This window comes from Prochlorococcus sp. MIT 1306 (genome assembly GCF_047304515.1).
Lineage (GTDB): Bacteria > Cyanobacteriota > Cyanobacteriia > PCC-6307 > Cyanobiaceae > Prochlorococcus > Prochlorococcus marinus_D.
In genome coordinates this window covers 1,597,754-1,651,074 of record NZ_CP138959.1, presented here as the reverse complement: position 1 = coordinate 1,651,074, position 53,321 = coordinate 1,597,754, and the positions used below count along the sequence as shown (strand labels likewise).

The window sequence follows — 53,321 nt, the reverse complement described above, 5'->3', positions numbered from 1 at the left end:
GAGATGGTGCTTCTGCGGAAGTGGCCTGGCCAAGCAAGCTGACCCCCAAGCTGAAAGCTGTGCTCAGAATCAATAGGCTCCTGCCTCTCCCGCTGAGATTTGAAATCACTCAGATTGGAGAGGATAGAAGAGAGCCATCGCTAGCTAGCTCAAGGGGCTGGGAGAGTTCCAATTCCATGGCAATCAGTTCGTCGCGATGGGCCCTCAGCCGCAGGGTGCTGCCTTCGTCGTCGCTGGCGCTGATCAAGCGAAGTTCAACGGCTTCAATGCGGTTGGCGCGATTGCTGTAGAGCAATCCTGCGAGTGGGCCCAGACCAATAAGCAGAAGCGGCCACCAGTCCAGTAGGGGATAAAGCTGGCGGACAACCAGTCCAAGGCAGCCTGAACCAACTGCTGCGTATAGGGACAACAGGACTGCCAGCGATTGGCTGGAGGCAACGCTTCCACTGAAGCGAAGGAGTTGTCTATCAGCATCGCCACTATCTTGCTTCCAGCCTCGTTCCTCCAGCCAGTGGATCATTCCATTGAGGACCTCTAGTGGGGGACGCGGTGAGTGAACATCTACAACCGTGGTTCGGTCTTTACTTGCTGCCCGCAGAAAGAACACCAGGCCGATGGCCAGTAGCACTGTGAGTAGCAGGGTCGAGGAGAAGACCGCCGGCATCGCGTTCGTGCATGGGTGCTGATGTACCCATCTGTTCTAGGTCTTTACGATGCCATGGCAGGGCTCTATCGGTCGCTTTGCATCAGCCTTTGCTGAAGCGAGGAGCTGAAGCATGCGATTGGGTTGGATCAGGTTTTGGGCAGCGTTGCTTGGTGCTGCTTTATGGGGCTTAGTTCTTTAGAAAATTCAGGGCTTTTTGCAGCATGCCTTTCGAAAGCCGATGGCGTGGCTGCCTCAGCGCTAGTTGATGCAAGCTTCTTGCTTGATAGTTGACTGTCTTGAGCAAGTAGATCAGCAACCTGTAGACGGTTGCTCCCCGATCGAGAAACTGTGGCGGTGGTAGAAAAAATCTTGCTTGATATCGGCCAGACAGTTCAGCGAGGGCATGCGTCGGATGCTCAAGGTGAGCGAGTGACCATGCCTGATTCAACCCAGTCTCGCCACCGTTTTCAAATCAGCAAAATGAGCAAGCCGGCGCTGTGGCCCTTCAGAGTGGTGAGGATCTGTCCTGGCCCTGCGCCATTTGCTTAATGGCCGACTTTTCTCAAGCTCCTGCAAGCTTTGTCGTTTTCGATGGGGATCTCGACTCAGACTGGGCGAATCGATATCTCAGAGCATCTGCCATTGCGGTAGACACTGAGGCCATGGGACTTATTCATGGCCGTGACCGCCTCTGTCTCGTGCAGATTTGTGACCCTGCCGACAATGTGGCATGCGTGCGGATCGGTTTGGGTCAGACCTCTGCCCCTCGCTTGCAGAAGCTAATGGAGGCCCCTTCTGTTGAAAAGGTGTTCCACTTTGCTCGCTTTGATGTGGCCGCACTTGCTAGCGGATTGGGCATCTCCGTTTTGCCCATTTTCTGTACGAAGGTGGCCAGTCGCCTTGCACGAACCTATAGCCCTCGCCATGGGTTGAAGGAGGTGGTGATGGAGTTGGTTGGAGTTGAACTGGATAAGCAGGCCCAGAGCAGTGATTGGGGAAGGGTTGAGGAACTCAGCGATGTTCAGTTGGCCTATGCAGCCAACGATGCTCGATATCTGCTTCCGGCTAGGCACCGTCTAGAAATGATGTTGCGACGTGAGGGGCGCTGGGAGATTGCTCAGCGTTGTTTCAGCTGCATTTCTGTCATCGCGGAACTGGATCGTTTGCGATTTACCCAGATCTTTGAACATTGACCAGTGTCGTGGGCTTTAGTCCTCAACCATGAAGTTCTCTTCACTGGCCACAGCTTCCAGAAGTCGGTCTAGTTGAGAACCTGAGGTGTTTTCTCCTTCTGTTGGTCGAGAGCGAGCTTCCTCAAGTAGACGTTCGGCAATGGCCTTGCGGCCTTCAAGATCCCTAACCTCCTCTCGACTTGCTGTCAGGTCAACCTTTCTTCGGGCCGAGGCAAGGCTAATGCTGAGGCGGCTGGCCAGTTCGGCGCAGATTTTCACTAAGGCATGGTCCTGCATGGCCGCCATGGCAGTGGTGCTGCAAGCGTTCAGTATCCGCTATGGCGTGTCAAAAGAGCGTTGCCTAGGTGCTCTCGTATGCCCTAATAAAAGCTGTGAGATCAGTGCTGCGAGTGCAGCACTGCCGCCAGCTGTGCCCATTCGTCTGTTGCCAATCCTGCCTAATCGCTGTCGAAGGGAGTCGTCTTTTAACAGTCTCTGCAGCCTGTCTGCCAGTTCTTCTTTGCTTTGACAGGGAAGTACGGCTCCTCCCAAGAGGCGACTTTGCCGCATGGCGAATTGTCGTTTGAATTGTGGTCCTGGTCCAGGCATGGATAAGGCCGGAATGCCTAGGCCTACAAGTTGTTCTGTGGCGGTTCCAGCAGTGACAAGGCCCACTTCGGTCCAGGCCGCCCAGCGGTTGAATTGACCAGGCCCGAGCAGCAAGAGCTGTGTACCTTTGACCCAGCAGGCCTTGGCTCCCAGGGTGTCGATGGGGGGGGTGGATGGTAGGTATCCATCGGTTCTGAGAATCGCTTCGAGCTGGTTGAGGCTGGGTTGGGAGCCAAAGGCTACAAGTACTGCTAGCGGTAAATCGCTATCGAGCTGGCCTAGGCCTTCAAGGAGTCGCTTGAAATTCATGCCTGCTTCGGGCATTCGACTTCCACAGAGCAATAACAGTCGCCGGCATCGGTTGAGGGCGGCAGGAATTGATTCGACCTTGAATCCATCCATCATTGGGTTCCCAGGCGCCTTTGCGGCGACCCCGTGCAGTCGTAGTCCTCTGGCGGTGAGATGATCACGAACGGCAACCATTCGGCATCGCGAAGATCGCATTAGGGCCCATTCCCAGGGATCCCATTCACTGCCTTTGAGACGGTGGTAGTGGTCGCTCAAGGCCCGGCCTGGTCCACTTCTCCAGGTGTAATCACTTTTCGGTGTGCCGATGAAGCCATAGGTTCCACCACTGCTCCATGCCATGAGCAGGGGCAACAGGTCTCCTACTGCCAGAATGGCTTTACCGGCTTTGGCAGAGCGGCGCACACATCGCCACTGTCGCCAGCTGAGCAGAGTGAGTCCGGCGGCAAGATCAGCAATCAGGCCCCGCAAGCTTTGATTGCTGAAGCCACCACTTGGCAAGGGCGCTGAAGGGCCCAGGCGCTTGAGCCATCCAGCGGCTAAGGCATGTTCAAAAGCTTGTCCTACCCCTACGAGGGGAAGCACTTCAATGGGCAGATTCGGACATTTGCGATGTAGGGCCTCCAATACCCGTAGTGCAATCAGATCCTCGCCATGCCCGTTGCAAATCACGAGCAGAGAGCTAGCAGAGTGGCTGATACGATCCGCTGCAGGGAATTGAGTCTCCCTGGCGGCGGCATGGCCAAGTGGTAAGGCAGAGGATTGCAAATCCTTTATCCCCAGTTCGAATCTGGGTGCCGCCTTCGACAATGTCCTCCAAACAAGTTGCAGTAACTGGCGTGTTCTCGTCTTAGTTCTCTGCAAAAGCGGAAGGGGAGCGGAAGGGGAGTTGGGCTACTTCTCAACCAACGTTGTCACGATTCCATTAACTTAACGAATGAGATTAGCCTTGAAGAAACCGGAGCCAAGTCCAAACCATTTTTTCTTGTCTCGTAGGAAAGTAATCGCGAGTTCAAAGTCCATCAAGCCTTCATTCTCAATGACTTCTTTGGAGAGTCTTGCTTCGCTCTGTTTGGCATAGTTCTCATAAATTTCGTCCTTGCGGGACCCAAGAAAATTAACTATTTCTTGAAGAACATGATCTCTCCATACCTCTTTGCTCTCTTCGCTTAAAACTTGCTCATTAGCGTCTTTCATATGAGGGCAATAAACCAGCTGTGCTTAAGCTAACATCGCTCATGATCTTATTTGCTCAATGGGCAGGAAATAAGAGAAAATATGAAAATGGTTGAAGTACAATTCTCATTTCAACAGCGTAGGAGGAGGGTGTTCTTTGCTCTGCCGCCTTTTTTGAAGTTTGTTGATCTCTCATTATAGAGGCCATTGAATAGTTTTGATCTCTTAATTAGAAATGAGCTCTATTTTTATTCTTGCTCAACATATAAAGGGTTGGGGATTGTTATGTGTTTGGGGCTCTTTGTTGGTTCCTCCTTTGGATCCAACCAGTTTGCCGCCATCCTGAGCCCATTGGCTGTCGTGGTTCTTGCTTGAGGCGAAGACCAGAGAAGGGCAACGATGAGGCCAAGTAAGACTGTTTTCATTAATGGACGATTAACCTCTCAATGATCAGGGCGACAAATGCTCCTCTTAGGAAGGAAATCCAGAGCAACCCATAGTCAGACACCCCAAGCTTCTTCTTTTCACGTTCAATAGATCTCTTGTGTGCTTCGATCAGGTTCATGCGGCTAATGCTTCCTTTCTCATGATAATCCTGAGGATTGTTGAGAGTGCAAGTTCTGTTTGTTTTCTCATGGGCTGATAAGAGCACCCTTCATCCCTCAAACTCAGTATCAAACTCTCCTTTGCAGCATTTCTCTTGGATCGCCCTCCAAATTTTCCTCCTGTTTTCAAGCGGTGCTGAATGTGTTCAACTGTTTTTTCTCGGGTCAGCGAATGCTCTACTTCAGCAAGACCAGAAAGAAGTCCAAGAAGGACTGGCGTCAATTTACCTATTGCTCTTGTGTTGATCAGACCATCCGGTGTTCAGATATAGATGCCTTTCTTCTGAAGGTCGTGGAGCCTTGCAATCGCCTCCACTTGGTTTCTTTCTAGTTGGTTCAACTGCACAACTACCAATTCATTACCTTCATCGATTGCTGCCAAAGCAATTTGCAGTTGTGGTCTGCCAACTTCTTTCCCCCTAGTGCTGATGGCCTCGTGAAAGTTAAGGCAGCACTCTGCTTCATTTAATGCCTCAGCTTGATGATCGGCGCTCTGACATGAAGTGCTCGCTGGGGGTCTTTGCCTAAGCGCTTGAATGTCAATCAAAGGGATCGGCTTTACCTGCTGATGCTTTGATTCCGAATGCTCAGGATTGATTTAGGAGTCCTATGACGCAGATACTCAGAAAATGAGGCCTGTACTTGAGGGCATCCGATGCGGTGCTCTATTTCAGGCTTGAACCTAAGGCTCTTTATCTTTATGGGGGGGGAACCTGTTGTGGTGCAAGAGACAGCATTCAACGCGGGTTGAGCTCTCTTGTCACAAATGAGGTGGTCATGATCATTGAGGTAAAAGCAATTGCCAGTGGATTGTCGTTTCTTCTTTTGTGGGCCTGCTTGCTCTTTGGAGGGTCAGAACATTGGCTCATGGGTCGATTGTTGTCATATGAGGGTATTGGACATACAGGTGGAGGGTGATGAGCTCTTGATGAGCCCGAACAGACCTTGCTAGTCCTGCCGTCCTCAAGCGAAGGTTCTGCAGAGCAGGTCACAAGTAATCCAAAGAGGTGGGGCGATAGGATATTGATTCCTTCAGCTTCATCCAGTGGCAGAGAAAAAATCAGTGGCAGAAAAAAAAGGACAGGAGTTAGCGACTGTCTCCGTTTATTTGAATACAGGCATAGTTGCAGGTATTTTTGCGGTTGGATTCCTCGTTTCAGCGGTTCTGTTTGCTGCTATCACCTTGATTGCAAGGGCGGTTGTATAAGTGACACGAGCGACAATTAAAGAGAGAGTCATAGAGGTTGTCGATTTTGTGACAACCGAATCACCCTATCGATCAGCAACACAGGTATGGATCAATGACTATGTGTCTTTTCAGCTGGGCTCATCGCCAGATCAATCTTTAAAGAAAGGAGATGAGTTGCTAACCATGTCTATTTATTGGAATACAGGAATAGGGGCAATTGTCTTTGCTCTTGGTTTTGTAGTTACAACACTCTTGCTTGCAGGTGTGTCTTTGATTGCGTGGTGATCTGAAGCGGGTAGAGCTCGATCTAGGATCTTTGTTTATTCCTGCCAAGCATCAGGCCTTTCCTGGGTTTTCGTTGGGATTGGTGAGCTGCCCACTTCCACCTGATCAGTCTGGAGAAAGCAAGCCAATTTCAGCAAGGCAAATTCAACGCTGTTGTGGAGTGAATGAGGTGCTGCTTGGACTATTGATTTGGTCTTGCTCTACCATCCTGGCGCTCTTTTGGTAGACCTAAAGCTGCTTTGAGCTCGAACAGCCTAGTGTTTGTTTAATCATCACTGATTCAATGGCAAAGAACAATGGCAAGAGTAAGAAATCCAAGAAGTCCAAGAAATGCGCTAGCTCCTCCGGTAGTAGGCGGATCCTTTGGTATGCATTTGGGGCTGGAGGTTTAGCCGCAAGGTGGATAACAGCATTTGCTCTTTTGACAATTGCGATCAAGTTGTATCCGCTTAAGCAGGAAGCAAAGTTTTTTAATGCCTGTATTGAAGAGACAAGGGACAGCGGTATGAGCGTCTCTGCAGCAGTTCGTTTCTGCAATGGAGGCACCTGAGGGAGGGGTTGCTTTGTTTGCTGAAGCTTGGATTTCGCCCGGCTTGAAATTGCTTATCAGTCTGAGGTCGTAGATGCCCAAAAAATTAGTCTCGGGTTTAAGGACGTCGGTTGAGGGTGTCCTTTTTAATCTTGATGCCAAAAAATTGCTTCCCTCTTGGGAGGGGGGCTCCTTTTGTCTAGGCTGAGTCAATAGGATAATGACCTCGATGCCACGCCGTACTGCTGCCATTGCCGTAGGTGTTGCCACAGCTGCTGTCACTGCTGTTGGCTTGTCGTTCTTTCGGGTAGGAAAACCCCTGGTGATTGTTTCTGCGGCTGTTGTGGGAGTTGCCGGGGTGGCGGTCTCAGCAAGAAACGAGGGGGAAGAGAATGATGCAAATGCTTATATTAAAAGCGGCAATGCTAAATATGGGATTGGTGATTATCAGGGATCAATTGAAGATTTTAGTAAGGCATTAATCATTGACCCTCAGTATGCTCTTGCATATTATAATCGTGGTAATGCGAAGGATGAACTAGAGGATTATAAAGGTGCGATTGATGATTACAGCAAGGCTCTGGAAATTGACGCCAGGCATGCTATTGCATACAACAATCGCGGTGTCGCAAATAGGAAATCAGGTGACAATCGAGCGGCAATTGCTGATTACAATAAAGCGCTAGAGATTGATTCTCAACTTGCGGTTGCTTACCTAAATCGTGGAATTTCAAAAGAGAATGATGGCAACCTAACAGGTGCTTGTGCTGATTGGAGAGAGGCATCCGCATTGGGCGATGAAATCGCCGCTAAATGGGTGAAAGAGTCATGCCGCTAGATTGGGCTCTTGCTGTCTGCACAATGCAATTTGGGAGTGATATTGGTTCACTTTTGGCTGATCAATCTTGAAGTTTTCTAAGTCTTCACTTTGCCAAATTGCATGGATTCTCTCTTCTCATTCTCTCTTGTAAAATGAAGTTGTCAATTCAGTATTAGTGCAGATTGAATTAACCCGTTCTAGAGGTCTAATGCCCTTCTGCTCACTGAGTTCTGCTGCTTCTGCTGAGCTATCTTAAGCGCTTTCTTTACTGCTTAGAAAGGATCATTGCTGTTCTCTGACTGCTAAAGGGGGCAAACCTTTCCCTTCACGAAAGCTACAACGAGCCGGATTTGGCCCTGGATCTTCTTGTGATGAGCAGGATCGACAAGCTTGCAGGTAGGTTCGCTAGCCAGTTATATGGATCCTCGCCTTGAAGTTGCCCGCTCTTACTGGTCTTTCACAGTTGGGCTTCTCCGGTAAGGATCTCTCCACTCATGGCCCGTGCCCTGCAGCGGAGTTGTTTCAAAGAGAGCTCACAATCACCCTTTACCGGCCAGGCTTGAGGCAGTCCTTCTGCAATCCCTCGCCCATCAAACTTGCTTTCTGCCACGCTGCTCACCATGGCTGTCCATCTTTTTTCGTTCAGGGTGCAGCTGCCTGATCTACAGCTTAATGGGATGGTCTGATCCGGCGCGTTGGCGACAAAGGTGAGATGCCGACTGGACCCGTGTTCTACGCCTCGGCCGATGAAGCGTACCCCGGTCACTGTCGCGGTCTTGCGATCCATCTGAACAACATGGCAAGTCTGCATAGAGCCGCTCCCCAATCTGTATTGACATTTGCTAGCAATCGTTTCAAAGCGACCAATACCTTGGAGTGGGTCGGCGATCGAACTTGTTCCAGCAACCATGGACAGGCTGATCAGTAAGAGGGGAACAATCGGAGTGCGCATCTAGTTAATAGTCGCTATCAGCGACACACATTCCCAGACAACGTATGCCATTAATTGCGGTTCGCCGACAGTGGTTACAAAGGACATCCCCATTCTCTGGGGTGTCATCTGCTTTTGCCTCCTTTCCCCTTAGAGGCTTTCTGGAGTGAAATGGATCGGATGATTTGCCGGTTCTCGTCATGGTTGCGAGGATGGCGATTTGATTCGATTTTGTGATCATGCCCCTTCAGATGGGAGCGCTGGTGAAACAGTAGTGCGCCAAGCATCTCAGCCTAGACGTTGCAATTTCTAGAGTCTTTTGATTAGCTCGGTTGGCAGTACTTAGCCAGTTGACGGCAATCCATTTGGAGTAATGAACCCCTATTAGGCGCTGGTTGAGCTGGGAAGATTTGGATCAGGTGTCACCACGACCGGAAGAGTGGTTGCAGTAGAGCGGATGGGGACCACCTTGACGGGTGCCTCTGGAAGAATGCCGGAGTCAAGTTCCTTCAGTTCGCAGGCTGCCAAAGCTTCTTGAAGCAGTGAATCAAAAGTTGCTCCAGGCAAGCGGTGGCGTGAGATCTCGAGGAACGTGCGAGGCAGAGATTCAGCGGCCGCACTGCGTAGGGCTGGATTGCTGAGACGATGTTCTTGCTCACCTTGGATGGCTCGGATGAAGCGACGCGTCACATCTCGTTTGGTGGATGCCTTGATGAAGGTGTCGCTATCACCGAAACCGTTGTGTGCTTCGCGTTCGAGATCGCTGATGCGACGCTCCAGGCTTTCAAGAACTTCCTCAGCTTCTTTGCAGATGTGTACCAGTTGCCCGTCAGAGAGATTGGGGAGGTCTGCCACATAAACCTTGCCGTGGTCCCTCAGGGCTAAAAAGGTTGGCCTAGGACCCTGACCTTGACGGTGGGGGGCGTTGCGATCGTCGTAATCACTATTGATTTGCCGTCTTGGAGGTACAGGCCCTGCTGAGCTACGGCGACGCGTTATGCGCTGGGGGCTATCAAAGGGCATTGGATTTAAGTTAGATCTAACGACGCTGTTGCCGAAATATTCTCTCGGCGTGCATAGGTAAATATTACTTGAGCACGTGCCTGAAAATCGGTTCGAGAATAGGCTCGTACAAGTCCGATGTAATTAGTCAGAGATATCTTACGACTGAAGAACCCTTGCGATGCAATGCTTTAGCTGGGTAGCCCTCGTAATCTCTCCTCGGTTGAGGGAGAGGCAGTTTCGATTTGACCAATAGGCCAAGCTTGAAGTGCTTGTTCGTTGCAAACCTGCAGAGCATCACTTACTGCTTCTTCTGCGACCACTAGGCAGAAACCCACTCCAAGATTGAATGTGTGCCAGAGGTCATGTTCTGGAATCTGGCCAGCATCCTGGAGCCATTGAAAAAGTTCTGGTCTGGTCCAGCTGCTTGGATCTATGGCGGTAACTAAGTCTTTTGGACAACATCGGGGAAGATTCTCTGGTAGGCCTCCACCGGTGATATGTGCCATGCCGTGGAGTGGAACTTTTGCTTTTAGGAGTTTTTTTACCAGCTGGTCGTAAAGAGTGGTAGGGGTTAGCAGGGTCTCGATTAGAGGTTTGTTGTCGCATCCGAAGAGAGTGTTCTTATTGGCCTCAGTAAGGGCGAGCACTTTGCGCACCAAACTGAACCCGTTGCTATGAACGCCACTGCTGGCCACACCGATAATCTGATCTCCAGGCTTGATCTTGCGACCGTCAATCATCTCGTCTTCTTCTACCACTGCTACGCAAAAGCCGGCTAGGTCGTAGCAACCTGGGTCGTAAAACCCAGGCATCTCGGCGGTTTCTCCGCCTAAGAGGGCACAGCCGCTGCGGCGACAGCCCTCTGCAATTCCTTCCACAACTTGTGCCATGGCCTCTGGGCTGAGGGTTCCGGTGGCGATGTAGTCGAGGAAAAAGAGGGGTTCAGCGCCACTGGTAATGACGTCGTTGACACACATTCCAACCAGGTCCAGCCCTACTCCGTAGTGGGCTTGATGTTGCTGAGCTAGTGCGAGCTTGGTGCCGACCCCATCAGTTCCTGCTACAAGCAGAGGTTTTTTTAGCCCTGCGGGGAGGCGTATCAAGCCTCCAAACCCTCCCAGGCCACCGATCACCTCTGGGCGGTGGGTAGCTTCCACGCTAGATCTGATCCGCTCGATGAATGCCCTACCTGCTTGGACGTCAACGCCCGCGGTCTTGTAGTCCATGGTTTCGACTGGCCCTCCCTAGATCCTCCTCTGCCGCCCTCCATTCAGCCAATGTCGTGATTGTCCTGTCTTGCATTAGCGGGGCCTCTGGATGGCATCAGTGCGACTGATCAGCGTGGCATGGCTCTGCCCCTTGCAAGTCCAGTGAGGATCTGTTATTTGGCTGGTTAAAGTTGCATCAATCTGACGAGGAGGTGCTGTTCGAGCTCTCCTAAAGAGAGGATGTAATTCGTACGGTTTGGGGAAGTTTGGTTGGTTGAAGGACGTATTCCTGCTGGGGATGATTTTTTCTCCTCATTCAAGTGTCGTCTGCTAGTAATGAAATTTTCCGTTTCGCTTCTTGTTCTTGCTGGTGTTTGCTCCAGCAGTGCTGCACTGTTACCAGCCTTTGCTCGTGATCTTGACCTCGACAAAAAGGTCACCAGGGAACAGGTCAAGAAAGCTCTGCTTGAACGAATCTCGCTTCTTGCGACTCCTTTGTCTGCCAATCAAGGCAGCTCAGATCAAGGCAGTGCTGATGTCGCTACTGGTTTAACTGTTGATTCAGTTGTTGAGACACCACAAGCGTTACCAATCGTTCCAGTTGCAAAGCTCAACAGACCTGTCAAGCCAACTCCCACTGTTGTTCAAGTGAGCACTGGTGAAGCAAGCTGGTACGGCCCGGGCTTCTTCGGAAACCGAACTGCAAGTGGTGAAGTTTTCAGGCCAGGCACAATGACAGCTGCTCATCGCAGCTTGCCTTTTGGTACCAAGGTAAGGGTGACCAACCTTTGGAATGATCGCTCAGCTGTTGTGACAATCAACGATCGCGGCCCTTTTATCGCTCATCGCGTCATCGATCTTGCTCATGGTGCTGCCCATGAGCTTGGTTTGATATCGAGTGGTATTGCCCAAGTGCGTCTTGAGGTGCTGCGCTGAGTTTTTCTGTTCTCAGTTCAACGGCTGAGTTACATCGATGGCGTAAGCATCAGCAGTCTTCGGTTTATTTCGTCCCCACCATGGGCGCTTTGCACCGCGCTCATGGCCAGCTGATCAAGTCAGTTCAAGGATTTGGCAGCCTTCAACCAGCCGCTGTGTTGGTGAGTGTTTTCGTGAATCCTTTGCAGTTTGGCCCTGCTGAGGATTTCGATAGTTATCCTCGTGATCTTGAGGCCGACTGTGAGTTGGCATCAAGATCAGGTGCTTCTGCACTCTGGGCTCCTTCAGTTGATCAGGTTTTTCCTGGGGGGGCTTCTTCCCAGTTCAGGATTCAGGTTCCTTCTCATCTTCAGGCACATTTGTGTGGGGCGAGTAGGCCCGGTCACTTTGATGGTGTGGTCACGGTGGTGGCTCGCCTTTTGGCTCTAGTTCGGCCAGAGGTGCTTGTGCTTGGCGAAAAGGATTGGCAGCAATTGGTGATCCTGCGCCATTTGGTTGCCCAGTTGGGGTTGCCCGTGCGGGTGCATGGGGTCGCCACGGTGCGCGATGAAGATGGCTTGGCTTGTAGTTCCCGTAATCGTTACCTCATGACTCAACAGCGCCAGCAGGCGTTGGCCTTGCCTCAGCTACTTGCTCGAGCTGCTCGGGAGTCTCAGGATGGACGAGCAGTTGATCTTGCAGGGCTCCGGTGCGCATGGGAGCAACTTGGCTTGGAGGTTGAGTATGTAGAAACGGTCGATGCGTTTAACCTGCAGCCTTTGCATGCTGGCCGCAAGCTTTGCCTTCTGGCGGCGGCTGTGCGTTGCGGGGAGACTCGTCTCATCGATCACACTTTTCTGATGTCTCGTCAGCCAATTGTTGCTATAGATGGACCTGCCGGTGCTGGTAAAAGCACCGTGACACGAGCCTTTGCTGAACGGCTTGGCCTGCTCTACCTCGATACGGGGGCGATGTATCGGGCTGTCACTTGGTTGACCCAGCAACATGATGTTGATCCGCACGACCCTGTGGCAGTCAAAACCATCCTTGAGAAGCTTGAGCTTGAGCTTGAGCCATCTCAATCAGGACCACAGAAGGTTCGGATCAATGGTCACGACGTAACAGAGGCGATCAGATCGCCGGAAGTGACGTCCTCGGTTTCAGTGGTTGCTGCTCACGGCTGTGTTCGTAAGGCTTTGACGGCTCAGCAACAGAGGATGGGTGTACGAGGCGGTTTGGTCGCTGAAGGACGGGATATTGGTACGGCCGTTTTCCCAGATGCAGAGTTGAAGGTGTTCCTCACCGCCAGCCCGGCTGAACGTGCCAGGCGTCGCGCTCTGGACCTGGACAATCGTGGTTTCCCGGTTCCTGATCTGGCTGAGTTGGAAACACAAATCGAGGAACGTGATCGAATGGATAGCACCCGCGAAGTTGCTCCTTTGCGCCAAGCTGAAGATGCCACTGAGTTGATCAGTGACGGCATGTCGATTGAGGAGGTGATTGAGACTTTGATCGATCTGTTTCGAGTGCAGGTTCCCGAGGAGGTTTGGCCTACACCTGGGAGCTGAGTGCAATCAGTAGGCCTTCACAGGCGTCTTCAAGCAGATCGAGAACTTTCTCGAAGCCTGCATCTCCTCCGTAATAAGGGTCTGGGACCTCTTCAAGTGATGTTTTGGTGGCATAGCTGAGCATGGGCTCGATCCTGGCAGTTGCCATAGGGCCGACTTCGGTGGCCAGGCTCTGAACAGTCGCCAAATTATCTGCGTCCATGGTCAGGATTAGATCAAAAGTCTGCAGATCCTCGAGGGTGATCTGTCTCGCTCGGCTGGGTAGAAGGATCCCTCGCTGCTGGGCAGCACTACGCATGCGCGAATCCGCTGGCCTGCCAACGTGCCATCCACCGGTGCCGGCGGAATCCACCACGAAGTGCTTCTCCATGTCTTGGCTTTTGAGTTGATGCAGGAAAACCCCTTCTGCAGCGGGGGAGCGACAGATGTTGCCGAGGCAAACGAACAGCAGCCGATGATTCATTCAGACTCCAAGCGTTGCGGGATGAGCGTGAATCGCTTTGAATACCACTGAGGCACTTTTGATTGCACTTGCGAGGGTCTTTAAGTCTATTGATGGCTTGCCTTATCTCATGTTTGTTGAGTTGAAGTCAACAATGCACAAAAGAATCTCGTTTTCCAATGAGTTCATCTGAGACTTTGTAGGGTCTTGATCAGAGCGCTCTTAGAGGTCAAAAAGAACGTTATGGATATAAGACTCGGTCCATTGGTGACCATGGAAGCGGGCCAACATGGCTCTTGCTGGATCCTTTTTCGCTCTGTAGCTCAAGTATCGTTTCTGACCTTCCAGCAGCTTGAAGGCACGTTGAGGGGAGACCTCCTCTGCCATTTCGACAAGATCTAAGTAAAGGTTTAGGTAGTCTCTAAATGCCGGCATGATGACTTCATCGATCAGCTGGTTTCCTTCACTGCCCAGGTGTAGGCGAGTCCAGATAAATCCTGGTGAAAAGTAAGGTTTAGCTTCTTCTGGTATCGGCCCTCCCTCAGGGAGGCGAACTCTCCATTGTTCAAAGATTGGCATCAGTCGTTCCCAGACTTGTTTGGTATGACGTTCGTCACTTGTGATTGCTGGCTGTAAGTCCAGTGCTAAAAGGTGCCCAGATGGAAGTGTTACTAAGTCTGCACCGAAGAACGGAAGATCGAAGGTGTGATAAGGGTTTATCACGAAATTCAAGACCGAGGCTGAACTGCCGGCCTCCACGCATGCGGCTCGCACCTGTCTGAACTTTTTGGTTCTGCAAGCCCAGGTGCATGTTGTCACCTTGATGGGTTGAGATTTGGAGCCTGTTTTCCCTTCTCTTTGCAGGAACTCTGGAGCCACTGGGTATGGCTCAGGCTTCAGTGGTATTAAAGCGTTGATGGCATGGCTGAGGAACGGCGCCCATCGCCATTCGGGCATCCTGACTGGATCAAGGCTGCTTAGGCGTAAGGGTTTCATCGAGGTAGGTCATAGTCTGCTTCTGACGGCGGAGATGAATCCGCTTTAGTGCTGGCAGGAAACAGGAATTCGTGTAGGAAGCGATCAGACCATGCCTTGCCGAAATGACTCGTAAACAAGCCGTGGGCTGGATCACGCTCAGCGCTGTAAATGTCATAAGCGATCTGTAGTTGTTTGACTTCGGCCGCCGGGATTAGGGAGGCCTTATCGCTGTTTTGTTGGTGAAGCTCCCAGTAACAGTGCAGGAAAGCGTTGAACGCTTCAGGTAAGGAGTTGGTGGCTTTTTCGGCGCCGCCTCTGCAGAAAAGTAACCAGGGGGAGAAGTATTGATTGGGATCGAACAATCGCATCGTCTCCTCTCCACTCAGTTCAGGGAAACGATTTTGGAGGGCTTTGAGTCCCTGGAAGTGGCGCTCTAAGTAGGAGTGATCTTGAATGAGGGGTTGAAAGTCAAGGATCGCTACTAGTTTTTGTCTCTTCCCAAACCACAACAAGTCCAATCCCATCAATGGCTGATCAATGTTGTAGTTCGGATAGGCCACTGAGTTGAGGACCTGAAGGCTTTCCCCTGCATCGAGTCGCGAGACCCTCCAGCGACGGAACCCTGGTACCTGCCAGAGCCAACTTCGAATCAAGCTGTTTTTTTTCTCGTTTCGACATTCCCTAAGACCATCAGGAACTGCTGCAATTTCTCCGCCTTGTATTCGGATGCTGGAGTGCAGTTTCTCAAGTAATGGGTCAAACATCTAAATGTGACCCCTCACTTCTTTGGGCTGAGTTGAAGATTTTCTCAAGATCAGTGGCTTGATGGTTCATGGCATGTTTGATGAATAGGCCAATCACATACCCAGATTGTTCGATCTCCAGAGTGGTCTTATAGGGACTGGTGATCGCAAGCATTTCATCCTCAGCCAGGTTGAAAGTGTTGACCAGTTGAAGGCGTTGATTCTCCGTCAACCTCTTGCTTTCCTCTTAGGCCACCGCATCCTCAGTGCTGCCGCCTCGTTGGCGGCTCGTGAGGAATCCAAACAGGACCTTTCCAATTGCAGCCACTAGGTTGCCTTCCAACTCCTTGAACATGGCCATATTGCAGTGAAAGGCCATATTTGCCTCCTTGACCATGCGCTCGGCGGTCTGCTGATTGATCGGCAGGCTATCAAGGGTGGCGCTGTACAGAGTCTTGAACGCTTTGGTGTCTTCAATGTCATCAAAGATATAAAAACGCACGCCGTCATTGCCCCCTAGCTTCATGGCCTTCTGGGCGATGGTCTTGAGAATCTGACCGCCTGAAAGGTCCCCGAGATAGCGGGTGTAGTGATGAGCCACCAGTAACTCAGGCGACTCCTGAGCCAACGTGTGAATACGGGCCACATACTCCTCAGCCGCCAGCGTTGCCTTGGCCAGATTGCGCCAGTTGCTGCCGAAATAAAAAATCAAATCTTGTTCTAAGGCCTCGCAGCGATTGAGCTCGGGGAAGCCAACAGGTGCCACCACCGGATGCTTTTGCTCACGCAGCTTGCCGATTTCTGCTTCCAATGCGGAGTAGACGAAATAGAGATCAGCCACCAGCATGCGATAACTGGACTGATCAACCACACCTTTAAGGAAACAGCTCACGAAACCAGTGTTTTCGGCCATCGTGTGGGCGGCCTTGGTGCCTTCTCTCAATTGGCTCGCAAGGGCTACCGCCAAGGTGCTTGAAGTCGGATGTCTTGATTGACCCTAGGAGGCTAAATGGCAGTTTCAGTAAGACCTTAAAAGAAGGATTCGCACTTGAACAGGATTCAACGGCAATGAGGCTGAATTAATTCTGATCACGCTGTGCGACGAGCTCAGTGAGAATCAAGTCGATTCGCTGCAATTCGGTATGTTCGGCTAATGAGGCGTCGATCTTTTTTTGAGGCATCCTTAGCTTTTGCCCAATTGAGATAATTTCATTTCGTAATCGCTTGCGATAGTCGTTGAGATCCCCAATGGTCTCCTGTAGCTCTTCTCGTGTGGCTTCAGGCATTGGTTTTAAGAACTCATCTTTAAGCCTACACTTGAAGATTTAAGCATCATTTCAAGTAAGAGAACCCCTTTAGAGGAGGTCAACATCGAGCTTTTTGAGCAATGATCAACGCAACTCAATGAAGCCTTGCATGGCTTGCTTCTGCTCTGGTTGGCTTGGATTCTGTAGGAGTGCCGAAGTCCAAAAGTTTAATCAAGCAGTGTGTCTTGGCTGCGTGGATGCTTCAGTGACGAACCGTTGCGTGATTGCTTGCTGATTGGCTGGGTTTCGGTATAGAGGCTTACGATTGCTTTCGTCTTCAGCCCAATCAAGGGGGGCAAAACCCATTAGCGCAAATGTCTTGCCGCTTTAATGCAGGCTTCTTAAGGCGTCACCCGCATTAAGAGGTTTATATGCAAGTGGTAATGTCCATCTAGCTTTTGGAGTCTTCCCTTAATGGTTCAGAAGCTCCCTAACCCCCAGTCCTGTCCGGCTTGCCAATGCTTGACGCATTCTCTCGCGCTGTAGTTGGTGCTGATGCCAAAGGGGCATGCCTCGGCAGTGCCGATTTGGCTTCTCTTCGTCAGCACGTTGCGGATGCCAACATTCGAATCGATGCAACTAATGCAATCGCGCAACACATTTCTTGTATTGCAGCGGATGCAGTGAGCGGCATGGTTTGCGAGAACACAGGCATGACCCAGCCTGGCGGTAACTGCTATCCCACTCGCCGCATGGCTGCTTGCTTGCGCGATGGAGAGATCATCCTCCGCTATGTCAGTTACGCCCTCTTGGCTGGGGATGCATCTGTTCTGGATGATCGTTGCCTCAATGGTCTCAAAGAGACCTACGACGCGCTGGGCGTGCCTATCAAGAACGCAGTTCGTGCTGTTGAGATCATGAAGGCCGCTACTGTCGCTATCATTACTGATACAAATTCTGGTCCCTCTGCTTTCCAGGGCATCTCTGGTAAGGGTTCTGACTGCCAGGGCATTGCTGCAGAAGCTGCTTCCTATTTTGATCGTGTGATCAGTTCCCTGAGCTGAATCATTCGTAATCTTCTCCAATTTAATTATCACACTTCCATAAAGGGAATCACACGATGAAATCTGCTGTCACAACAGTGATCACTGCAGCAGATGCAGCAGGTCGTTTCCCTGATATAAGTGACCTTAAAGCTGTCAAGGCATCCTTCGATCGTGCGGCTGCGCGCATGGAAGCTGCTGAGAAGCTGGCTTCTGGCATAGACAATGTGACTGCTGATGCACTTAAAGCTGTTTACAGCGATGGTAAGTATGATCTTGCAACTCGGGACAAGTGTGCAAGAGATATCAACCACTACTTGCGCCTGATTAACTATTGCTTGATAGCAGGTAGCACTGGCCCTCTTGATGAGTGGGGTATTGCCGGTGTTCGAGAAGTGTTTCGCACACTTGGTATCCCTACTTCTGCCTACATCGAGGCCTTTAGCTACATCCGTGAGCGCGTATGTGTTCCTCGTGATATGGATCAGCAAGCTGCTAACGAGTTTAAGGACCTTCTTAACTACCTGATTAATGCTCTCTCCTGAACCTCAATGCCTTTAGGCGGCTACTTCTCAAGGTCTGTGTAGCTTGTTTTTTGGCTTGGTTGTCCTTGTCTGTAAAAGTATTGGGAATCTATTTAATTTGAAGATCTCCACCAAGCTCTTCTGAATTACTCTTATTGCTAGTGACTTGAGATGTGCTGAGCCTACATACATGAGCAAAGATGAAAACTGCAAGCCTGATCTTGAGGATTTATTTGATGACTTTGCTCATCCAAATCCACAAATCAAAGAAGAAGCTTATTTGAAAATGTCTCGCTACTGGCCTGAGGAGTCAATGCCTAGGCTGCTGGCCAATCTGGATCAGACGGATATTGAACTTAGAAGAGCATCTGTAAAAGCCCTTGGTGTATTTGGGAGACGCTCCTTGCTCCCTTTGGTGCAGATATTTCATGCCAGTGAGAATAGAATAGTTCGCACAAGTTGTCTCAAGGCTTTTGTGCAAGTGGCAGTTAAGTTCCCTGGTGAAGCCTTCCCAAAGGAGGCCATGGAGGTTGTCGAATTGGCTCTACAGGATGATATTCCTGAGTTAATACTTACAGTGGTTCCGCTTTTATCTCTTCTCGGCAATCAGGGGTTTCCACTTCTGCTACAGAGTTGCAAAAGTAAGAATATCTTGCTGGCCGCTATTGCAGTAACTGCTCTTGGGGAAGTTGATGTTCCTGCGGCTGAAGCTTGCTTGAAAGAGCTTCAGGCGGACGATTTAATTGATGATTTGTTGCGAGGGAGCGTGATTGATGCTCTCAATACATTAGAGCAACGTAATGCAGGCAATCCCAGTACTAAATAATGACTAGCTTTCATCATTATGGTTTTTTAGATCTTCGCTCGAAAGCTGATCAATTGCTAATTGCAGAATCCTATTGACGCTTTCATCTTGTTCTGCAGACTTTTTTTCAAGCAGTTCATTGAGTGTTTCCGTTGCCTTCAGTTTCATTAGAGACATGGCAGCATTCTTTCGGACTTGAGGGTGTAAATCATCGAGCCTTGCCAATAACATTGGCTGTGCCCAGGATGGTTCGTGTAGCTTGCCAAGCAATATGGTGGCTTCAGCCCGCACATCGCTTGCAGGGTCAACTAAAGCTCCTAGGAGAAGCTCTCGAGCATCCGTATCACCCAAGGCTTGTATTTGCTCTCCCAGGCCTGCGATGGCTGCCGCTCTAATTTCTGCATGGTCGGATTGGGCTGCATTGCGAAGAGCATCAGGTGCTTGCGCTCCCACAAAGGCCAGCCCCCAGCTAGCGAATCCACATTGCATTGCTGTGCTGTTGGGATTCATGATTACCTCTAGCAGGAGCTCTACTGCATCTGCACCAAAAATCGCCATGGCTCCTGCTGCTGATCCTTGAACGACAGGGTCTGGATCGTTGAGAAGGGCCTCGAGGAGATTTGGCAAGGTGTTTGGATCGCCAACCAGTTTGAGGGTCTTTGCGGCGGCGCGCCTCACCGTGGCACTGGAATGCTTGTGTAGGGCCACACAAAGTGCTGGCACCGCTGCCTTGCCTACGACGCCGAGACTTTCTGCAAAAGTACGTCGAAGCAATCCTCGATGATCGCCAAGACCAGACACCATGCGTTGAATCTGCTCTGCATCGGCTTTCGGTGTGTCTCCACGTCTGAGCAGAGCCTTTAATTCATCGGCCAGTTCAGCGGCTTCGTCTTCATTCAGCAACGACTCGTCAGTATTGATGCTGAAGGGTTGGTCCTGTGTCAATGTTGTCGACTTGAGAAGAGAATGCATGCATTATCGATGTGAGCAAGGTAGGCACTAGAGCCGAGTGATCCACAGTTTTGATGGTTCAGGCCCTTATGCAAACCTGCCCGATAGAACGGTAAGGGAATAACAACATGACCATGATGACGTTTGTGAATTGTGCAGGATTTTGGCGTTAAGTAGAAATTGTTCCTTCACTCTCTTGGAATTTTTCTAGGGAGGATCTTGGCCGAAAATTTTCGCCGTGTTTCTTTAGTGTTGAAGTTAGTTAACCCCCCTTGCCATCCTGATTGCTTTGTGAAGGTTGGCTGCCATGCCTTCGTTAAAGGCATGGTCAGAGCCATTGTGATATTTTTTTTGACCTTGAAAGGAGCCTAGGATTGTGTTTGGTTTGCTTCCTGAGCAGTTAAGTTTGGGTGTGCTTGAGATTGTGGATTCCAACAGCTTGATAATTACTATTAGCTAGAATAGCCTCAGGATGTTGATAGAAGCTAAAAGGGTCTTTAATGTCATTGATCTGAAGCCATTAGAGGCTCCCTTTTTTGGGTTTATTGAATTGTCGATGTAATAGTGGTAAGTAAAGTGACGATAAACTGTTCAGTGACGCTTGATTATTCAGAGTCAAAATTGATTATTGAGGCACTCCAGTCCCCTTGTTGGATGGTTGAAAGTTTGCCTTGTTTTTAAGGCTATTACCAATGCTTGCGCAAGCCTCGAGTCCTTCCCAGATTGTATATCAGTCAATCTCCTAAGAGTTTTAGCCCTGCGTTCTATTTCCATAGAATGGAACCCCTTGCTTATTCCCACAGCTTTTCTATCTCAAAACATGTTTTATTGCTGATCAATATGACTCATATGGATGAATCAAAAGCTACAGGTTGTAGTACGGAAGCAGAAATAGCTTCTTTGGTTGAGGCTGATCTACGTGAGCTATTGATAAATGAGTTCAATTGGGTAGGCAATAGCACGGCATTTTCATTAAGCAAATGATGGTAGATTTCTTTGTCGACAAGGAATGGACAAGTCGATAATACTTTGCGGCCTCAATTGGCACATAGATTTCCTGCTACCCTGGCTTTGAGCCTACTGTTTTGCTCTTTGGCTAATGATTCTTTTAGTGGCTATCCATGGAGCTCTGGGCATTATTTGTTATTTTTCTGCTTTGTCGCATTAGGGAAAAGAGATAGAAGTAAGCTTTTCTGGCTGAATCAATCAACCATTATTTAAGCTATCGTTCTAGTAGCAACAGAAGCTCCTAACCCTGAACAGCTAGCAATATCAACTCATGAATTTACCGATGCATTGTATTATGATTTTTCCACCTCTTTAATGAATGCATCTTCGCTCGAAGCGTCTATCACATTGTGCTTACTGAAATCTGGCTAGTGTTTTTTATGTTGAATTGGGGTAGATATTTGGCTTCTTTGTCAGTTGTAAAGAGTCATTCCGTAATCAATACTGAGGCTGATTTGCTATGTAAGAAAACGATTGATTGAGAGGTTTTTGAGGGTCTTGTCAAGATGATAAGGATCAATTTGGTGCTTAGGTATTTCAATGAATACCGCTTCTATTGACCCTCTGATTCATTATCAGTGAGTAGCGATACTTTTCTATTCCAGCTTCGTTCAGGAGGCATGCCTCTAATGTGATGCCAGCACCTTTTGCAAAAAAGCAGAGTTCACGATTGTCTAATATTTCTTAAAAGAGGACTGAGATAGGAATGCAGTGTTCCAGAGTAATGACTTGGTCAACCTTTCGGCCTTGCTCATCGTTCATATTCTGATCTAGTGAAAGAGCTGAAGAGCCCATTCGATAATCTTCCATCTCTCAGCCAGGAAGAGGCTCTCAAGATTCTTTGTACGCCTATCAATAAGTTGGAGTTGGCCAGTGATTACTACAAGGCAGCCTTTCACCTAAGCAAATTCCCTGGACCCATGACTGAACGGGCCTTGTTGCGCCTGATTGAGTCAGAGTCCTCTGAATTTCCTGTTGTGATTGCCCGTAAAAAGGCCGTTGAGGGCTTGGCTCGTCTTCGATGTACCGCTGCAATTCCTGCCATTGGTCGCTGCCTCACAAGCAGTGATCCATATTTGGTTGAGATTTCGGCTTGGGCACTACAAGAGTTGGATTGTCAGGATCCTGACCTACATCAACTCATGATGTCTTTGCTAGATGATCCCAAGCAGCATCGGCGCGTGTTGATTCAGAGCCTGTCTTGTCTTGGGGTGGTTTCAGCGGCTCCAAGAATTAAGTCTTTGCAGGATGATGCCAACCCTGGGGTTAGTGGTGCTGCTCTTGCTGCAGTGTTTAAGCTTTGTGGGCAAAGAGCTCGATTGGTGGAGCTGGAGTTGCATCTTGCCCTTCCTGTTCAGATGGATCGGCATCTTGCAATTCAGGATATTATCGATGCAGGGGAGTTTGACTTACTTAAGGCCACGTTAAGGGCACCTGTATCTCCGACCTTTCGAATGCGGGCCTTGAATGCACTTTGGCCTGAAGAGGTGGGGCAGCAGAATGGTCTTGATCTGTTGCTTATTTTGGATGGGCTGATGCGTGATGACCCAGATGATCTTGATCTCGTGCATCATTATGATGAATCTCCTACAGATGCCTTCTTGATAGAGGAACTATTCGCGACTGATTTCAGTCGCTGTTATCTTGCTGTTCAGACCTTGCGTAGTCATAATCCAAAAGAGCTTTGGCCTTTGTTGTTGAAATGCTGGGAACGAGCCGAGAAGGATTATGGCGCGCTCTATTTCTTTATGCTTCTTTTTAGATGTATGACCGATTGGCCGGAAACAGCACAACAGAAAATTCAGGATTTATGTTTTTTTGCACTTGATAGGCGTTGGCCTGATTTTATTAAATTCAAACCGGCGTCCATTCTCACACTGATGCAATATAGCCCCGAGATTGGTTGTTCCTATTTGTCTCAATGGCTGAACCCAGGTAAGTCTCCTTACTGGGCCTGTCGATATGCAGCATTATTGGCTATTGAGCCTTTACTTCATGTAGAAGAATGGGGCGCATTGGTAGAGAATGTGGCTAGAAATAAGGAGGACCCACATCGCTTTGTTCGAGCTAAGGTTAACAGTCTTGAGATGAATCGTATCGGGGCTTCTCCTCCTGTAACTTAGGGGTATTCTTCTTTGCTGACTCGCCTTGCTCGTGAATTTTAAACAGTAGTATTGATTATAGATTTAGCACTTTATTTATTATTATTTTGCTGGTCAACTATCAAGATATTACGCCGATCAATTCCCTCATGCTCTTATTTCTAAGTGTTCGAGAGGCCTGGCTTTTGCAAAGTAAAAAAACGGTAATGGCTTAGTAGGCCTGGAAAGCAGGATGTGAGTGCATGGGATAGTTGATATAGGCATTGAACTGTCAAGGTGTCTCTCCGTCTTGTTATTTCAGTCTCACGACACATCACTATTTTCTTGGATGTGTTAATTCATTGTGAGGCAGAGCGCAACCAGCTTTCGTTAAGATGATCGCCTAGATTTACAATACGTTGGAAGTGAAGTGGACCGTGCTTTGAGCCCCAGAGCTGTTCATGTGTTTTTGGGTCAAATCCGCGATCTCGACTAATCCAAATTTTTTCATCAAACTCCACCTCGCTGACCAGATAAGTCATGGTGTTGTTGCGAGGAACTAGGCATTCGTTACCAGGTTCAACTTGTCCTCGATATTGGTTTGGTTTGACTTCCTTGAAGTGCATAGCACAGCCGCGTCGCGGAAGGAGCGTATCAGCGCATAGGTGATTGAGCAGGTCAGGGTAAAACCCTGCGCCAGCCAAGCGCTTAGGTTCTTGCAAACTATAATTCTTCAATATGAATGCTTCTTTGCTTGCTAGTAATTTATGTACGCCCTGGCGATAAGGACGCCAGGGATCATAGTCATAACTTTGCTCTGAATAAAATCCAGGCCCTTGAAATACATCCCATAATAGTGGCCTAAAGTAGATATTGATTCTGGCAAAGTTGATTGGATCTTTCTGAGCTTGCTGCTTGTTGCTGTAGTGAGAAGCTAATGTTTTAGCGAAACGCAGTAATGAACTCTGACGCATCTTTTTTTGTTGATCCTTTAGTTTTTTAGCCTGCGCACTTCTGAGGCAAAAGATGTTTGCAGTACGCCTGAGCCTTTTGATGTTCGTAGAACAGATGACCGGCACCGAATGTGTTTGGAAACAAACCAGATTCTCTCTTCAGCAATAGATTGTCCATATTTGGTCATCAGCAGGCAAGTCCCGTCTGATAGGAATTCGTAATTTGAGACAGCTTTTTCAGCTTCTGCATAGCCCATACTTCTTAAGATCACCCCTTTTTCATGGGTTTTTGGGATAGGTATTAAAAGGCATGAGCCCGATGTAACGTCTGACTGTGCATTTGGCTCCCAGTCACTTTCAGCTTGCCATTCCATTTTGAACGGCGATACGGGCATTCTGTTGAGACTTGTCGTGGACTTGAGGAGTTGGATAACTTCCGGCTCTTCGGTATTCACCTTTTGGATGCGAATCTCGCTTAGCACTTCCTCAAATTGTTGGAAGGCTAGTGAATGGCTACTTCGCATTGACCGCCATGTACCTTCACTTTGATCAACGAACTGCTCAATGTTCATCAAGAGATTCGTTTGAGTCTTCGTTTTTAACACTTGGCTGATTGCCACTGGCTTTTTGAATCATGCGTACCATGGAGTCAACCATCATCGACATCGCCATGGGAATTTCTTTCCCTGAGGGGGTTAGGGCAGATTGATCACCGGGTTGTTCACTTGAAGGGGGGCGAAACAGAGGCATGGGGAACGACGGTGATGGAAAGTTCAGGCTTTAGCCCTTTAGAAGCTCAATGGTTTGCAGGGAAATCAATTCCCTTTGGCCATGATAAACAAGCAAGAGGTGTCTTCCTGTGAGCTGGAAGCCAAAATCTTTAATTGTTTTCAGTTTGCATGGCTTCATGATTTTTTTGGCTTGGATATAAGGTCATCAACCTATAGATTCACCCTTGTCAGTCGCTAGCAGGCGAGAGGAGAAGAGCAATCAGGAGCCCTTTAGGTATAAATACTTGCGAGCCATCTGGTTTGATTTCGCTGCCGGGCCATTGACCCAGGCGATTGCCCTAATTGCAACAAGCTCTATCTAATCTCTGGAAAATTACGCTCCCAGCCAATCGCTGCTTGCTTCGCCTGCTCAAGCTTTTCTTGGTCTCGTGGTAGCAATTGTAGAAGATGTCATGACACCAACTTTGCCTCGTTGAAGCTTCTGAGATGGACAGCGAGCTTGGCACCGATACCATCGGCAAGATTCTTTCTGGGAGGAAATATCTGATGACGGTCAGTGAAAACCAGGCCTCTTTTGAAAAGTTGCTTAGTAAGCAACTGCAGGGTTTGAGTCAGTTGAGTGAGGCCTTGATTTTGAGGCTACTTCAGCTTGAAGAAAGGGTCGCGATACTTGAGAGTAGTCAATTTGTGAAAGATGATGGCTGCCATGAGGCCACTGAGAAGCTCCTTGTTGATAGTGAGGAGCGCGTGAGGCACCTGCAGGGGCTTTTAGATGTTGATCCAGATCGATGAACTTCGTTCAACCTCACTTACGCTATTTCATCAGAAGGTCATATCCTTAAAGAGGTTAAGCCTGAGAATAGTGAATCAGACCAAGCCTTTAATTTGAAGACAGAAGATTTCCAGGCAGAGGGGAATGTTGATCAGGGTCTTGAGAATGGGGATGGGACTTTTGGCGATGATGTTGGCGATACTCAATGCGTGGAGGATGCGCAAACAAATCTGCTTTCAGTCTGATCTATGTTTTAGATCAGATCAAGAAGTCGGATGCGAAATTTAGCCACTTCTTTGGCAATGGATGGAGATCCCAATAGGAATGGATGGTCCTTGATGGTGTCTAGGACTAGATTTAGTTTAGTCTCCTGACTAAGCTTATTCTCCCCTTTTTTAGACTGATAGTTTTTCCAGGCCTCATCAAATGTCATCGCAAAATTGTCTGCATTATTGAACAGGCGGTCGCTCTTTTCGTTGGACGGAGAGAAAGACACGGCAATGGGCATCTTAAATTGATGCCAGGACCCAGATTTGAACTGGGGACACGGCGATTTTCAGTCGCCTGCTCTACCAACTGAGCTATCCCGGCCCGTCGCGTTCGCGACCTCGGAATCTTAAATCACTGGGTGAGGCAAAGTCTTGCCAGGGTGGCGATGAAATCATTGCCTTAGGCCGCTGGGTCAACAACCTTGCTGTGGTGCAAACCCAATCGCGTCTTGGCGGCGATGAGCATGATGCTTGAGGGGGCAGTCCAAAGGTCATCAGTAGTTCAGCACTGGCGTTGTCGTCCCTGCGTTGATGGTGAGCTTGTTTTTTGCCATCAACGCCTTGTGCCTGATCGATCGCTCTAGTCTTTGGGGTGATGAGCTGCGCACTGTGATCCAGGCGTTTTAGCTCGCAGCTCTTTCCATCTTCGATTAGCTGAAAACCGACTCACACCCTCCCTTCTATGACTTGATGCTCGGGGGCTGGGGGCAGTTTGTTGGATAAAGCGCTATCAGCCTGCGTGTTTCCTCCTGGTTGGCCCATCTTGCGAGAGGAATTCTCATGCTTGCTCAGGCTGCCGGTTTGGCTCGGTGTCGTGTTCGAGCAGTTGATCTTGTCGCTCTGTTGGCTTTCTGCATTCCCTGCCCTATGCGCTTTTAATTGAGGGTAAAGGTTGTGCCTGGCCTGAGCCGTGCTGGCGTTTGCTGCAGTCATCGGAATTGTTCCAAGTTCTCGGTGGATGATCTATTGCTCGGGATATCTCTTTAACCCTTCTGCCAATCGTTGGACTTCTCTGCCAGAATTATCTTTGCTCAGCAATACCTTGATTAGGGCATTGGCTGTGCATCCATTTGGAAACTGGGCGGATTGATTTTGCCCCTAAATGGTTGGGCCATCAGAAGAGGTTTGTGGAAGCTTTAGAGGCTTGGGATCGCTGAGGTTTGAATTGGCTGTTTGATCGCAGCAGTATCTGGGGAGGAATCCTTTCGTGGCTCATCTCTGTGGGCCTGCCTCATCTAAAAATCATTGCATTTTCATGCTACTTCGTTGTTTTAGTTTCTATTTTGGTGCCAGACTTACCAGTAGTGGCGGTCGAATTGGCACTTCGATCTTGAGTCGAATGGTTGGCGTTGGTGATTTCGATAATGGTGATATTGCATTGCTATTAGGTGGGCCTAACTGATGTCAACCCTCCTCTATGTGAGCGTGAACGCTCTGATTTTCGATCTGTATCTTTGCGGTTTGCCGATTAGTCTTGGTGCTATGTAGATCATTCTAGATTTTATAATGTAAGCGATCGGATGCTGGTCGTGGCAGATTCGCTCATGCCTAGCCAGAATCCCTGGGGCGATAAAGATGATTTGCTCTCTCGATTGGCAGAATGTAATCCACCAGAGTAGTGTTATTTGGCAGCATCAGGGCGAAAGTCAAAAATGCATCAACGCTTGAATGATCTCAAGATAATTAGCGATGAAAATGGTTGTCATTGTTTTTCGCTCGATAATCTTCCAAGGGGTGCAATGATTTTGAGCTGTCAGCAATTCATCCAGCCTTAAATATTGTTTTAAAACAGGGTTGATTATCAAGATCACGTTTGTGATAGTTGAGAGGATTGATGTTTAGGAGTTTTGGCCAGGCAGACAACACCGCCTACAGTCAGGCCAAGATTTTGCAAGCAATTCTTGGCTGCCGGAGCTGTGGCACCGGTGGTGAGGATGTCATCCACAATCCAAACCCGATGAAAGGACCAGTCAGTTGAGTTGTTGCTAAGGCCTGGCACCGCCTCGAATGAATGAATTTGATTTCGTTGGCGTAGCTGTCGGTCGAGATGGTGTTGTCCCACGGTTGCATAGCGGCGGCGTAAGAGGCCATGACAGGGACGGCATAAGCCACTGGCCAGAAGCTGGGGTAAAGGATTTGCTCGGTTTAGGTTTTTCCAGCTCGGAATCGGGACCAGCACAGCGTTGATGGGGACGAGCGGGGTCAGCAGTTTTGCTAAGGCGTGGATCGCTGACAGCTTCCGATCGCGACGCAGATTCAACAACAGTCGGCGGAGATGACCTTTGTACCAACCCAGAGTTCGCCATTTCAGGGGACTTAGGCCTCTTAAGCCATCGGCTGGTAGATCGAGTTTCATGCAACAGTTCAGGCAAGGCTTGGAAGACTCGGCCTCTGAGGTGATCGTTGCCCGGCAGATGGGGCACTGGGGTTGCATGAGCAGGGCATGACCTGCTCGAATCAGGGATGAAAGCAATGCAGTTCAGCTTCTGAAACAAGGATTCCCCTCGCTCTTATGGCAGGGTTCCCTTATGAGGCCATATCAGCCAGATGATTTCGGCATGGATTTCAGCATGGCCACCAGAGTGTGATGGGCATCTTCACTATCGGTGAGGGTGTGGTCGAACTTGATCTCTAAGGCATCCCCATCGACTTCAAGTTCCATCGTTTCCGAGGTGATTAAAATCATCTTGGCTGTTTGGGGGTCTTTAATTCCTCCGTAGTAACGCGCATAATTCATGACTGCCTCGGCATGGTCGCCATTCATGTGGCGACAGATGCGTGCACTGACATCAGGGGTGAGGGGGTCGGAGCTCATCAGCAGTGGTGTTGGAAATTTTGAGACTAGAGATTGGAGAGCCTGAAGTGAGCTCTTACCAATAGGAGTTAGTCAAAGCGCTGTTAAAGAAGGAAGTATCTCTAGTTCGATCACATTGAAGCTCATTGAACTTTTCTTCATGACAACCAGTCCAGTCAAAATGTGGTCATGACATTTGGTTAGCACCATTCAGAGCTGTTGATCCGATTCTTGCTTGGTACTAACCAAGTTGTGTTGAGGAGAGATCGCTTGCAAGGCCAGACGGGCTACTCCGGCAGCTGGTGGGTTGGTGCAAGTCTTGACGGGTATGCCAAGGATCCGTTCTCTTAATCGACGCCATTGGGGATTGCGTGCTCCCCCTCCCAGGCTGATCACTTGCTTGGGAGGGGGCGCGCCAAGTTCTTTGAGACGTTGCCAGCCTTGCAATTCGATGTGTGCGAGGCCTTCCAGCAGGCCATGGAGGTAGAGGGAATCGCTCACAGGTCGTGGAGTTAGCTGTGGTTCGAGTGTGGGATCGTCAATTGGGAAGCGTTCGCCGGGGCCGGGAAGAGGGCGCAGCATTAGACCACTGTTGAACTCTGGATTGATCTGGCGGCTTAACTCTTTGAGCTCGGTATCACTGAACAGTTGTCGAAGGACGCTGCCACCGGCATTGGAGGCTCCGCCGCAGAGCCATCGTCCGCCAACGCGATGGTTGGTGATGCCAGCACCACGGATTGGACCTTCCGTAAAACGTTTCAGCACAAGGGTGCTGCCCAGCACGGTGATGCCGTCGTCGGGACCTGCATTGGCAGTTAAAACAGCAGCATTGGCGTCGGTGGTCCCTGCTACTACGAGGAGTTGTTTCGGTAGGCCAAGGCTTTGGGACTGCTCAGGTGCCACCGTACCCAGAACTTTGCCGCTGCTTACGATCTCAGGAAGTGCTGCCCGCCAGGCTGTTTCGGCAATGCTGGCAGGCCAGGTCTGATTGACTAAATCCCAGCCTAAGCGCAGGTTGTTGCCTTCTTCTCCCCAGCACCAATTGCCTAGCAACCAGCCGCTGATCCAGTCCGCTTGATGGCGTAGCAGAACGCTTTGGCCATGGGTGCTGATTAGTCGTAGAGCCCTTGCCAAGCTGCTGCTCACACTTGAGGCTGGTTCTCCATGGGATACAAGGGAGATGAGTGTTTGCCTTTGCTCCGGGCAGCTCAGATTGTATGGAAGGGCTCTGCTAAGGGCTGTGCCAGTGTGGTCGCAGGCCAGCAGAGTTCCTGATGTGCCATCCACGGCTAATGCCCTCAGGGCCAGCCGAAGGTTGGTGGGCAAAGCCCGAATCAGTTCCATGCAGCAGGTTTTCCAGTCTTCAGGGATCTCAAGCCCTTTTGGATAGTCCGCTGTACTTGTGTGGATCAGCTTGCCGTGCTCGTTGAGCACGGCAAGCCGTACGCCGCTGGTGCCAAGGTCGATGCCGAGCGCCAGGGACGAGTTAGGCATGGGGTTTCTAGAGGCTGCTGCCCTGTTTTTGTTGTTGGGCCTCTGCTTGCAGCAGAGTGGAGGCCTTGTCCGTAACGTCTTCCCAGGGAAGCTTTAGATCAGGGCGGCCGAAGTGGCCATAGGCAGCAGTGTCTTGGTAGAACCGTCCTCCGCGTTGCTGAGGCAGCTGTCGCAGCTTGAATTGTTCGATGATGGCACCAGGTCGCAGGTCAAAATGGTCTTGCACCAAGGCTGTGAGTTCGTCATTCGTCACTTTTCCGGTGCCAAAAGATTCCACTAGGATCGAGACGGGTTTAGCCACGCCAATGGCATAGCTGAGTTGCACCTCTGCACGTTGAGCGAGGCCTGCTGCTACAAGACACTTGGCCACAAATCGTGCGGCGTAGGCGGCAGAGCGGTCCACTTTGGTTGGGTCTTTGCCGGAAAAGGCTCCACCACCATGGCGGGCATAGCCGCCGTAGGTATCTACGATGATCTTTCGGCCAGTAAGGCCAGCATCCCCCTGTGGGCCTCCGACCACAAACTTACCGGTTGGATTGACTAAAAAGCGGGTCGCCTCACGATTGGGTTTGAGGGGGAGGTCAGCAGTCGCTGGTTCTACGACATGGGTCCAGAGGTCTTGAGTGATCCGCTCACGGATTCCATTCTCATCCGAGATGCCCTCTACCTCCGAGGTGTGTTGAGTGGAGATCAAAATCGTGTCGATCGCGACAGGACGGTCGTTTTCATAGACCACACTGACTTGGGTCTTTCCATCAGGTAGCAAGTAGCTCAGAGACCCGTCATGACGGACTGCAGCGAGTTGACGGGCAAGGCGATGGGCGAGGCTGATGGGTAGGGGCATCAGCTCAGGGGTGTCGTCGCAGGCGTAGCCAAACATGATCCCTTGGTCTCCGGCTCCCACCTTGTCAAGAGGATCACCTGAATGGTCGTCGGCTTCATTAACCCCTTGGGCGATGTCTGGTGATTGTTGATCCAGGGCAACGAGCACGGCGCAACTGGTGGCATCAAACCCACCTGCACGAGCACCGCTATAGCCAATCTCGCGGATTACGTTCCTAACAAGATGGATGAAATCAACCTGGGAGTTTGAGGTCACTTCGCCTGTGATGAGGCAGAGCCCTGTATTGACAACTGTTTCACAGGCAACTCGGCTGCTCGGGTCTTGGGCGAGTAGGGCGTCTAGAACGGCATCACTCACTTGATCACAGATCTTGTCGGGATGCCCTTCTGTGACGGACTCAGAGGTGAAGACGTAACGGCTCATGGAGAACTGAAGTTATGCGTAATTTTAGGGTCTGCCTTGACGACTAGATCATTCCAGTGGTGGATGAGGTGGTGGTAGTTCGTCAGTGTTGGGGGTTGATTCCAGCCGGCCATGTAACCAAGGCTGAGACCTATACCAGCCTGGCGAGCCATCTGTAAATCGGAATCGGCATCACCAATCAAGGCGCACTGGGAGGGGGCTAATCCCATTAAATGGCAGAGTCTTTTGACGGCATTTGGATTGGGCTTAGCTGGTTGATGCTCAGCGCTCCAGAGTTCGGTCACCGTGTCATGAAGATTGTTTTGGTTCAGGAAGGTTTCAATCCCTGAGGCGCTGTCATTGCTAATCACGGCGCAGATCACCCCTTGTTGTCGCAGTGCTTGCAAGAGCGAAAGGGCACCTGGTAGCAGAGTTCTCGTTGTTGCTAGGCAGGGCACTTCATTCTCAAGAGCATCCACAGCTGCGAACACTTCATTGGCCAGAGCAAGAGCCTGTGGCCAGCCTTCTCCGAGCAGACAGAACACCGTTGCTGTGGAGATTAGGTTGTGATGCCTTGACGCTACGGCGATGGTTCCGCCTGGATCGAGTCCTTCAGCGTTGAGTCCATAGGCAGCAGAGAGAAGTTCCTGAATTTTGAAAACCACACTTTCGCTGGCATTCCCTCGGTGAAACCTACGAATGGCTTGTTCGATTCTTCCTTTTGCCAGAGTGAGCAGGTGGGGTTCGCTATGGCAAAGGGTGCCATCCTTGTCGAACAGCACCCCTTGGATGTTGCCGATGGGCGTCCCCCTCAGCAACAGTTGAGGCATGGGCTAGCGATCAGGATTAGTCGAGGGGGACAACTTCTGGATCTTCGCCTTCTTCGGCTTGCTCGAGCAGCATTTGCTTGTAACGGGCGGCCATTTCTTCGGCTTTGTCAAAGACTTTCTGTGGATCGGTGAGCATGTCTCCGGGTTCGGGCTCAAGGGCCTTGGTAGATAGTGAAATTCGACCTCTCTCCGCATCGAGATCGATGATCATGACCTTCATCTGATCATTCACGTTAAGAACCGAGTGGGGGGTCTCTATATGCTCGTGACTAATTTCGGAGATGTGAAGTAGGCCACTCACGCCACCGATGTCGATGAAGGCTCCGTAGGGCTTGATGCCGCGAACGGCGCCGATGACGACTTCGCCAACCTCGAGGCGATTCATCTTCCTTTCCACCAGAGCACGGCGATGGCTCAGTACCAAGCGATTGCGTTCTTCGTCGACTTCGAGAAATTTCAAAGGTAGGAAGTCCGCTACAAGCTCTTCCTTTGGCTTGCGGGTGCTGATGTGTGATCCGGGGATGAATCCTCTCAGGCCTTCCACCCTGACCAGGGCACCCCCGCGATTGGTCGCAAATACTTCGGAGTAGATGGTGGCATCTTCCTTTTGCAGCTGTCTTACCCGTTCCCATGCACGTTGGTATTCGATGCGGCGGATTGAAAGGGAGAGTTGTCCGTCTTCGTTCTCCTCACTCATGATGAAGAACTCACGGATCTCTCCGGGGAGTAAGACGTCGCTGAGTCCTTCGACCCGATTGATCGACACTTCCTGAAGGGGCATGAAGGCTGCGGTCTTGGCCCCGATGTCGATCATTGCCCCCTTTGATTCAAGGGCAAATACCGTGCCGTTGACAATGTCACCGGGCTTGAAGTTGTAGTCGTACTTGCTCAGTAGCGATGCAAATTCATCGAGGGTGAATCCAGCTCCACTCAGGTCGTTTTTGGCTGCTCGGCTGCTCGGGTCATCGGCTGTTGGGACATCCTCTGGAATGCTCAGGTCTTCTTCAGCCAAGGCTTGATTGGCAGCTTCGGCTGTTTCAGAAGCGGTATTGATTACCTGCTCGCTGCTAGTGCTTTCAGCAGCAGAGTCCTGAACTTGTTCAGTAGGAGTCGCAGACATTGTTGGATGGCGGTCTGCCCTATGGCAGTGCGCAAGGAAATCCGAGTGGCCCGCCGACCTTTCGGAATTAATGGATCACTCTACAGATTGACTCCTTATTCTCAGCGAACGGCTGCGAGCTGTTCCTTGTTGGCATGAATGCCTTCAAGTGCTGCTACGAAATCATTAATTCCACGGAAATGACGATATACAGACGCAAAGCGCACGTAAGCGACCTCGCTCATTTCCGATAGTTGGTCCAAAACCATTTCGCCGATTTCAGCACTATTCACTTCACGCCCACTTCGTTGCTGAAGTTGCAGTTCAAGCTCGTTCACCATTGACTCAAGTCTGTCTTGCTCGAGACCGGTTTTTTGACAGGCCATAGTAAGGCCATTAAGGATTTTGCTGCGATTGAAAGTCTCCCTATTGCCATTACGCTTCAAAACTGTGATTGGAACAGTTTCGACGCGTTCGTAGGTCGTGAAGCGAAAGTCGCAATGTAAGCATTCACGGCGCCTTCTTACACTTCGCCCGGCATCAGCAGCGCGGGATTCAAGTACCCGACTATCAGTGTTTTGGCAGGAGGGGCATTGCATGCCCGTAAGACTCCAAATTTAGTGAACTAAGTCTAGACAGTAATTCGAGCCTTGAGAAGGACCTGTTGAACTGCATTCTCAGGCTTTAGTGCCGTAAATCCTTTGCGAGACAATGAGACTGCATGATTATTTGGATCATCGAGATTGGAGTAAGAAGTGCTTAAAGACAAAAAAAGCCCCGCCGAAGCGGGGCTTTGAAGAGATTGGCGTTTTATTTGCCACTGTCTTTGCCGATTTTCGGCGGATCACGGAATGCAACCGCGAAGAACAGAGTGGCAACCACCAGGGTCATTAAGAGGGTGTAAGCAAAAGCATCCATTGAGAGTCTCCGTAGGGTCGATCAGCTGAAGGTGTAGTTCTTGTTGAAGGCTTAAGTTTGCCCTGGAACGCGACGAGTAGAAGCGTCGCCCAACTTTTGGAACACACCGAATTCAACTTGGTCGCCAAGGTCAGGATCGATACCGGCAAACACATCGCGGTACAAGGTCCTAGCTGCATGCCACCAGTGGCCGAACAGGAACAGGAGCGCAAAGTTGACGTGAGCAAAGGTGAACCAGCCTCGAGGTGAGCTTCGGAAAACACCATCAGAAGCATAGGTCTCGCGGTCGAAAGTAAAGGCTTCACCAAGTTGAGCCTTGCGAGCCAGACGCTTCACATCAGCGGTATCAGTGAAGGTTTTCCCATCCATGGAACCGCCATAGATGGTTGCCGTCACGCCTTGCTGCTCAAAGGAATTCTTTGCTTCAGCACGGCGGAAGGGGATGTCAGCACGAACAACGCCGTTCTGATCTTCAAGTAATACAGGGAAGTTCTCGAAGAAGTTCGGGATCCGGCGGACCTGGAGATCATTGCCTGCCCTGTCTTGGAAAGAGATGTGACCGAGCCAGCCAGTCGCAAGGCCGTCGCCATTCACCATGGCGCCAACTCTAAATAGACCACCCTTTGCAGGGCTGTTACCTACATAGTCGTAGAAGGCAAGCTTCTCAGGGATAGCGGCATAAGCCGCCTCTTCAGTAGCGCCGTCATCCATGGCTGATTGGACACGACGGTTGATTTCAGTTCTGTAGAAATTTTGGTCCCACTGATAACGGGTAGGTCCAAACAGTTCAACAGGTGTGGCAGCAGATCCATACCACATCGTTCCTGAAACGATGAAGGCGATAGCGCAAACAGCCGCGCAGCCACTGGCTAACACTGTTTCGATATTGCCCATTCGAAGGGCTTTGTAAAGCCGTTCAGGTGGGCGGTTGAGCATTTGGAAATGGCCACCAAGGAATCCAAAGATTCCTGCAGCAATGTGGTTCGCCACAATGCCGCCTGGACTAAATGGATTGAAGCCAGCCGCTCCCCATTCAGGAGCGACGTTTTCCATATGACCTGTTAGTCCATAGGCATCAGAGACCCACATCCCTGGACCATAAAGTCCAGATAGATGGAATGCTCCAAAGCCGAAGCAAACCGCACCTGCAAGTGTCAGGTGGATGCCGAAGATTTTTGGAAGGTCTAAAGCAGGCTCTTGAGTGCGTGGATCTAGCCAAAGATCAAGATCCCAGTAGGTCCAATGCCAGATTGCGGCCAGCATTAATAGACCACTGAAGATGATGTGAGCGGCAGCAACACCTTCGAAGCTCCAGAGGCCTGGATCAACACCGGTTTCACCGGTGATGCTCCAGCCCCCCCAGCTGCCAGTAATTCCGCAGCGGGTCATGAACGGCATGACATACATGCCTTGCCGCCACATGGGGTTGAGGACGGGATCCGAAGGATCGAAGATGGCTAATTCGTAGAGGGCCATGGAGCCGGCCCAGCCGGCTAACAGGGCTGTGTGCATGAGGTGCACGGCCAGAAGTCGGCCGGGGTCGTTGATAACGACCGTGTGCACCCGATACCAGGGCAATCCCATGGGTCAGGTTCGGGGGAACGAAACGAAGCTGCTAATGCAGCCAGACCCGCAGATCGTAAGACGTGCCCCATTAAGTGTGGAGAAGGTTGTCGCTAGCTGCAACGTGTAGTGATACATGAATAGCTCTTAAAAGAGTGGGTTTGGAGGGCTATCGATTTCGTCAGGCTGAGGTTTTGCTGATATTCAGGCTTGGTTACAAACTGCAATGCCGCGCTTGAGACAAAATGGGTTGTCTTTTGCGTTCCAGATCCATGCCCATCATTCGCTTTGTCCGGGAAGGCAAAGATGTTGAGTGCAAACAGGGCGAAAATCTCAGGGAGGTTGCCTTGCGCGAGGGAATGGAGCTCTACGGGCTGAAAGGAAAGTTGGGGAACTGTGGAGGTTGTGGTCAGTGCATTACTTGTTTTGTTGGAATTGAGGGGGAGAGCAAAGTTGGTGCGCTTTCACCACGAACTGAGGTTGAGGAAATCAAGCTCAAGCGCCGCCCTGAGAATTGGCGCCTTGCTTGTCAGGCCATTGTTATGTCGTCAGTGATCGTCGTGACTCGACCACAGGAAGCCCTGCTTAATGCCAAGAGTCGTCTTGAGGAGGCGCGTGCGCAAAAGCTGTCTTAATAGGCCATCAAATCCCTCGAAGTCAGAGGGGTTTGATGGTGTGATCTCAGCTGGTTTTGAAAGGGCGTGGGCTGCTACGCCCGGTGACGAGGCTTGAGCAGATTGCAGTTTGGGTAGCTTGCGGGTGATACTTTCGCGGAGTAATCCTCTGCGGCCATGCCTGTAAACAACTTCGGCTTCCTAGCCACCCTTCTGTTCGTAGCGGTTCCGATGTTGTTTCTGATTGGTCTTTACATCCAGACCAACAGCAACAAAAGCTGATCAACTTCTTGCTGGTTTGAAGGCCATCCGCTTTCCAGTTTCAACTGCGTTCTTGGCCCTGGTCAATCAGGACTAAAGCGGTTTCATCAACTCAGGTGAAGTTGCTCACCGGAACTCCCAACCAGCTTGTCGAGGACCCAAAAGCCCTTGCTCAGTTCTTGTTGGCGACTCTCCCAAGCAATTGAAACTAGATCTGCGTTCTCTTCAACCGCCATCTGGACCACCCTCGCTTTGATTCATCCCTGCTTGATGGGTGTTCCCATTGCGTTGGGGCTGATTCTCATTAACTTGCCAATGTCTTGGCGGGGAAGGGTTTACAACTCTTTTGATGGGGTTCCACTATCTAGCTGGACAACTTTCAGGCATCCAGACTTAGCCGATAGATGTCAGCTGTTTTGAACTTGGGAAGGTCAGTTCGGGTAGAGCATTTTCAGCATTGCTTCGAGCTAGTTCTTGGTCAGTAGGTTCTTTTGCAAGCTTTACCAGGCTTTGCAGCAGCCTATGGCGAGTGAGTTAGGAGTTCAGCATGCTGATGAAGAGTGAGAAGACTCAGCCTTGGAAGCTGCGTAAGAGGGTGTTGCCGCAGCACACAGATCACGCTGGGGTGATGTGGCATGGGGCCTATGTGGCATGGCTGGAGGAGGCTCGAGTGGAGGCTTTGGCGCAGGTAGGTTTGCCCTATGAGCGCATCTCCGCAGCCGGATTCGAGATGCCTGTGGTGCGTCTTGAGATTCACTATCGTCGTGCGCTTCGCCATGGTGAGGTAGTAGAGCTGGAGAGTTGGTCTCTGCCCTGCGATGGGGTGCGATGGCCCTGGTTCACAGTTTTTGCATCGGAGGCAGGGGATCGGGTCGCTGATGCTCAGGTGGATCTTGTCCTGCTCAATGTCATGGGCTCGAGGCGGCGGGTGCTACGTCAACCCCCAGAGCCTCTTGCGAGTGCTTTACGGCAACTACAACAGGGGGCCGCGCCGCGCCTATAAGATCATTGGTTCATACGTACTATTTCGCTTGTGGAGCGTCGGCATTGGTGGTGGCTTTGGAGCCGCTGTCCAGGGATTGGAGCTGCTCGAATGGGAGACCTCGAGGCGCTAGGCAAGGCTCACGAAGTCAGTCTGGCTGAGCTATGGACTTGGCCTGAGGAAAGGTTGAGCAAGGTGCTCTCCTGGCCGAAAGCCTTGTTCAAAGACTTGAGCCTCCACCGCAGCAGGTGGGGAACTTGTCCAAGTGTCGACGTGCCGGAGGATGTCTTGTTGCCTGTGGATTTGCTTTGGCCGGAAGGGGTTCGTGCCTTGAAGCGCCCTCCTGTGGCGCTTTTTTGGCAGGGCCGGCAGGAGCTTTTGGGATGCCTTGGGGCCCGTAGGGCGGTAGCAATTGTTGGCACACGACGGCCTTCGAACCATGGTTTGCGTGTGGCTGAAGCATTGGGTCGTGCTTTGGCACTAGCGGGTTGGCCTGTGATTAGTGGCCTTGCAGAAGGGATTGATGCGGCTGCCCATCGCGGCTGTTTGGAAGGCGGTGGTGCGCCTGTGGGCGTGCTGGGCACACCGTTGCAGAAGGTCTATCCCCGGCAGAATGAGGGCCTTCAAGCTCTGGTCGCGGCTCAAGGGCTGCTAGTCACAGAGCAGCCCCGGGAGACTTTGGTCAAGCGCGGTTGTTTTGCAGCCCGTAATCGCTTATTGGTGGCCTTGGCAAAGGCTGTGGTCGTAGTCGAATGCCCCGAGAGAAGTGGAGCCTTGATTACAGCGCGGCGGGCAATAGAGCAGCAATGTCAGCTGTTTGTCGTGCCCGGTGATGCAAGGCGATGGTCGGCCCTCGGTAGCAATGCTTTGTTGTTGGATCAGGCTTCCCCTTTGCTAAGCCCTGAAGCTCTTGTAAAACAACTTGGTACTGGTCCGCTGGCGGTTCATTCTCCTTCGGTTGCTTTTGATTTATCTGGTTCTCGCCCTAGCTCACGAGCCGGCCAGCATGGCGATACAGCACTGTTACAGGCCATTGGCGATGGTGCGTCCCTGGAGGATTTGATGACCTGTCTGAATCTGTCTTCGGCGCGCTTGACAGAACAATTGCTTCAGTTGGAGTTGCAGGGTGTTGTGGTGGCAGAGCCTGGTTTGCATTGGCGTTTGGCCTAGCCTGTTTCGATGGCATTGCTGGAGATTTGCGCAGCAGAGCTATTGGCCTGGCGTCGTTTGCAGTTGGCTGAAGGAGGCCGTGCTGTTGATTTTGACTGGTTGCTTGATTTGGGTGGAGGTTTGCGCTGGAGCGATCTTCAGCAGCTTTATCTCGATCCACGACGTTCAGTGCTGCTTGAGCGATCCCTTGATCAGTTGGCAATGATCTGGAAACAACATCTTGATCATCACATTCCTCTTCAGCATTTGATCGGTTGCTGCCCTTGGAGGGACGTTGAGCTGGAGGTCAGTGCGGCGGCATTGATTCCCCGTCAGGAGACTGAGCTGTTGGTGGATTTTGCTTTGCAAGCATTGGCTCGGAAACCTTTTGGTCGCTGGGCCGATTTGGGGACAGGTTCAGGAGCACTAGCTGTGGCATTGGCTCGCGCGCTCCCTGTTTGGCGTGGACATGCAGTTGATTGCAGCATCGAGGCCTTGGCTTTGGCGAAACGGAACTTGCAAAGGCTTGCGCCCCATGCCTTATGGCAGCTGCATCAGGGCAGTTGGTGGGAGCCATTGCGGCCTTGGTGGGGAGAGTTCAGCTTGGTGCTGGTCAATCCTCCCTACATCCCAGAAGCTGTAATGGCTCAACTTGAACCTGTGGTCCGTGATCATGAGCCGCATTTGGCTCTATGCGGGGGAGCTGATGGGTTGGTGGCCACTCGTCAAATCATTGTTGGTGCCATGCAGGCCTTAGAGCCTGGTGGTTGGCTGTTCTTGGAACACCACCATGACCAGAGCGATGCCGTGCTGGCTTTGATGCGTCAGCAGGGTTTGGAGAATGTGGAGTACAAGTCAGATTTACTGGGGGTAAGGCGCTTTGCCATTGCTCGGCATCCTGAACATCACGACTCTTTGAACCATGGCACTTCTGCCTTCGGCTGTTCTTGACGCCAGTGCCTTGGCATCCAGATTGCATGCTGGTTCAGCGGCATTGTTGCCCACAGACACCTTGCCAGCTTTGGCGGCCGCTCCTGTTCATGCTGCACAGTTGTGGACCATCAAGCAGAGGTCGGCCGACAAACCTCTGATCCTGATGGGATCTACTCCTGAAGAGTTACTTGCGCATGTTTCGCCGCTTGCTTTGGAGGATGCCTGGTCGATGGCCAGGCGCTATTGGCCCGGGGCCCTCACCTTGGTTTTACCGGCTTCGGGTGTGCTTGTTGAGGCTCTTAATCCTGGAGCTTTCACGCTTGGGTTGCGAGTACCGGATTGTGGAGTGATTAGGTGTTTGCTGAAGCAGAGCGGGCCGCTAGCTACCACGAGCGCGAATTTGTCTGGTGCTGCGCCCACGTTCTCTGCAGATGCTGCTCATACTTGTTTCCCAGGATTGCCATTGTTGGGGCCATTGCCATGGCCGACGCCTTCTGGTTTGGCCAGTACGGTGGTGGCTTGGCAAGGGACCGGGCGTTGGCATGAGTTACGACGTGGTGCAGTGGTGCTTGAGCTTTGAATGAATCGCGCGATCAAGAGAGCTTGGCTATTCCAATGGCTAACCAAGGTCGGATAAGAGGTGTATTGCAGAGATAACTTCAGTGATGTAAAAAACTTCTCTTAACAAGGGTGATTTGTTGAGGATGTTGCTTTGGAAGAGTTGTTGTTGCTTGGCTGTCAAGCTTTTGCGGTTCTGCTGCTTAGTCACGAATCCCTATTCTTAACAGCCAGTTGAGCTCATCTAGCTCGTGCTTGAATTCGCCGATATTTCTTTCACAAGTCTGGCGAAGCTTGTCTAGTTGAAGATATTTTGTGCTATCTGTCTCCACATTATTCATTTGAGCAGTCAGGCTGTAAAAAGCTTTCCAACACTCTTTTAAAACATTGTTGAGCTCACAGCCTCTGTCGAGCTCTGATTGAGAGAGTTTTGTGAGCTTCACCCAATACCTTGAGATGCTGTTTAAACATAGAAATACCAGAGCCGAAGTGCCAAGACCTTAATAATCCCTGCATTTTTAAACTGTTGCGAAACCTTGTCGCAAGGCTCGTTAAAGCATTTAATTTCGTTAGGCAACGCCACATCAGGGGTTAATTGCTCTAGTCCAATGGCGTATGCTGGCCATTATTATGGATACTCATTAATGCAATAAGAGGCAAAGCATGCCTTGTGAGTTGATCTTTGTGCTGGTTGGTGAGGCTTTTAAGGCACGGTGAGGTTGACTGATGGTCAAGTTTTTAATATTTTCCTGTGCTTTTTATTCAGGGCTTGAATTGTTTAGATCAACAATGTCCAGACCATTTGAATCTTTGTGCCAGCCTTTATTTTTTCGGCAAAGGTCAAAGTTAAGAAAGCCTAAGGCGATTCCTTCTTGAAGATGCTTTGGGAATAAGTCGCCCAGCTTCTTAGTCTCTTCTTCAGTAAAAAATTTCAAAACCTCATTTTTGATGCCAAGCTCAAATGTTTACTTGTCGAACACTGGCTCGCCTTGATTCAGCTTTATTGCAAGTTTTCGGATGGTTGTAGTAACACTCAGAAGCTTGACAGGATTCTTTTGCTGCTTGTTGATTTCTGCAACTTGTGCACTTGTAGGTTGTGTCATTATTGGAATTGGGTAGCCAAGTTCGATTGTTTTCTTCATTAGATCATCTCGCAATGTCTTTACTGCGCCTGCTTGACTTGGGTCGCCCGCAAGAATAGCCTCAACAAACTTCATTAGATCATTCCTTTTGGATTGGGATGAGTGAAGTAACGTTCGTATAGAGGCTTTGATGGCAGTGACATCAAGGCGAGATTGGGTTTCTCTGATTGAATCAGTTAGCAACCTTGATACTTCTTCTTTTTTGCTTGCTGCAATCGATTTGATCTTCGATAAGGCGAATTTGTCTGAAGCAATCCATTTGACGACTTCGTCCAATCCTTTATTTGGCCTTGGCCATCTCCGTAGGCAGCCTAGTGGGACGACAATCTCATGGATATAGTAGGCGTGAATTTCAGTGGCAATAGTTTTTGCACTGGCTGTTGAGATTTCATTGCTCTCAGAGCAATCGCTTGGCATGTTGTCAACTTCCCCGTTGTCAATCATTGCTAAACACCTTGATCTTTTGCCTCGACAAGAGCATCAGTTCTGCTTAGGCAATATGTGCTAACTGCAAACCATACGAGTTTCATTCTAAGTGTCTCTTCGTTGTCAAATTCGTCTTTCAAGTCAGAGTCTACATACCCTGTCTCCTCTATTATCTCATGGATATCGGCTTCAAAATGCTCGTAAAGATAATCGAGTTCCCACACTTCTCTGAAGCCGTCAAATCCTGCAGATATGCCTCGATGGTTAATCTCTCTAATCTCTTGTGAATTGCAGAAGCGCTGGTCCAGGAATTCTATAAATCTCATTGCCTTGGCTCTTATTTTAGCAGGATCCTAGCAAGACCTTCTCTATTAGGCCCAAATACCATTGGAGCCATCAATCCTTCATTACCTTTTGTTGTGTTTGCTTCCTGTTTTTGATGCATCTTTCTCTCATCAAATGGGATTGAGTAAGCTCCATTAGCAATGGAGCTTTATTGTCCTTGGAGATTTTTGAGCTGCTATTTTGCATTTTGCTTGCTTTCATATTTTGCCATTGGATCTGATTCCCTGATCAAGGTTTCCTTACGATTGTCTTGGTCGTTGCCCCCGTGTTCAGTGTTGTCGATAGTTCTGGTTGGTTGGTGGCATTTTTTTGAGCTTATGGGTAGAACCTCTTTGTAAGCTTCAGATCCTTTGATCGCGGCGTTTAGAACGTAGACAGTTGTTCAATGAAGGTCACCATCAACTCTTCACAATGTTGTCAGTCACGTGAAAGTGGCTTTGATTCCTAAATTGCCTTCCTTCACATGCTCTGGCTGATCGGCTTGGTATTGCTTCTTCAGTCCAGCTTTCATTGGCTGTTAGAGCAGGCGACTGTGATTACTACACCGATTTTTGAATTACGGGGTCTGGGTTGGGTGCTGTTGTTGCTTGGAGCTTGGTTGCTCGCAGGGAAGGTGAAGGATCAGGCTGATGGTTGAGAGGTTTGAAGAGTTCTTTAAGACAGGACGTTTGACAAGTGTGTCCAAAAGGGAGGGCTCTTGTGCTGCCTTGATCTTCTTGTTTGGCAGCTTGGCTATTGACAGTCATCATTCTGAAATGCCGGCTAACGGATTTGAACCGATGGCCTTCGCTTTACAAAAGCGCTGCTCTACCACTGAGCTAAGCCGGCAATCCCGGAAGTGTAACGACGGAGGCGGCTGCTTCTGGCTGACAGTTGGCAATCAGCCACAAGGTGAGTTCGAGTCGGTTTTGACAGCCGGTTTTGGCGAGGGCATGGCTGATGTGACTTTCCACGGTTCGTGGACTAAGGATCAGTCTTTGTGCAATGGCTTTGTTACTGAGACCCTCAAGCAACAAAGTCACCACGGATTGCTCCGCTGGGCTTAGTCGTTGCGGTCCAGCTGATGGAGGCAATGGAAAAGAGTTTGATTGATTTTTTGGCTGCATAGCAGCAAAGCAATTTCCTTGAGGATTCCCCCTCTTCTCCGCACTATTCCATTGCTCCAGGAGTTGAAACGGATTCTTGGCTGTTGGAAACCTTCTCTTGGCTGCTGACAGCCTTCTCTTGGTTAATGACAGACCTCTCTTGGTTACTGACAGCCTTCTCTTGGTTAATGACAGGCTTTGCTTGGGAACGTTTGATCGGCAAGTTAGCCACTAAGGCCGTCATGCGATCTTCGGTTTCAAGGCTTACTTCGCCTTCATCAAGGTCAATCTCCACGTACTTGGCAACGACCTCAAAGATTTCGCGTCGCATTTGATCGAGCAGTTCAGGGCTTAGATCGCTGCGGTCATGGGCAAGCACCAGCTGAAGGCGCTCCCTTGCCGTTTTGGCACTGGCTGGTTGGCGGCCCAGCAATTTGTCAAGGATGTCTCGCAGAGTGGTTGCCATTACATCAAAAGATCTTGGTTTGCATCAAACGCCACACCTTTTCGCGTAGTCCCAGTCCTTCCTTGGCCGGATCGATCAGAGGAACATCTTCCCCTTGAAGGCGACGCGCAATGTTGGAGTAGGCACGAGAGGCTGGAGAGTTGGTGGCACTGAGGGTGAGCGGCTCACCACGGTTGGTGCTCACAATCACCTGTTCGTCCTCTAGAACTAAACCAAGCAAGGGCAGCGCCAGGATGTCGGTCACATCGTCTGCGGCCAGCATCTCTTGATTGGCCATCATCTTTGGACGCACCCTGTTGAGCACCAGCTGAACAGGGCTTACGCCATGGGTGTTCAGTAAGCCGATGACACGGTCGGCATCGCGCACTGCCGAAACCTCAGGGGTTGTGATCACGATTGCTTCCTTGGCGGCAGCAACAGCATTTTTGAAGCCGTCTTCGATCCCCGCGGGGCAATCAATTAATACATAGTCGAATTGCTTGGCCAGCATCGCGCCAATGCGTTGCATGTCCTCAGGTTTGAGCCACTCGAGCATGCGGGGGTTACCGGCGGGCAGAAGCGAGAGGTTTGGCTCCTGCTTGTGTTTCACCAAGGCCTGATCAAGCCTGCAGTTCTCTGAAAGCACTTCCTGGGCGGTGTAGACGATTCGGTTCTCCAGGCCCAGCAGGAGATCGAGGTTGCGCAAGCCGAAATCGGCATCCAACACAACGGTTTGAACTCCAAGCTTGGCAAGAGCGATACCCAGGTTGGCGGTGAGGGTGGTTTTGCCGACACCTCCTTTTCCGGAGCAGATCAGAATGGTGCGTGTCGTTGGCGCCACGGGCCATTGAAAAGTTCGGTCAGCTTAAGTGGCGTAGGCAATAGGCCCAAGAGAAATGGTCCAAGGTTTGCAATGGAACAAATGGGCTTTGTTCAACGGGGCATTAGCCGGAGGCTTAATCGTGATGTGTGTTTGCCTTTTGAGGCTGAAGAATTAACCGTTGAATCTGTTAGCCCTAGCAGGCTCGATCATGATTGTGCCTGCTTCAAGTCGGGCCTCTTCTGCTAAGCCAGGTTGGGGTTGATCTTCAGGGCCTCGAGCAACTGCATCGGCAATACGCAGTTGAAGTGGCCTGAGTTGTAGGGCCACAATTTTTGCTTTGGTGTCGCCGTCCTGTCCGGCGTGAGCAATGCCGCGGAGTCGGCCCCAAACCATCACGTCGCCTCCAGCTGATATGCGTGCGCCGGGGTTGACATCCCCGAGTAGCAGCACGTCTCCTTCTGCGCTCAGATGGTCTCCTGATCGCAGAGTGCCTTGGTGGAAGAGCAGTTTTTGGGGCGTCTTGGGCTTGGGTTGTGTATCGCCAGAGCGTGTTTTGGAGCTGTTTCCCTGTGGAGAGGCCATATGCGTTGGATAACCCAGAGCAGCAGCGCTGACAAGGGTTTCTCGCAAGTTGGCGTGAATTCTGGTCAGCGTCACTCCTTCTTTGTTCAGCAGCTCCATCAGCTGATGCAGGTCCCGGCAACCAAGTTGCCAGTCGCGGCAATCGAGTTCGGTGGGTCCAGGATCAAGTTCATTGAGCTTGGCCGGCAATGTTTCTCGCCAATGTGCTTCTCGGCACCAGGGGAGTGTGAGTCGTTGTGTCTCAGGCTCGCCCACCTCGATCTCCAAGACCCTTGTCAGATGAGGACGCTAGGCCAGTCCGTCTAGGTTGCCAGCGCAGCTTGAAGCTCCCCATGAATCTCTCGGGGATAAATCAACCATGAAGATTCGGCTGGGGTAATCAAGCTGGCGACCAGAGGAGAGGCTTGCTCGAGGGCTCGCAATTGCCTTCCATCCCAAAGACGCAACCCTCCTTTGTAAGGGTGATAACCGCGCTGTTGCTGATGGCGTAATCCACAGCAGAGCGCTGGATCGAAGCCTTGGCGTTCAGCTAGTTGCCGAGTCAGAGTGAGGACCTCTAGCTGGCTGCTATGGCTCAGATATTCCACTGCAAGGGCTTTCAGTAGGTGGCGATTGAGGAAGCGTTTGCAGAGTTCGGCTAGAGGTGCTGGCCCCTCGTCTTGCCAACGCAGGAGGTGATAGCCGGTGCGCAGGTCATCATTGGCGAGGAATGTGTCGAGGTCGAGTTGATTGAGGCTCCAGAGCCAGGTGGCCATGATCTTGTCGGCCCAAACATGAGCAGCTCCGAGTTGGCGAGCGGTGCGCACCACCTGCTCAAGCAGCCAGTTGCAAACAACATTGAGACGGTGGTTATAGACACTGCGGTACATCAGGTTGCGTACGACCAGGTAGTGCTCAACTGCCATGAGGCCTTTTGGATGAATGGCCATGGCTCCATCAGGCGCCAGGGTGAGGGCGGAGAGGATTCGCTCGAGGTCGAGCTGGCCGTAATGGGCGCCTGTGCTGTAGCTGTCTCGCAAGAGATAGTCGAGTCGGTCGCAGTCCAGTTGGCTACTAACCAGAGCCTTGATCACGCTGTGGGGTGAACTTCCCCGTTCAAGAAGATTGGCTACTCCATCTGCAGTGCCCGGGGCGTAGGCCTCGAGGGGCGCACGCACGGTGGGATGTTCCCTGACTAAACGCGCCGACCAGGTCTCATGGTCCAGACCAAATATTTCCTCTCCGGTATGGCTTAGGGGGGCATGGCCGAGGTCATGCAGTAGGGCCGCTCCATAGAGCAGTCCGCGATGTTCCTCTAGGCCTGAGTCGAACTGCAGCAACCTTTCCAGAGCAAGGCGTGCGAGATGAAACACACCAAGGGAATGGGTAAAGCGACTGGACTCAGCTCCATGAAAGGTGAGGAAGGCTGGCCCAAGCTGACGGATGCGGCGCAGCCGCTGGAATGGCGCCGCATCGATCAACTGCATCACCATGGCCTCTGCTGCATCGCTGGCATTGAGGGTGATGCCGCGATGGAGAGGGTCGTGATAGGTGCGCAGACTCATGGATCATCACGATTCTGCTGAGTTTTGAATTCAACATCTTCAGCACTATCGAGCTGAAGATCTTCTGTGGTCTCTATCTGGGCATCCTGATCGCGGTCGATTTGGGCCTCCATCCAGAGTTCAGCATCATGCAACCAACGGTCTTCTTCCCCTCCAGGATTGAGGGGTTCAGGAGGATCCAGAATCCGATCCGGCTCGATGCCCTGGTTTTGAATGTCTCGGCCGCTTGGAGTCATGTATCCGGCTACCGTCACGGCCAGGCCACTGCCGTCGCTCAGGTTGGTGAGTGTTTGGATCAGACCCTTGCCAAACGTGCGGCTGCCAAGCAGCTGTGAGCGGCTGTTGTCTTGGAGGGCACCAGCCAGAATTTCGCTCGCGCTGGCAGTCCCGCCGTTGACCAGTGTCACCATCGGACCGTCATAAAGGGTTTCAATTGCAGAAGGGATTGCTTCGTTAATGCGCTCTCGGTTGCGTGTCTCCACGATTGGGGAGCCACTCAGGAAGGCATCCGCTACAGCTAGTCCGGAGCTCACTAACCCACCGGAGTTATTGCGCAGATCTAGAACTAGGCCTTCAATCTCTTTTTCTGACAGTTCCTGAAGTGCTTCTTTGACCTGTTCGGGCACTCCTTCGCTGAACTGGGTGATGCGTAGGTAGCCCAGGGTGTGTTTAGCACTCCTCAGTCGGCGGGTCCGTACTGGCCTGAGGTCCACACTGCGTCGCTCGAGGGTGAGTTCTTCGCTAGATCCATTTGGGGGTTGCAGTTTTACTACAACTTGTGAGCCCACTTCTCCCCGCAGCCTTGCAGCTGTGGCTTCGAGTCCAAGGGCTTGTGGAGACTGGCCATCCACGCTGAGTAGGGCCGTGCCGCTTGTGACGCCCGCATCGGCCGCGGGGGATCCTTCAAGCGGAGCGATAACCACGACCTGGCCATCTTCAGCGCGGGCCCCCAGCTGTAGACCAACGCCGTTGATCTCGCTGCCCAAATTGGCGGCTTTTATGGCGGTGTAGTCGTCTGGTCTCAATAGTCTTGTGTAGGGATCTTCAAGTGGAAGCAGCATCGCTTCGATGGCCTCATAGGCCTCGTTACTACTGTTGATTGTTTTCTCTAATGCCTGCTCTCTTAGCCTTCGCCAGTGCACCTGATCGAACTTGGCGGGGTCTAGATATCCCTGGTTAACGAGCCGCCAGCTTTCAACGACCAGTTGTTGGGCATCATTCAATGCCATGGCTGGAGTCGCCATCAGCAGCATGCCAAGACCCAGGCTCAGCCACGCAAGCCATAGGCGCCGCAGCGGATGTGATCGGGAGTTAGTAGTCGGCAACATTGGCTTCATGCCGGGTGCTGTCCATGCAGGACGTTAAGTAGACTCTCGCAATCCGGACCCTCATTTGCATGACGAACTCCTCACCTGTCTACGACTGGTTTCAGGAACGTCTTGAGATTCAGGCCATAGCTGACGATGTCAGCTCAAAGTACGTGCCTCCACACGTCAATATTTTCTACTGCTTAGGCGGAATCACGCTGGTGTGCTTCCTGGTTCAGTTCGCGACAGGTTTCGCGATGACCTTTTACTACAAGCCCACTGTGACTGAGGCCTATAGCTCTGTGAGCTATCTGATGTCAGATGTCAGTTTCGGCTGGTTGATTCGTTCTGTGCATCGTTGGAGCGCCTCGATGATGGTGTTGATGCTGATCTTGCACGTCTTTCGCGTCTACCTCACCGGCGGCTTTAAGCGTCCGCGAGAGCTCACCTGGGTTACCGGTGTTGTGATGGCTGTGATCACCGTTTCATTTGGTGTCACCGGTTATTCCCTCCCATGGGATCAAGTCGGTTACTGGGCTGTGAAGATCGTTTCAGGCGTGCCTGCTGCTATTCCCGTGGTTGGAGATTTTATGGTCGAATTGCTTCGCGGTGGCGAGAGCGTCGGGCAGTCCACCCTGACTCGTTTTTATAGCCTTCACACCTTTGTGCTGCCCTGGCTACTTGCAGTGTTCATGCTCATGCATTTCCTGATGATCAGAAAGCAGGGCATTTCAGGTCCGTTGTAAGTGTCAATCATTCAGATTCAAATCCCACTTCACGTTTTTATATTTCAGTTCAGCACCTACTTCATTCGCTAACTATTCGGCCAAAATCCCATGCACATTCTTAAGAAGCCCGATTTCTCTGATCCAAAATTGAGAGCGAAACTGGCCAAGGGCATGGGGCACAACTACTACGGTGAGCCTGCTTGGCCGAATGATCTCCTTTACATCTTCCCAGTCGTGATTCTGGGCACGTTTGCTTGCCTTGTTGGTCTTGCTGTTCTTGATCCCGCGATGTTGGGTGATAAAGCAGATCCCTTTGCAACGCCTCTAGAGATTCTTCCTGAGTGGTATCTCTATCCGGTGTTTCAGATTCTTCGGGTTGTTCCTAATAAGCTGCTTGGCATCGTGTTGCAGACCCTTGTTCCTCTCGGGTTGATGCTGATTCCCTTCATCGAAAACGTTAATAAGTATCAGAATCCATTCCGCAGGCCAATTGCGATGGCCTTCTTTCTATTTGGAACGATGATTACTATTTATCTCGGCATCGGTGCTTGTCTTCCCATCGACAAGTCCCTAACTCTGGGTTTGTTCTGAATAGTTTTTAAAAGTCAAGATTTGCTTCTATGGGCCCGGCTTCACGCCGGGTTTTTTGTTGCTTACACCTCATGTGTTGGCAGCAGTTCGTCGAGATCCAACCACAACACGTCGTCGGGGCAGACGCGTAGAAGGTGGTGGAGAAGTAGAAAGCCCACCATGGTCCAGGTCTGGTAGGTCCTTGACTGCTGTCCTACCCAGGTTCCTGTTGGTCCATCAAAGTATTCGGCCCATTTTTGACGCGGCAGTTGGTTTAATTGGCTCCAGTAGCACTCCTCCAGCAGGGCGCGCATTTCACCCATCAGCAGCACGTCGGCCTCAGGATGACGCCGTTCATGTAACAAGATTGAGGCTCCGAAGAACCAGAGCAGGCTGGGCCAGTGTCCGCCGTTGTGATAGCTCCATGGCCAGTTTTTCGGGTCTGAACCTGTCTTGTTCTGCCATTCCGCCCCTTCCATGGGTGGATGACAGATGCGCATTGGCATCTGAGCCATCAGATGCTGTCGGTTGTGAAGCACCAGTCGGAACAGAGCGCGCTGTTGTGGGGCGGTCAGTAGCCCAAACAGGCAGGCTAGGGAGTTTCCGAGACTGTAAAAACGAAAGTCAGGTCGTCCGGTGCGGATGTTGCCGATGAGATAGCCACCCCGGTTTTCAAGCCAGTCTTGAAGCCAGTCGGGAACGACCTGTGGCTGCACGTTGAACTCGTTTTGGTGCTGGTTGTCGCCGTATTGCTCTGTGGGTCTTCTTCGCAGCACCTGCATGGTCTTGCTGGTGACCCAGTAGTGCTTGAGCAGGAATTGACGTAGGTCATGCACCCATTGGCGGGTCAGTAAGAGACGTTGGTCGAGAAGCCGACTGACATGATTCTTGCGACTCAGTTCCATCAGCTCGATGCAGCTGCGCAGGCAGGCATAGAGCAGTACTTCCACTTCAAGTGGTGCCCCCCAAACATCCATGGGGCGGTCAATCATGAATGAGCAATCCTGAACAAATAGAACTGGAGTGCCCTCGAAGGTGGGATGCAGCACGAGATCGAGCATCAGCTGCACACCTCGTTGGACCTTTTGGTTGGTGCCGAAGTTTTTGTCACCGCTGCGCTTGACATAAAGCCAGCACAAAATGGGCCACCAAAGGCTTGCGTCCACAGAGGTGATCCTGCCGATTGAGCGCTGGCCATAGTCAGCAATGAGCTCGCCTTGTTCCTCAACGAAGCTGGTGGGGAACACCCCGCGTGTCTGATATGTGGTGCTTTGCAGATCTAGGCAAACGCTGAGGAATTGCTTCACCTCCTTGTAACGCTTTTGGGTGAGCAGGTAGATCATCACGGGCACGTTGTCGCGCAGGAAGACCTCGCCGTAATTGAGAGCTTTGTTATGGGGCTGATGCTCAAGAGCCGCCACGCTGCCTGCCACAGTGCCGCCTACTTCGATCAGCGTGCGTTCGAAATGCTCCTTGACCTGCTGCACCACCTGGTCTTCATTGGAGTTGGGACGAACCCTCTGGTTTTGCTGGTTTAAGCGTCCGGCCATGGACTGATATGCAATGCATTTGCCAAACGCTAGTGATGGCAGCCTTGACCAACAGTGGAAGCAACTATGGAGATGGGAGCGATTGAGAAAAGATTGCGTACGGGGTATGAAATGGGCTATGTTTTTGTACTGCGCGAAGGGCTGAGCCCTGTAGCGCAGGCCACGCGATGCTGATGGCGAAAGCTCGAGGTGTCAGTGGGCGCTTACAAGATCAGAGGAGCGATCCGCTGGTGTTGTAGGTTTTAGAAGCGATCGCAAGATCGCAGCGCCTGACACTCCTTACAAGGGAGTGGAGGAGCAGAACCTGGACAACTTAAGAGTTTAGGAACTGACGCTTTTGTCGCGTTTAGGCCCTATGAGCAGCGATCAAAAGCTGATCAAAAGGTTTGAGCAGATATGCGACGAGAGTGTGAGGTCCCGTCAAAAGAAATGAGTTGCAGAAACCTGTTACAGCATCAATTTTTGCTTTCACGGGCGAGGATTGATGTCAAAGGTGTGACAGGTGAAAGCAACGACCGGATCTGAGATCCTGGAAAGTCACAGAAGGAAGAGATTCTGAAGTGCACTCTTGTAATCCTTCTGTCAGAGGAAGGGGGCAACAACTGCTTGTCGTACGCCAGTGCGAATGAGTGGGTGAAGCAAATCAGACTGAGTGATGAGCCTGTAAGGGTTGATTGCGAGAGGGTTTGATCTACTACGGAGAGTTTGATCCTGGCTCAGGATGAACGCTGGCGGCGTGCTTAACACATGCAAGTCGAACGAACCTTCGGGTTAGTGGCGGACGGGTGAGTAACGCGTGGGAATCTGCCCTCAGGAGGGGGATAACGGTTGGAAACGGCCGCTAATACCCCATATGCCGAGAGGTGAAATGAATTTCGCCTGAGGATGAGCCCGCGTCTGATTAGCTAGTTGGTGAGGTAATGGCTCACCAAGGCATCGATCAGTAGCTGGTCTGAGAGGATGATCAGCCACACTGGGACTGAGACACGGCCCAGACTCCTACGGGAGGCAGCAGTGGGGAATTTTCCGCAATGGGCGCAAGCCTGACGGAGCAACGCCGCGTGAGGGATGAAGGCCTCTGGGCTGTAAACCTCTTTTCTCAAGGAAGAAGATCTGACGGTACTTGAGGAATAAGCCACGGCTAATTCCGTGCCAGCAGCCGCGGTAATACGGGAGTGGCAAGCGTTATCCGGAATTATTGGGCGTAAAGCGTCCGCAGGCGGCTTTTCAAGTCTGCTGTTAAAGCGTGGAGCTTAACTCCATCAAGGCAGTGGAAACTGATTGGCTTGAGTGTGGTAGGGGCAGAGGGAATTCCCGGTGTAGCGGTGAAATGCGTAGATATCGGGAAGAACACCAGTGGCGAAGGCGCTCTGCTGGGCCATAACTGACGCTCATGGACGAAAGCCAGGGGAGCGAAAGGGATTAGATACCCCTGTAGTCCTGGCCGTAAACGATGAACACTAGGTGTCGGGGGAATCGACCCCCTCGGTGTCGTAGCCAACGCGTTAAGTGTTCCGCCTGGGGAGTACGCACGCAAGTGTGAAACTCAAAGGAATTGACGGGGGCCCGCACAAGCGGTGGAGTATGTGGTTTAATTCGATGCAACGCGAAGAACCTTACCAGGGTTTGACATCCTGCGAATCTCTTGGAAACGAGAGAGTGCCTTTGGGAACGCAGTGACAGGTGGTGCATGGCTGTCGTCAGCTCGTGTCGTGAGATGTTGGGTTAAGTCCCGCAACGAGCGCAACCCACGTTTTTAGTTGCCAGCATTTAGTTGGGCACTCTAGAGAGACCGCCGGTGATAAACCGGAGGAAGGTGTGGATGACGTCAAGTCATCATGCCCCTTACATCCTGGGCTACACACGTACTACAATGCTACGGACAAAGGGCAGCAAGTTCGCGAGGACAAGCAAATCCCATAAACCGTGGCTCAGTTCAGATCGTAGGCTGCAACTCGCCTACGTGAAGAAGGAATCGCTAGTAATCGCAGGTCAGCATACTGCGGTGAATACGTTCCCGGGCCTTGTACACACCGCCCGTCACACCATGGAAGTTGGCCACGCCCGAAGTCGTTACTCCAACCCTTGTGGAGGAGGACGCCGAAGGTGGGGCTGATGACTGGGGTGAAGTCGTAACAAGGTATCCGTACCGGAAGGTGCGGATGGATCACCTCCTAACAGGGAGACAACACAATGATTTTGATGTCTGAGTATTTTAATTCTTAGGCCGAAATCCTGTCACCTTAGGTCGATCGGTACCTCAAGTTGAGAATCAAAGAAAAGCTGAGTCATCAGCTTGGAGATTGATGATTGATTTTAGTTCCTAAACTTGTCTAGGTCACACCCCGCAAGGGTTACTCCTGGGCCATTAGCTCAGGTGGTTAGAGCGCACCCCTGATAAGGGTGAGGTCCCTGGTTCAAGTCCAGGATGGCCCATTCGGTGTTGGGGGTTTAGCTCAGTTGGTAGAGCGCCTGCTTTGCAAGCAGGATGTCAGCGGTTCGAGTCCGCTAACCTCCACTGACTGATCTCCTACAACGAGCCAATGGTGAGAACCGTTGTGTGATGTGATTTAGAATTTAAGTTTGCTGGAAGACCCTAGCTTCTTATCATTCCAGGCCTCAATCAATTGAGGTTAGGTTGATAGGACGCTGGGCTCACTGTAATTCGCAAGAATTGCAGAGATGTTCAGCAGAACCTTGACAACTGCATAGGTAAGTCTGGAAAGAATAAAGCATCTCATGGATGCATGATTCTTGGGAATCAGCTAATGCAATCTACGCGAGTAGAGAGCTGAGGTTGATGAACGAGAATGATGTTTGAT

Annotated in this window: 64 protein-coding genes, 5 tRNA genes and 1 rRNA gene (1 of these 70 cut by a window edge); 27 read left to right on the top strand and 43 right to left on the bottom strand. The window is 50.9% G+C overall.

The annotated features are described in order from the left end of the window. Positions 1-73 carry the beginning of a hypothetical protein gene (locus tag SIB74_RS08425; protein ID WP_063395042.1) on the bottom strand. It extends 782 nt beyond the left edge of the window, so only the first 73 of its 855 coding nucleotides appear in the window; the start codon lies at positions 71-73; its stop codon lies off the left edge, out of view. 36 nt (positions 74-109) lie between these two features. Next, positions 110-664 (bottom strand): cofactor assembly of complex C subunit B, encoded by a 555-nt coding sequence (locus SIB74_RS08420; protein WP_063395043.1) that lies wholly within the window; start codon positions 662-664, stop codon positions 110-112. Between the two features lie 309 nt (positions 665-973). Between SIB74_RS08420 and SIB74_RS08415 the strand changes: the two genes are divergently transcribed. Continuing rightward, positions 974-1,195: a hypothetical protein gene (locus tag SIB74_RS08415; RefSeq protein WP_063395044.1), complete on the top strand. Its 222-nt coding sequence runs from the start codon at positions 974-976 to the stop codon at positions 1,193-1,195. Then, positions 1,195-1,839 (top strand): ribonuclease D, encoded by a 645-nt coding sequence (locus SIB74_RS08410; protein WP_063395045.1) that lies wholly within the window; start codon positions 1,195-1,197, stop codon positions 1,837-1,839. Before SIB74_RS08415 ends, SIB74_RS08410 begins: the two co-directional genes overlap by 1 nt. 15 nt (positions 1,840-1,854) lie before the next feature. Here SIB74_RS08410 and SIB74_RS08405 read toward each other — a convergent pair whose 3' ends face one another. Both SIB74_RS08405 and SIB74_RS08400 read right to left on the bottom strand, forming a co-directional pair. Next, positions 1,855-2,124 carry a hypothetical protein gene (locus SIB74_RS08405; protein ID WP_063395046.1) on the bottom strand — a complete coding sequence of 90 codons (270 nt, stop codon included), beginning with the start codon at positions 2,122-2,124 and terminating at the stop codon, positions 1,855-1,857. Positions 2,125-2,154: 30 nt separating this feature from the next. Further along, positions 2,155-3,411 carry a lipid-A-disaccharide synthase-related protein gene (locus SIB74_RS08400; protein ID WP_063395047.1) on the bottom strand — a complete coding sequence of 419 codons (1,257 nt, stop codon included), beginning with the start codon at positions 3,409-3,411 and terminating at the stop codon, positions 2,155-2,157. Between the two features lie 54 nt (positions 3,412-3,465). Here SIB74_RS08400 and SIB74_RS08395 point away from each other — a divergent pair. Next, a tRNA-Cys gene (locus tag SIB74_RS08395) sits at positions 3,466-3,536 on the top strand. Between the two features lie 127 nt (positions 3,537-3,663). Here SIB74_RS08395 and SIB74_RS08390 read toward each other — a convergent pair. From SIB74_RS08390 to SIB74_RS08380, 3 genes are all read right to left on the bottom strand, one after another. Beyond that, positions 3,664-3,930, bottom strand: coding sequence for a hypothetical protein (locus tag SIB74_RS08390; protein ID WP_063395048.1), 267 nt, complete (start codon positions 3,928-3,930; stop codon positions 3,664-3,666). A gap of 540 nt (positions 3,931-4,470) precedes the next feature. Then, positions 4,471-4,737 (bottom strand): hypothetical protein, encoded by a 267-nt coding sequence (locus tag SIB74_RS08385; RefSeq protein WP_231905976.1) that lies wholly within the window; start codon positions 4,735-4,737, stop codon positions 4,471-4,473. 39 nt (positions 4,738-4,776) lie between these two features. Then, positions 4,777-5,061: a recombinase family protein gene (locus tag SIB74_RS08380; RefSeq protein WP_231905977.1), complete on the bottom strand. Its 285-nt coding sequence runs from the start codon at positions 5,059-5,061 to the stop codon at positions 4,777-4,779. Between the two features lie 95 nt (positions 5,062-5,156). Between SIB74_RS08380 and SIB74_RS08375 the strand changes: the two genes are divergently transcribed. The 4 genes from SIB74_RS08375 (at position 5,157) to SIB74_RS08360 (ending at position 7,355) form a co-directional block, all read left to right on the top strand. Next, positions 5,157-5,432 carry a hypothetical protein gene (locus SIB74_RS08375; protein WP_156486025.1) on the top strand — a complete coding sequence of 92 codons (276 nt, stop codon included), beginning with the start codon at positions 5,157-5,159 and terminating at the stop codon, positions 5,430-5,432. A 127-nt stretch (positions 5,433-5,559) separates the two neighbouring features. Beyond that, complete coding sequence (locus SIB74_RS08370; RefSeq protein ID WP_155724717.1) at positions 5,560-5,721, top strand: hypothetical protein; 162 nt, start codon at positions 5,560-5,562, stop codon at positions 5,719-5,721. Beyond that, entirely contained in the window at positions 5,722-5,988 is a 267-nt protein-coding gene (locus tag SIB74_RS08365; RefSeq protein ID WP_063395050.1) for a hypothetical protein, read from the top strand. A gap of 749 nt (positions 5,989-6,737) precedes the next feature. After that, on the top strand, positions 6,738-7,355 hold the full coding sequence (locus tag SIB74_RS08360; RefSeq protein WP_063395053.1) for a tetratricopeptide repeat protein: 618 nt from the start codon (positions 6,738-6,740) through the stop codon (positions 7,353-7,355). 439 nt (positions 7,356-7,794) lie between these two features. On the opposite strand, the gene SIB74_RS08355 is transcribed toward SIB74_RS08360, so the two are convergent. The 3 genes from SIB74_RS08355 to purM all read right to left on the bottom strand — a co-directional run bounded on the left by SIB74_RS08355 (position 7,795) and on the right by purM (position 10,499). Beyond that, positions 7,795-8,289, bottom strand: coding sequence for a hypothetical protein (locus SIB74_RS08355; RefSeq protein WP_063395054.1), 495 nt, complete (start codon positions 8,287-8,289; stop codon positions 7,795-7,797). Between the two features lie 363 nt (positions 8,290-8,652). Further along, positions 8,653-9,291: a hypothetical protein gene (locus SIB74_RS08350; RefSeq protein ID WP_063395055.1), complete on the bottom strand. Its 639-nt coding sequence runs from the start codon at positions 9,289-9,291 to the stop codon at positions 8,653-8,655. Positions 9,292-9,461: 170 nt separating this feature from the next. After that, the gene (purM, locus tag SIB74_RS08345) at positions 9,462-10,499 is read right to left on the bottom strand and encodes a phosphoribosylformylglycinamidine cyclo-ligase (protein WP_063395056.1); all 1,038 of its coding nucleotides are present in this window, start codon (positions 10,497-10,499) and stop codon (positions 9,462-9,464) included. Positions 10,500-10,817: 318 nt separating this feature from the next. On the opposite strand from purM, the gene SIB74_RS08340 reads away from it, so the two are divergent. Further along, positions 10,818-11,417, top strand: coding sequence for a septal ring lytic transglycosylase RlpA family protein (locus tag SIB74_RS08340; protein ID WP_041374904.1), 600 nt, complete (start codon positions 10,818-10,820; stop codon positions 11,415-11,417). Then, a complete protein-coding gene (locus SIB74_RS08335) occupies positions 11,414-12,964 on the top strand; it encodes a bifunctional pantoate--beta-alanine ligase/(d)CMP kinase (RefSeq protein WP_074159105.1) in 1,551 nt (516 codons plus the stop codon). Before SIB74_RS08340 ends, SIB74_RS08335 begins: the two co-directional genes overlap by 4 nt. Here SIB74_RS08335 and SIB74_RS08330 read toward each other — a convergent pair. The 6 genes from SIB74_RS08330 to SIB74_RS08305 form a co-directional block, all read right to left on the bottom strand. Beyond that, a complete protein-coding gene (locus SIB74_RS08330) occupies positions 12,948-13,427 on the bottom strand; it encodes a low molecular weight protein-tyrosine-phosphatase (protein ID WP_011826849.1) in 480 nt (159 codons plus the stop codon). The two genes, SIB74_RS08335 and SIB74_RS08330, sit on opposite strands and share 17 nt — an antisense overlap. 201 nt (positions 13,428-13,628) lie before the next feature. Next, on the bottom strand, positions 13,629-14,402 hold the full coding sequence (locus SIB74_RS08325; RefSeq protein WP_063395058.1) for a phycoerythrobilin:ferredoxin oxidoreductase: 774 nt from the start codon (positions 14,400-14,402) through the stop codon (positions 13,629-13,631). Continuing rightward, complete coding sequence (locus SIB74_RS08320; protein ID WP_063395059.1) at positions 14,399-15,148, bottom strand: 15,16-dihydrobiliverdin:ferredoxin oxidoreductase; 750 nt, start codon at positions 15,146-15,148, stop codon at positions 14,399-14,401. Before SIB74_RS08320 ends, SIB74_RS08325 begins: the two co-directional genes overlap by 4 nt. Next, positions 15,141-15,359 (bottom strand): hypothetical protein, encoded by a 219-nt coding sequence (locus SIB74_RS08315; protein ID WP_011826845.1) that lies wholly within the window; start codon positions 15,357-15,359, stop codon positions 15,141-15,143. Before SIB74_RS08315 ends, SIB74_RS08320 begins: the two co-directional genes overlap by 8 nt. 15 nt (positions 15,360-15,374) lie before the next feature. Continuing rightward, the gene (locus SIB74_RS08310) at positions 15,375-16,094 is read right to left on the bottom strand and encodes a heme oxygenase (biliverdin-producing) (RefSeq protein ID WP_063395060.1); all 720 of its coding nucleotides are present in this window, start codon (positions 16,092-16,094) and stop codon (positions 15,375-15,377) included. A gap of 112 nt (positions 16,095-16,206) precedes the next feature. Further along, entirely contained in the window at positions 16,207-16,413 is a 207-nt protein-coding gene (locus SIB74_RS08305; RefSeq protein ID WP_011826843.1) for a hypothetical protein, read from the bottom strand. Between the two features lie 479 nt (positions 16,414-16,892). On the opposite strand from SIB74_RS08305, the gene SIB74_RS08300 reads away from it, so the two are divergent. The 3 genes from SIB74_RS08300 to SIB74_RS08290 all read left to right on the top strand — a co-directional run bounded on the left by SIB74_RS08300 (position 16,893) and on the right by SIB74_RS08290 (position 18,767). Further along, positions 16,893-17,438, top strand: a complete 546-nt coding sequence (locus tag SIB74_RS08300; RefSeq protein WP_011826841.1) for a bleomycin hydrolase — start codon at positions 16,893-16,895, stop codon at positions 17,436-17,438. Between the two features lie 56 nt (positions 17,439-17,494). Then, the gene (locus tag SIB74_RS08295; RefSeq protein WP_011826840.1) at positions 17,495-17,962 is read left to right on the top strand and encodes a bleomycin hydrolase; all 468 of its coding nucleotides are present in this window, start codon (positions 17,495-17,497) and stop codon (positions 17,960-17,962) included. A 169-nt stretch (positions 17,963-18,131) separates the two neighbouring features. Then, positions 18,132-18,767 (top strand): HEAT repeat domain-containing protein, encoded by a 636-nt coding sequence (locus SIB74_RS08290; RefSeq protein ID WP_063395061.1) that lies wholly within the window; start codon positions 18,132-18,134, stop codon positions 18,765-18,767. A gap of 3 nt (positions 18,768-18,770) precedes the next feature. Here SIB74_RS08290 and SIB74_RS08285 read toward each other — a convergent pair whose 3' ends face one another. Then, positions 18,771-19,718, bottom strand: coding sequence for a HEAT repeat domain-containing protein (locus SIB74_RS08285; RefSeq protein ID WP_063395062.1), 948 nt, complete (start codon positions 19,716-19,718; stop codon positions 18,771-18,773). A gap of 756 nt (positions 19,719-20,474) precedes the next feature. Between SIB74_RS08285 and SIB74_RS08280 the strand changes: the two genes are divergently transcribed. Together SIB74_RS08280 and SIB74_RS08275 are read left to right on the top strand one after the other, a co-directional pair. Then, positions 20,475-20,681 (top strand): hypothetical protein, encoded by a 207-nt coding sequence (locus tag SIB74_RS08280; protein WP_156486026.1) that lies wholly within the window; start codon positions 20,475-20,477, stop codon positions 20,679-20,681. 797 nt (positions 20,682-21,478) lie between these two features. Then, positions 21,479-22,828 (top strand): HEAT repeat domain-containing protein, encoded by a 1,350-nt coding sequence (locus tag SIB74_RS08275; protein ID WP_063395063.1) that lies wholly within the window; start codon positions 21,479-21,481, stop codon positions 22,826-22,828. A 317-nt stretch (positions 22,829-23,145) separates the two neighbouring features. On the opposite strand, the gene SIB74_RS08270 is transcribed toward SIB74_RS08275, so the two are convergent. The 3 genes from SIB74_RS08270 to SIB74_RS08260 are packed head-to-tail and all read right to left on the bottom strand — an operon-like array spanning position 23,146 to position 24,489. Next, positions 23,146-23,760, bottom strand: coding sequence for a chromophore lyase CpcT/CpeT (locus SIB74_RS08270; protein ID WP_063395064.1), 615 nt, complete (start codon positions 23,758-23,760; stop codon positions 23,146-23,148). Positions 23,761-23,777: 17 nt separating this feature from the next. Next, a complete protein-coding gene (locus SIB74_RS08265; protein ID WP_063395065.1) occupies positions 23,778-24,311 on the bottom strand; it encodes a phycobiliprotein lyase in 534 nt (177 codons plus the stop codon). Continuing rightward, positions 24,301-24,489 (bottom strand): hypothetical protein, encoded by a 189-nt coding sequence (locus SIB74_RS08260; protein WP_011826832.1) that lies wholly within the window; start codon positions 24,487-24,489, stop codon positions 24,301-24,303. The genes SIB74_RS08265 and SIB74_RS08260 overlap by 11 nt, the downstream gene beginning before the upstream one ends. Before the next feature lie 467 nt (positions 24,490-24,956). On the opposite strand from SIB74_RS08260, the gene SIB74_RS08255 reads away from it, so the two are divergent. Next, the gene (locus tag SIB74_RS08255) at positions 24,957-25,262 is read left to right on the top strand and encodes a hypothetical protein (RefSeq protein ID WP_063395066.1); all 306 of its coding nucleotides are present in this window, start codon (positions 24,957-24,959) and stop codon (positions 25,260-25,262) included. 233 nt (positions 25,263-25,495) lie between these two features. On the opposite strand, the gene SIB74_RS08250 is transcribed toward SIB74_RS08255, so the two are convergent. The 12 genes from SIB74_RS08250 to psbB form a co-directional block, all read right to left on the bottom strand. Next, complete coding sequence (locus tag SIB74_RS08250) at positions 25,496-25,750, bottom strand: hypothetical protein (RefSeq protein ID WP_063395067.1); 255 nt, start codon at positions 25,748-25,750, stop codon at positions 25,496-25,498. Positions 25,751-25,760: 10 nt separating this feature from the next. Beyond that, positions 25,761-25,833: transfer RNA gene (locus SIB74_RS08245), tRNA-Phe, on the bottom strand. 344 nt (positions 25,834-26,177) lie between these two features. Beyond that, positions 26,178-26,444, bottom strand: coding sequence for a hypothetical protein (locus SIB74_RS08240; protein WP_063395068.1), 267 nt, complete (start codon positions 26,442-26,444; stop codon positions 26,178-26,180). 874 nt (positions 26,445-27,318) lie between these two features. After that, a complete protein-coding gene (locus tag SIB74_RS08235; protein ID WP_063395088.1) occupies positions 27,319-27,945 on the bottom strand; it encodes a ComF family protein in 627 nt (208 codons plus the stop codon). A gap of 105 nt (positions 27,946-28,050) precedes the next feature. Next, positions 28,051-28,326, bottom strand: coding sequence for a DUF2470 domain-containing protein (locus SIB74_RS08230; RefSeq protein ID WP_063395069.1), 276 nt, complete (start codon positions 28,324-28,326; stop codon positions 28,051-28,053). Between the two features lie 189 nt (positions 28,327-28,515). Further along, positions 28,516-29,799, bottom strand: a complete 1,284-nt coding sequence (locus SIB74_RS08225) for an FGGY-family carbohydrate kinase (protein WP_063395070.1) — start codon at positions 29,797-29,799, stop codon at positions 28,516-28,518. Positions 29,800-29,806: 7 nt separating this feature from the next. Then, positions 29,807-31,066 carry a methionine adenosyltransferase gene (gene metK / locus SIB74_RS08220; RefSeq protein WP_063395071.1) on the bottom strand — a complete coding sequence of 420 codons (1,260 nt, stop codon included), beginning with the start codon at positions 31,064-31,066 and terminating at the stop codon, positions 29,807-29,809. Then, a complete protein-coding gene (locus SIB74_RS08215) occupies positions 31,063-31,875 on the bottom strand; it encodes an HAD family hydrolase (RefSeq protein WP_063395072.1) in 813 nt (270 codons plus the stop codon). The genes metK and SIB74_RS08215 overlap by 4 nt, the downstream gene beginning before the upstream one ends. Positions 31,876-31,891: 16 nt before the next feature. Further along, complete coding sequence (locus SIB74_RS08210; protein WP_011826819.1) at positions 31,892-32,995, bottom strand: 30S ribosomal protein S1; 1,104 nt, start codon at positions 32,993-32,995, stop codon at positions 31,892-31,894. A 101-nt stretch (positions 32,996-33,096) separates the two neighbouring features. Further along, the gene (gene nrdR, locus SIB74_RS08205) at positions 33,097-33,573 is read right to left on the bottom strand and encodes a transcriptional regulator NrdR (RefSeq protein WP_011826818.1); all 477 of its coding nucleotides are present in this window, start codon (positions 33,571-33,573) and stop codon (positions 33,097-33,099) included. A gap of 211 nt (positions 33,574-33,784) precedes the next feature. After that, entirely contained in the window at positions 33,785-33,892 is a 108-nt protein-coding gene (locus tag SIB74_RS08200; RefSeq protein ID WP_011131033.1) for a photosystem II reaction center protein T, read from the bottom strand. Between the two features lie 51 nt (positions 33,893-33,943). Then, complete coding sequence (gene psbB / locus SIB74_RS08195; protein ID WP_063395073.1) at positions 33,944-35,476, bottom strand: photosystem II chlorophyll-binding protein CP47; 1,533 nt, start codon at positions 35,474-35,476, stop codon at positions 33,944-33,946. Between the two features lie 251 nt (positions 35,477-35,727). Between psbB and SIB74_RS08190 the strand changes: the two genes are divergently transcribed. The 6 genes from SIB74_RS08190 (at position 35,728) to SIB74_RS08165 (ending at position 39,974) form a co-directional block, all read left to right on the top strand. Continuing rightward, a complete protein-coding gene (locus tag SIB74_RS08190) occupies positions 35,728-36,090 on the top strand; it encodes a 2Fe-2S iron-sulfur cluster-binding protein (RefSeq protein ID WP_231905980.1) in 363 nt (120 codons plus the stop codon). 156 nt (positions 36,091-36,246) lie between these two features. Next, entirely contained in the window at positions 36,247-36,351 is a 105-nt protein-coding gene (gene psbM / locus SIB74_RS08185) for a photosystem II reaction center protein PsbM (RefSeq protein ID WP_011131030.1), read from the top strand. A 526-nt stretch (positions 36,352-36,877) separates the two neighbouring features. Continuing rightward, on the top strand, positions 36,878-37,333 hold the full coding sequence (locus SIB74_RS08180; RefSeq protein ID WP_011826812.1) for an acyl-CoA thioesterase: 456 nt from the start codon (positions 36,878-36,880) through the stop codon (positions 37,331-37,333). A 90-nt stretch (positions 37,334-37,423) separates the two neighbouring features. Beyond that, a complete protein-coding gene (locus SIB74_RS08175; RefSeq protein ID WP_063395089.1) occupies positions 37,424-38,482 on the top strand; it encodes a DNA-processing protein DprA in 1,059 nt (352 codons plus the stop codon). 9 nt (positions 38,483-38,491) lie between these two features. Then, positions 38,492-39,412: a peptide chain release factor N(5)-glutamine methyltransferase gene (gene prmC, locus SIB74_RS08170; RefSeq protein WP_063395075.1), complete on the top strand. Its 921-nt coding sequence runs from the start codon at positions 38,492-38,494 to the stop codon at positions 39,410-39,412. Continuing rightward, a complete protein-coding gene (locus SIB74_RS08165; RefSeq protein WP_063395076.1) occupies positions 39,384-39,974 on the top strand; it encodes an L-threonylcarbamoyladenylate synthase in 591 nt (196 codons plus the stop codon). Before prmC ends, SIB74_RS08165 begins: the two co-directional genes overlap by 29 nt. 181 nt (positions 39,975-40,155) lie before the next feature. Here SIB74_RS08165 and SIB74_RS08160 read toward each other — a convergent pair whose 3' ends face one another. The 3 genes from SIB74_RS08160 to SIB74_RS08150 all read right to left on the bottom strand — a co-directional run bounded on the left by SIB74_RS08160 (position 40,156) and on the right by SIB74_RS08150 (position 41,846). Next, positions 40,156-40,395, bottom strand: a complete 240-nt coding sequence (locus SIB74_RS08160; RefSeq protein ID WP_011826808.1) for a hypothetical protein — start codon at positions 40,393-40,395, stop codon at positions 40,156-40,158. Positions 40,396-40,917: 522 nt separating this feature from the next. After that, complete coding sequence (locus tag SIB74_RS08155) at positions 40,918-41,538, bottom strand: hypothetical protein (RefSeq protein WP_063395077.1); 621 nt, start codon at positions 41,536-41,538, stop codon at positions 40,918-40,920. A gap of 2 nt (positions 41,539-41,540) precedes the next feature. Beyond that, positions 41,541-41,846, bottom strand: coding sequence for a hypothetical protein (locus SIB74_RS08150; protein ID WP_063395078.1), 306 nt, complete (start codon positions 41,844-41,846; stop codon positions 41,541-41,543). Between the two features lie 482 nt (positions 41,847-42,328). Between SIB74_RS08150 and SIB74_RS08145 the strand changes: the two genes are divergently transcribed. Further along, a complete protein-coding gene (locus tag SIB74_RS08145) occupies positions 42,329-42,502 on the top strand; it encodes a hypothetical protein (protein ID WP_197463249.1) in 174 nt (57 codons plus the stop codon). Between the two features lie 119 nt (positions 42,503-42,621). Here SIB74_RS08145 and SIB74_RS08140 read toward each other — a convergent pair. From SIB74_RS08140 to ctpZ, 7 genes are all read right to left on the bottom strand, one after another. After that, positions 42,622-42,693: transfer RNA gene (locus SIB74_RS08140), tRNA-Thr, on the bottom strand. Beyond that, complete coding sequence (locus SIB74_RS08135) at positions 42,684-42,938, bottom strand: response regulator transcription factor (RefSeq protein WP_231905981.1); 255 nt, start codon at positions 42,936-42,938, stop codon at positions 42,684-42,686. The genes SIB74_RS08140 and SIB74_RS08135 overlap by 10 nt, the downstream gene beginning before the upstream one ends. Before the next feature lie 76 nt (positions 42,939-43,014). Beyond that, on the bottom strand, positions 43,015-43,416 hold the full coding sequence (minE, locus tag SIB74_RS08130; protein WP_063395080.1) for a cell division topological specificity factor MinE: 402 nt from the start codon (positions 43,414-43,416) through the stop codon (positions 43,015-43,017). Positions 43,417-43,420: 4 nt separating this feature from the next. Beyond that, positions 43,421-44,236 (bottom strand): septum site-determining protein MinD, encoded by an 816-nt coding sequence (minD, locus tag SIB74_RS08125; protein WP_011826794.1) that lies wholly within the window; start codon positions 44,234-44,236, stop codon positions 43,421-43,423. A 153-nt stretch (positions 44,237-44,389) separates the two neighbouring features. Continuing rightward, positions 44,390-45,067, bottom strand: a complete 678-nt coding sequence (gene minC / locus SIB74_RS08120) for a septum site-determining protein MinC (RefSeq protein WP_063395081.1) — start codon at positions 45,065-45,067, stop codon at positions 44,390-44,392. A gap of 35 nt (positions 45,068-45,102) precedes the next feature. Beyond that, on the bottom strand, positions 45,103-46,344 hold the full coding sequence (locus SIB74_RS08115; protein ID WP_063395082.1) for an HD domain-containing protein: 1,242 nt from the start codon (positions 46,342-46,344) through the stop codon (positions 45,103-45,105). Continuing rightward, entirely contained in the window at positions 46,341-47,681 is a 1,341-nt protein-coding gene (gene ctpZ, locus SIB74_RS08110) for a carboxyl-terminal processing protease CtpZ (RefSeq protein WP_063395083.1), read from the bottom strand. The genes SIB74_RS08115 and ctpZ overlap by 4 nt, the downstream gene beginning before the upstream one ends. Before the next feature lie 59 nt (positions 47,682-47,740). Between ctpZ and petB the strand changes: the two genes are divergently transcribed. Next, a complete protein-coding gene (petB, locus tag SIB74_RS08105; protein WP_011131016.1) occupies positions 47,741-48,397 on the top strand; it encodes a cytochrome b6 in 657 nt (218 codons plus the stop codon). A 90-nt stretch (positions 48,398-48,487) separates the two neighbouring features. After that, the gene (gene petD / locus SIB74_RS08100; protein ID WP_011826790.1) at positions 48,488-48,970 is read left to right on the top strand and encodes a cytochrome b6-f complex subunit IV; all 483 of its coding nucleotides are present in this window, start codon (positions 48,488-48,490) and stop codon (positions 48,968-48,970) included. Positions 48,971-49,032: 62 nt separating this feature from the next. Here the strand turns inward: petD and SIB74_RS08095 are convergent, their stop codons facing one another. Beyond that, entirely contained in the window at positions 49,033-50,499 is a 1,467-nt protein-coding gene (locus SIB74_RS08095; RefSeq protein ID WP_011826789.1) for a glycoside hydrolase 100 family protein, read from the bottom strand. A gap of 693 nt (positions 50,500-51,192) precedes the next feature. Here SIB74_RS08095 and SIB74_RS08090 point away from each other — a divergent pair. The 3 genes from SIB74_RS08090 to SIB74_RS08080 all read left to right on the top strand — a co-directional run bounded on the left by SIB74_RS08090 (position 51,193) and on the right by SIB74_RS08080 (position 53,017). Further along, positions 51,193-52,677 (top strand): 16S ribosomal RNA (locus SIB74_RS08090). Positions 52,678-52,861: 184 nt separating this feature from the next. Then, positions 52,862-52,935 (top strand) — tRNA-Ile (locus tag SIB74_RS08085). A gap of 9 nt (positions 52,936-52,944) precedes the next feature. Continuing rightward, positions 52,945-53,017: transfer RNA gene (locus SIB74_RS08080), tRNA-Ala, on the top strand. Positions 53,018-53,321: the final 304 nt, after the last annotated feature.

What these genes read in the sequence shown, in the direction of transcription:
- purM (WP_063395056.1), bottom strand. Translation starts at nt 10,499, where the DNA reads ATGGACTACAAGACCGCGGGCGTTGACGTCCAAGCAGGTAGGGCATTC.
- SIB74_RS08165 (WP_063395076.1), top strand. Translation starts at nt 39,384, where the DNA reads ATGGCACTTCTGCCTTCGGCTGTTCTTGACGCCAGTGCCTTGGCATCC.
- SIB74_RS08280 (WP_156486026.1), top strand. Translation starts at nt 20,475, where the DNA reads ATGGAACCCCTTGCTTATTCCCACAGCTTTTCTATCTCAAAACATGTT.
- SIB74_RS08270 (WP_063395064.1), bottom strand. Translation starts at nt 23,760, where the DNA reads ATGCGTCAGAGTTCATTACTGCGTTTCGCTAAAACATTAGCTTCTCAC.
- SIB74_RS08260 (WP_011826832.1), bottom strand. Translation starts at nt 24,489, where the DNA reads ATGCCTCTGTTTCGCCCCCCTTCAAGTGAACAACCCGGTGATCAATCT.
- SIB74_RS08300 (WP_011826841.1), top strand. Translation starts at nt 16,893, where the DNA reads ATGCTTGACGCATTCTCTCGCGCTGTAGTTGGTGCTGATGCCAAAGGG.
- SIB74_RS08350 (WP_063395055.1), bottom strand. Translation starts at nt 9,291, where the DNA reads ATGCCCTTTGATAGCCCCCAGCGCATAACGCGTCGCCGTAGCTCAGCA.
- SIB74_RS08340 (WP_041374904.1), top strand. Translation starts at nt 10,818, where the DNA reads ATGAAATTTTCCGTTTCGCTTCTTGTTCTTGCTGGTGTTTGCTCCAGC.
- prmC (WP_063395075.1), top strand. Translation starts at nt 38,492, where the DNA reads ATGGCATTGCTGGAGATTTGCGCAGCAGAGCTATTGGCCTGGCGTCGT.
- SIB74_RS08225 (WP_063395070.1), bottom strand. Translation starts at nt 29,799, where the DNA reads ATGCCTAACTCGTCCCTGGCGCTCGGCATCGACCTTGGCACCAGCGGC.
- SIB74_RS08355 (WP_063395054.1), bottom strand. Translation starts at nt 8,289, where the DNA reads ATGCGCACTCCGATTGTTCCCCTCTTACTGATCAGCCTGTCCATGGTT.
- nrdR (WP_011826818.1), bottom strand. Translation starts at nt 33,573, where the DNA reads ATGCAATGCCCCTCCTGCCAAAACACTGATAGTCGGGTACTTGAATCC.
- SIB74_RS08180 (WP_011826812.1), top strand. Translation starts at nt 36,878, where the DNA reads ATGCTGATGAAGAGTGAGAAGACTCAGCCTTGGAAGCTGCGTAAGAGG.
- SIB74_RS08210 (WP_011826819.1), bottom strand. Translation starts at nt 32,995, where the DNA reads ATGTCTGCGACTCCTACTGAACAAGTTCAGGACTCTGCTGCTGAAAGC.
- SIB74_RS08145 (WP_197463249.1), top strand. Translation starts at nt 42,329, where the DNA reads ATGCTCTGGCTGATCGGCTTGGTATTGCTTCTTCAGTCCAGCTTTCAT.
- SIB74_RS08325 (WP_063395058.1), bottom strand. Translation starts at nt 14,402, where the DNA reads ATGAAACCCTTACGCCTAAGCAGCCTTGATCCAGTCAGGATGCCCGAA.
- SIB74_RS08095 (WP_011826789.1), bottom strand. Translation starts at nt 50,499, where the DNA reads ATGGCCGGACGCTTAAACCAGCAAAACCAGAGGGTTCGTCCCAACTCC.
- psbM (WP_011131030.1), top strand. Translation starts at nt 36,247, where the DNA reads ATGCCTGTAAACAACTTCGGCTTCCTAGCCACCCTTCTGTTCGTAGCG.
- SIB74_RS08155 (WP_063395077.1), bottom strand. Translation starts at nt 41,538, where the DNA reads ATGATTGACAACGGGGAAGTTGACAACATGCCAAGCGATTGCTCTGAG.
- SIB74_RS08240 (WP_063395068.1), bottom strand. Translation starts at nt 26,444, where the DNA reads ATGACTGCAGCAAACGCCAGCACGGCTCAGGCCAGGCACAACCTTTAC.
- SIB74_RS08265 (WP_063395065.1), bottom strand. Translation starts at nt 24,311, where the DNA reads ATGAACATTGAGCAGTTCGTTGATCAAAGTGAAGGTACATGGCGGTCA.
- SIB74_RS08390 (WP_063395048.1), bottom strand. Translation starts at nt 3,930, where the DNA reads ATGAAAGACGCTAATGAGCAAGTTTTAAGCGAAGAGAGCAAAGAGGTA.
- ctpZ (WP_063395083.1), bottom strand. Translation starts at nt 47,681, where the DNA reads ATGAAGCCAATGTTGCCGACTACTAACTCCCGATCACATCCGCTGCGG.
- SIB74_RS08285 (WP_063395062.1), bottom strand. Translation starts at nt 19,718, where the DNA reads ATGCATTCTCTTCTCAAGTCGACAACATTGACACAGGACCAACCCTTC.
- SIB74_RS08175 (WP_063395089.1), top strand. Translation starts at nt 37,424, where the DNA reads ATGGGAGACCTCGAGGCGCTAGGCAAGGCTCACGAAGTCAGTCTGGCT.
- SIB74_RS08320 (WP_063395059.1), bottom strand. Translation starts at nt 15,148, where the DNA reads ATGTTTGACCCATTACTTGAGAAACTGCACTCCAGCATCCGAATACAA.
- SIB74_RS08410 (WP_063395045.1), top strand. Translation starts at nt 1,195, where the DNA reads ATGGCCGACTTTTCTCAAGCTCCTGCAAGCTTTGTCGTTTTCGATGGG.
- SIB74_RS08255 (WP_063395066.1), top strand. Translation starts at nt 24,957, where the DNA reads ATGGACAGCGAGCTTGGCACCGATACCATCGGCAAGATTCTTTCTGGG.
- SIB74_RS08420 (WP_063395043.1), bottom strand. Translation starts at nt 664, where the DNA reads ATGCCGGCGGTCTTCTCCTCGACCCTGCTACTCACAGTGCTACTGGCC.
- psbB (WP_063395073.1), bottom strand. Translation starts at nt 35,476, where the DNA reads ATGGGATTGCCCTGGTATCGGGTGCACACGGTCGTTATCAACGACCCC.
- SIB74_RS08215 (WP_063395072.1), bottom strand. Translation starts at nt 31,875, where the DNA reads ATGCCTCAACTGTTGCTGAGGGGGACGCCCATCGGCAACATCCAAGGG.
- SIB74_RS08115 (WP_063395082.1), bottom strand. Translation starts at nt 46,344, where the DNA reads ATGAGTCTGCGCACCTATCACGACCCTCTCCATCGCGGCATCACCCTC.
- SIB74_RS08200 (WP_011131033.1), bottom strand. Translation starts at nt 33,892, where the DNA reads ATGGATGCTTTTGCTTACACCCTCTTAATGACCCTGGTGGTTGCCACT.
- petD (WP_011826790.1), top strand. Translation starts at nt 48,488, where the DNA reads ATGCACATTCTTAAGAAGCCCGATTTCTCTGATCCAAAATTGAGAGCG.
- SIB74_RS08190 (WP_231905980.1), top strand. Translation starts at nt 35,728, where the DNA reads ATGCCCATCATTCGCTTTGTCCGGGAAGGCAAAGATGTTGAGTGCAAA.
- SIB74_RS08330 (WP_011826849.1), bottom strand. Translation starts at nt 13,427, where the DNA reads ATGAATCATCGGCTGCTGTTCGTTTGCCTCGGCAACATCTGTCGCTCC.
- SIB74_RS08290 (WP_063395061.1), top strand. Translation starts at nt 18,132, where the DNA reads ATGAGCAAAGATGAAAACTGCAAGCCTGATCTTGAGGATTTATTTGAT.
- SIB74_RS08405 (WP_063395046.1), bottom strand. Translation starts at nt 2,124, where the DNA reads ATGGCGGCCATGCAGGACCATGCCTTAGTGAAAATCTGCGCCGAACTG.
- petB (WP_011131016.1), top strand. Translation starts at nt 47,741, where the DNA reads ATGACGAACTCCTCACCTGTCTACGACTGGTTTCAGGAACGTCTTGAG.
- SIB74_RS08305 (WP_011826843.1), bottom strand. Translation starts at nt 16,413, where the DNA reads ATGCCTGAAGCCACACGAGAAGAGCTACAGGAGACCATTGGGGATCTC.
- SIB74_RS08250 (WP_063395067.1), bottom strand. Translation starts at nt 25,750, where the DNA reads ATGCCCATTGCCGTGTCTTTCTCTCCGTCCAACGAAAAGAGCGACCGC.
- SIB74_RS08235 (WP_063395088.1), bottom strand. Translation starts at nt 27,945, where the DNA reads ATGCAACCCCAGTGCCCCATCTGCCGGGCAACGATCACCTCAGAGGCC.
- metK (WP_063395071.1), bottom strand. Translation starts at nt 31,066, where the DNA reads ATGAGCCGTTACGTCTTCACCTCTGAGTCCGTCACAGAAGGGCATCCC.
- minE (WP_063395080.1), bottom strand. Translation starts at nt 43,416, where the DNA reads ATGGCAACCACTCTGCGAGACATCCTTGACAAATTGCTGGGCCGCCAA.
- SIB74_RS08360 (WP_063395053.1), top strand. Translation starts at nt 6,738, where the DNA reads ATGACCTCGATGCCACGCCGTACTGCTGCCATTGCCGTAGGTGTTGCC.
- SIB74_RS08230 (WP_063395069.1), bottom strand. Translation starts at nt 28,326, where the DNA reads ATGAGCTCCGACCCCCTCACCCCTGATGTCAGTGCACGCATCTGTCGC.
- SIB74_RS08150 (WP_063395078.1), bottom strand. Translation starts at nt 41,846, where the DNA reads ATGAGATTTATAGAATTCCTGGACCAGCGCTTCTGCAATTCACAAGAG.
- SIB74_RS08295 (WP_011826840.1), top strand. Translation starts at nt 17,495, where the DNA reads ATGAAATCTGCTGTCACAACAGTGATCACTGCAGCAGATGCAGCAGGT.